Annotated in this window: 49 protein-coding genes; 23 read left to right on the top strand and 26 right to left on the bottom strand. The window is 65.2% G+C overall.

Translation table 11 applies throughout. The features are described from left to right. Positions 1–186: 186 nt before the first annotated feature. Together FXN65_RS27680 and FXN65_RS27675 are read right to left on the bottom strand one after the other, a co-directional pair. The gene (locus tag FXN65_RS27680; RefSeq protein WP_151138570.1) at positions 187–411 is read right to left on the bottom strand and encodes a hypothetical protein; all 225 of its coding nucleotides are present in this window, start codon (positions 409–411) and stop codon (positions 187–189) included. A gap of 148 nt (positions 412–559) precedes the next feature. After that, entirely contained in the window at positions 560–1885 is a 1326-nt protein-coding gene (locus FXN65_RS27675) for an OprD family porin (RefSeq protein WP_151138569.1), read from the bottom strand. 381 nt (positions 1886–2266) lie between these two features. On the opposite strand from FXN65_RS27675, the gene cfaB reads away from it, so the two are divergent. After that, positions 2267–3454 carry a C17 cyclopropane fatty acid synthase CfaB gene (cfaB, locus tag FXN65_RS27670; protein WP_151138567.1) on the top strand — a complete coding sequence of 396 codons (1188 nt, stop codon included), beginning with the start codon at positions 2267–2269 and terminating at the stop codon, positions 3452–3454. Here the strand turns inward: cfaB and folE2 are convergent. Further along, complete coding sequence (folE2, locus tag FXN65_RS27665; RefSeq protein WP_151138565.1) at positions 3442–4332, bottom strand: GTP cyclohydrolase FolE2; 891 nt, start codon at positions 4330–4332, stop codon at positions 3442–3444. The two genes, cfaB and folE2, sit on opposite strands and share 13 nt — an antisense overlap. Before the next feature lie 68 nt (positions 4333–4400). Between folE2 and dksA the strand changes: the two genes are divergently transcribed. From dksA to FXN65_RS27650, 3 genes are read left to right on the top strand one after another with little or no spacing between them, the layout of a single operon-like run. Continuing rightward, the gene (dksA, locus tag FXN65_RS27660) at positions 4401–4820 is read left to right on the top strand and encodes an RNA polymerase-binding protein DksA (protein ID WP_151138563.1); all 420 of its coding nucleotides are present in this window, start codon (positions 4401–4403) and stop codon (positions 4818–4820) included. Between the two features lie 11 nt (positions 4821–4831). Next, on the top strand, positions 4832–6040 hold the full coding sequence (gene zigA, locus FXN65_RS27655; protein WP_151138561.1) for a zinc metallochaperone GTPase ZigA: 1209 nt from the start codon (positions 4832–4834) through the stop codon (positions 6038–6040). Then, entirely contained in the window at positions 6040–6684 is a 645-nt protein-coding gene (locus FXN65_RS27650; RefSeq protein ID WP_151138559.1) for a DUF1826 domain-containing protein, read from the top strand. Before zigA ends, FXN65_RS27650 begins: the two co-directional genes overlap by 1 nt. An 87-nt stretch (positions 6685–6771) precedes the next feature. Here FXN65_RS27650 and FXN65_RS27645 read toward each other — a convergent pair whose 3' ends face one another. Beyond that, positions 6772–7119 carry an NADH:ubiquinone oxidoreductase gene (locus tag FXN65_RS27645; RefSeq protein WP_151138557.1) on the bottom strand — a complete coding sequence of 116 codons (348 nt, stop codon included), beginning with the start codon at positions 7117–7119 and terminating at the stop codon, positions 6772–6774. 79 nt (positions 7120–7198) lie between these two features. Between FXN65_RS27645 and FXN65_RS27640 the strand changes: the two genes are divergently transcribed. Then, on the top strand, positions 7199–8164 hold the full coding sequence (locus FXN65_RS27640; protein ID WP_151138555.1) for a CobW family GTP-binding protein: 966 nt from the start codon (positions 7199–7201) through the stop codon (positions 8162–8164). 258 nt (positions 8165–8422) lie between these two features. Here FXN65_RS27640 and FXN65_RS27635 read toward each other — a convergent pair whose 3' ends face one another. The 3 genes from FXN65_RS27635 to FXN65_RS27625 form a co-directional block, all read right to left on the bottom strand. Beyond that, positions 8423–9730 (bottom strand): MFS transporter, encoded by a 1308-nt coding sequence (locus FXN65_RS27635; protein WP_151138553.1) that lies wholly within the window; start codon positions 9728–9730, stop codon positions 8423–8425. Between the two features lie 452 nt (positions 9731–10182). Beyond that, a complete protein-coding gene (locus FXN65_RS27630) occupies positions 10183–11523 on the bottom strand; it encodes a sigma-54-dependent transcriptional regulator (protein ID WP_151138551.1) in 1341 nt (446 codons plus the stop codon). Beyond that, entirely contained in the window at positions 11520–13214 is a 1695-nt protein-coding gene (locus FXN65_RS27625; RefSeq protein WP_244620784.1) for an ATP-binding protein, read from the bottom strand. Before FXN65_RS27625 ends, FXN65_RS27630 begins: the two co-directional genes overlap by 4 nt. Before the next feature lie 176 nt (positions 13215–13390). On the opposite strand from FXN65_RS27625, the gene FXN65_RS27620 reads away from it, so the two are divergent. After that, positions 13391–14266, top strand: coding sequence for an alpha/beta fold hydrolase (locus tag FXN65_RS27620; RefSeq protein WP_151138549.1), 876 nt, complete (start codon positions 13391–13393; stop codon positions 14264–14266). A gap of 104 nt (positions 14267–14370) precedes the next feature. Here FXN65_RS27620 and FXN65_RS27615 read toward each other — a convergent pair whose 3' ends face one another. Further along, positions 14371–14775: a DUF3301 domain-containing protein gene (locus FXN65_RS27615; RefSeq protein ID WP_151138547.1), complete on the bottom strand. Its 405-nt coding sequence runs from the start codon at positions 14773–14775 to the stop codon at positions 14371–14373. Positions 14776–15036: 261 nt separating this feature from the next. Between FXN65_RS27615 and FXN65_RS27610 the strand changes: the two genes are divergently transcribed. The 4 genes from FXN65_RS27610 (at position 15037) to FXN65_RS28110 (ending at position 19126) form a co-directional block, all read left to right on the top strand. After that, complete coding sequence (locus FXN65_RS27610) at positions 15037–15420, top strand: DUF2946 domain-containing protein (RefSeq protein WP_151138546.1); 384 nt, start codon at positions 15037–15039, stop codon at positions 15418–15420. Positions 15421–15503: 83 nt separating this feature from the next. Further along, positions 15504–16877, top strand: coding sequence for a PepSY-associated TM helix domain-containing protein (locus tag FXN65_RS27605; RefSeq protein WP_151138544.1), 1374 nt, complete (start codon positions 15504–15506; stop codon positions 16875–16877). Between the two features lie 101 nt (positions 16878–16978). Next, positions 16979–17449, top strand: coding sequence for a copper chaperone PCu(A)C (locus FXN65_RS27600; protein WP_151138542.1), 471 nt, complete (start codon positions 16979–16981; stop codon positions 17447–17449). Positions 17450–17725: 276 nt separating this feature from the next. After that, positions 17726–19126, top strand: a complete 1401-nt coding sequence (locus FXN65_RS28110) for a mannan-binding lectin (RefSeq protein ID WP_212632323.1) — start codon at positions 17726–17728, stop codon at positions 19124–19126. Between the two features lie 1249 nt (positions 19127–20375). On the opposite strand, the gene FXN65_RS27590 is transcribed toward FXN65_RS28110, so the two are convergent. The 4 genes from FXN65_RS27590 to FXN65_RS27575 all read right to left on the bottom strand — a co-directional run bounded on the left by FXN65_RS27590 (position 20376) and on the right by FXN65_RS27575 (position 24734). Continuing rightward, positions 20376–20858 carry an acyl-CoA thioesterase gene (locus FXN65_RS27590; RefSeq protein WP_151138540.1) on the bottom strand — a complete coding sequence of 161 codons (483 nt, stop codon included), beginning with the start codon at positions 20856–20858 and terminating at the stop codon, positions 20376–20378. 109 nt (positions 20859–20967) lie between these two features. Beyond that, positions 20968–21750, bottom strand: a complete 783-nt coding sequence (locus FXN65_RS27585; protein WP_226283097.1) for a substrate-binding periplasmic protein — start codon at positions 21748–21750, stop codon at positions 20968–20970. Between the two features lie 121 nt (positions 21751–21871). After that, positions 21872–23239: a glutamine synthetase family protein gene (locus FXN65_RS27580; RefSeq protein WP_151138536.1), complete on the bottom strand. Its 1368-nt coding sequence runs from the start codon at positions 23237–23239 to the stop codon at positions 21872–21874. A 103-nt stretch (positions 23240–23342) separates the two neighbouring features. After that, entirely contained in the window at positions 23343–24734 is a 1392-nt protein-coding gene (locus FXN65_RS27575; protein ID WP_151138534.1) for an aspartate aminotransferase family protein, read from the bottom strand. Positions 24735–25005: 271 nt separating this feature from the next. On the opposite strand from FXN65_RS27575, the gene FXN65_RS27570 reads away from it, so the two are divergent. Beyond that, positions 25006–25668, top strand: a complete 663-nt coding sequence (locus FXN65_RS27570; RefSeq protein ID WP_151138532.1) for a GntR family transcriptional regulator — start codon at positions 25006–25008, stop codon at positions 25666–25668. 220 nt (positions 25669–25888) lie between these two features. Beyond that, positions 25889–27652: a cation:proton antiporter gene (locus FXN65_RS27565; protein WP_151138530.1), complete on the top strand. Its 1764-nt coding sequence runs from the start codon at positions 25889–25891 to the stop codon at positions 27650–27652. Between the two features lie 66 nt (positions 27653–27718). Here the strand turns inward: FXN65_RS27565 and FXN65_RS27560 are convergent, their stop codons facing one another. Beyond that, on the bottom strand, positions 27719–28126 hold the full coding sequence (locus tag FXN65_RS27560; protein WP_151138528.1) for an SMI1/KNR4 family protein: 408 nt from the start codon (positions 28124–28126) through the stop codon (positions 27719–27721). Between the two features lie 133 nt (positions 28127–28259). Here FXN65_RS27560 and FXN65_RS27555 point away from each other — a divergent pair, with 133 nt between their 5' ends. Together FXN65_RS27555 and FXN65_RS27550 are read left to right on the top strand one after the other, a co-directional pair. After that, positions 28260–28712: a GNAT family N-acetyltransferase gene (locus FXN65_RS27555; protein WP_151138526.1), complete on the top strand. Its 453-nt coding sequence runs from the start codon at positions 28260–28262 to the stop codon at positions 28710–28712. A 138-nt stretch (positions 28713–28850) separates the two neighbouring features. Next, a complete protein-coding gene (locus FXN65_RS27550) occupies positions 28851–29315 on the top strand; it encodes an aminoacyl-tRNA deacylase (RefSeq protein ID WP_151138524.1) in 465 nt (154 codons plus the stop codon). A gap of 189 nt (positions 29316–29504) precedes the next feature. Here FXN65_RS27550 and FXN65_RS27545 read toward each other — a convergent pair whose 3' ends face one another. From FXN65_RS27545 to uvrD, 3 genes are all read right to left on the bottom strand, one after another. Further along, on the bottom strand, positions 29505–30359 hold the full coding sequence (locus FXN65_RS27545) for a Tim44 domain-containing protein (RefSeq protein WP_151138522.1): 855 nt from the start codon (positions 30357–30359) through the stop codon (positions 29505–29507). Between the two features lie 124 nt (positions 30360–30483). Beyond that, positions 30484–31059 carry a TetR/AcrR family transcriptional regulator gene (locus tag FXN65_RS27540; RefSeq protein ID WP_151138520.1) on the bottom strand — a complete coding sequence of 192 codons (576 nt, stop codon included), beginning with the start codon at positions 31057–31059 and terminating at the stop codon, positions 30484–30486. A 134-nt stretch (positions 31060–31193) separates the two neighbouring features. Next, complete coding sequence (uvrD, locus tag FXN65_RS27535) at positions 31194–33374, bottom strand: DNA helicase II (protein WP_151138518.1); 2181 nt, start codon at positions 33372–33374, stop codon at positions 31194–31196. A gap of 217 nt (positions 33375–33591) precedes the next feature. Between uvrD and FXN65_RS27530 the strand changes: the two genes are divergently transcribed. Further along, the gene (locus tag FXN65_RS27530) at positions 33592–36462 is read left to right on the top strand and encodes a putative bifunctional diguanylate cyclase/phosphodiesterase (protein ID WP_394351310.1); all 2871 of its coding nucleotides are present in this window, start codon (positions 33592–33594) and stop codon (positions 36460–36462) included. 53 nt (positions 36463–36515) lie between these two features. Here the strand turns inward: FXN65_RS27530 and trhP are convergent, their stop codons facing one another. Both trhP and zwf read right to left on the bottom strand, forming a co-directional pair. Beyond that, on the bottom strand, positions 36516–37841 hold the full coding sequence (trhP, locus tag FXN65_RS27525; RefSeq protein ID WP_151138514.1) for a prephenate-dependent tRNA uridine(34) hydroxylase TrhP: 1326 nt from the start codon (positions 37839–37841) through the stop codon (positions 36516–36518). Positions 37842–38074: 233 nt separating this feature from the next. Further along, on the bottom strand, positions 38075–39499 hold the full coding sequence (gene zwf / locus FXN65_RS27520; RefSeq protein ID WP_226284453.1) for a glucose-6-phosphate dehydrogenase: 1425 nt from the start codon (positions 39497–39499) through the stop codon (positions 38075–38077). Between the two features lie 196 nt (positions 39500–39695). Here zwf and hexR point away from each other — a divergent pair, with 196 nt between their 5' ends. Further along, entirely contained in the window at positions 39696–40562 is an 867-nt protein-coding gene (gene hexR, locus FXN65_RS27515) for a transcriptional regulator HexR (protein WP_151138991.1), read from the top strand. Positions 40563–40592: 30 nt separating this feature from the next. Here hexR and FXN65_RS27510 read toward each other — a convergent pair whose 3' ends face one another. Further along, complete coding sequence (locus FXN65_RS27510) at positions 40593–40967, bottom strand: thioredoxin family protein (RefSeq protein ID WP_151138510.1); 375 nt, start codon at positions 40965–40967, stop codon at positions 40593–40595. 178 nt (positions 40968–41145) lie between these two features. On the opposite strand from FXN65_RS27510, the gene FXN65_RS27505 reads away from it, so the two are divergent. After that, on the top strand, positions 41146–41367 hold the full coding sequence (locus FXN65_RS27505) for a PA3496 family putative envelope integrity protein (RefSeq protein WP_151138508.1): 222 nt from the start codon (positions 41146–41148) through the stop codon (positions 41365–41367). On the opposite strand, the gene FXN65_RS27500 is transcribed toward FXN65_RS27505, so the two are convergent. Next, positions 41309–42271 carry a LysR family transcriptional regulator gene (locus FXN65_RS27500; protein ID WP_151138506.1) on the bottom strand — a complete coding sequence of 321 codons (963 nt, stop codon included), beginning with the start codon at positions 42269–42271 and terminating at the stop codon, positions 41309–41311. The genes FXN65_RS27505 and FXN65_RS27500 overlap by 59 nt on opposite strands. Positions 42272–42458: 187 nt before the next feature. Here FXN65_RS27500 and FXN65_RS27495 point away from each other — a divergent pair, with 187 nt between their 5' ends. The 4 genes from FXN65_RS27495 to FXN65_RS27480 all read left to right on the top strand — a co-directional run bounded on the left by FXN65_RS27495 (position 42459) and on the right by FXN65_RS27480 (position 47385). Then, entirely contained in the window at positions 42459–43874 is a 1416-nt protein-coding gene (locus FXN65_RS27495; protein ID WP_151138504.1) for an acetyl-CoA carboxylase biotin carboxylase subunit, read from the top strand. Between the two features lie 16 nt (positions 43875–43890). Continuing rightward, positions 43891–45696 carry a sodium-extruding oxaloacetate decarboxylase subunit alpha gene (gene oadA / locus FXN65_RS27490; protein WP_151138502.1) on the top strand — a complete coding sequence of 602 codons (1806 nt, stop codon included), beginning with the start codon at positions 43891–43893 and terminating at the stop codon, positions 45694–45696. Between the two features lie 286 nt (positions 45697–45982). Further along, positions 45983–46771 (top strand): EAL domain-containing protein, encoded by a 789-nt coding sequence (locus tag FXN65_RS27485; protein WP_151138500.1) that lies wholly within the window; start codon positions 45983–45985, stop codon positions 46769–46771. A gap of 29 nt (positions 46772–46800) precedes the next feature. Continuing rightward, positions 46801–47385: a transglycosylase SLT domain-containing protein gene (locus FXN65_RS27480; RefSeq protein ID WP_280178743.1), complete on the top strand. Its 585-nt coding sequence runs from the start codon at positions 46801–46803 to the stop codon at positions 47383–47385. Positions 47386–47519: 134 nt separating this feature from the next. Here FXN65_RS27480 and FXN65_RS27475 read toward each other — a convergent pair whose 3' ends face one another. After that, positions 47520–48503 (bottom strand): asparaginase, encoded by a 984-nt coding sequence (locus tag FXN65_RS27475; RefSeq protein WP_151138496.1) that lies wholly within the window; start codon positions 48501–48503, stop codon positions 47520–47522. A 96-nt stretch (positions 48504–48599) separates the two neighbouring features. Then, positions 48600–50048, bottom strand: coding sequence for an alanine/glycine:cation symporter family protein (locus FXN65_RS27470; RefSeq protein WP_151138494.1), 1449 nt, complete (start codon positions 50046–50048; stop codon positions 48600–48602). A gap of 178 nt (positions 50049–50226) precedes the next feature. Between FXN65_RS27470 and FXN65_RS27465 the strand changes: the two genes are divergently transcribed. Then, positions 50227–51042 (top strand): helix-turn-helix domain-containing protein, encoded by an 816-nt coding sequence (locus FXN65_RS27465; RefSeq protein ID WP_151138492.1) that lies wholly within the window; start codon positions 50227–50229, stop codon positions 51040–51042. Between the two features lie 107 nt (positions 51043–51149). Here the strand turns inward: FXN65_RS27465 and FXN65_RS27460 are convergent, their stop codons facing one another. From FXN65_RS27460 to FXN65_RS27450, 3 genes are read right to left on the bottom strand one after another with little or no spacing between them, the layout of a single operon-like run. Next, positions 51150–51824, bottom strand: a complete 675-nt coding sequence (locus tag FXN65_RS27460) for a GNAT family N-acetyltransferase (protein ID WP_151138490.1) — start codon at positions 51822–51824, stop codon at positions 51150–51152. Between the two features lie 12 nt (positions 51825–51836). After that, positions 51837–52289, bottom strand: a complete 453-nt coding sequence (locus FXN65_RS27455; protein ID WP_151138488.1) for a GNAT family N-acetyltransferase — start codon at positions 52287–52289, stop codon at positions 51837–51839. Positions 52290–52309: 20 nt separating this feature from the next. Continuing rightward, complete coding sequence (locus FXN65_RS27450; RefSeq protein ID WP_151138486.1) at positions 52310–52942, bottom strand: FMN-binding negative transcriptional regulator; 633 nt, start codon at positions 52940–52942, stop codon at positions 52310–52312. Between the two features lie 99 nt (positions 52943–53041). Between FXN65_RS27450 and pdxR the strand changes: the two genes are divergently transcribed. Further along, positions 53042–54505: a MocR-like pyridoxine biosynthesis transcription factor PdxR gene (gene pdxR / locus FXN65_RS27445; protein WP_151138484.1), complete on the top strand. Its 1464-nt coding sequence runs from the start codon at positions 53042–53044 to the stop codon at positions 54503–54505. A 257-nt stretch (positions 54506–54762) separates the two neighbouring features. On the opposite strand, the gene aspA is transcribed toward pdxR, so the two are convergent. Continuing rightward, the gene (gene aspA, locus FXN65_RS27440) at positions 54763–56187 is read right to left on the bottom strand and encodes an aspartate ammonia-lyase (protein ID WP_151138482.1); all 1425 of its coding nucleotides are present in this window, start codon (positions 56185–56187) and stop codon (positions 54763–54765) included. Positions 56188–56222: the final 35 nt, after the last annotated feature.

Below are 56222 nucleotides of genomic sequence, written 5' to 3'. Positions count from 1 at the left end.
GGCAGCGTTCGAGGATGGGAATCGAGCGGTACCGATCCCACGACTCCAGCACACGGCGGCCCCTGGAAATGAGCAAGTGCCGGATTCATTGGCCAATAAAAAAGGCGCCCACATGGGGCGCCCAGGGTTCACCTCGACCAATAGGAGCGTGGAGCTTTTGAAGGTGAACGGTCTTGCCGGGGGAAATCAGTCTTCCTTGGGGGCGTTATGCGCGCTGAGCTGCCGGGTCTCGGCCTTGCTGTCGGAGGCCTTGTCGTTGTCACCGGCGAAGAACTGCTTGCCCTTGAGTTCGGCCTGGCTGGCGCGGAATTCCTGCACCATCTGCAGGGAGCGGCCGTAGCCGTCTTCGGCCAGCGCGGCGGTGGAACCCAGGCCGAGGAGGGTAATCAGGAGAAGTTTGCGTACGTTCATGAAGTTCGCCTCGTTTCGATTCATTCGGAGTCCTGCAACTACTCCTGAATCTTAAAAAGACGGAACTAACGACAAGGTGAGGCGAACATTACATTTGTGACAGAAAGAGCGAGCGAAGTTGCTGGACTTCGCCCGCGCTTGAATGGCTTCAGAGAACTTCCAGCGGGTATTCGACGATCAGGCGAACTTCATCGAGATCGGATTCGAAGTCCGTGGCGCGGGTGGTCATCTGGCGCACGCGGAAGGACATGTCCTTCAACGAGCCGGTCTGCACCACGTACTTCGCCTCGATGTTGCGCTCCCAGCGCTTCTGATCCACCAGCGGGTCGCCATTGGCGTCGCGGCGCATGTAGGTGGCATTGGCGTTGGAGTAGTCGGCATCGCTGCCACGGGCGTAGCGGGTCATGAAGGACAGGCCGGGGATGCCGAAGCTGGTCATGTCCAGGTCATAGCGGAGCATCCAGGAGCGCTCCCCCGGTGAGTTGAAGTCGCTGTACTGGATGGAGTTGTCGAGGAAGATCGAGTCGGACTGGCGCAGGTAGTCGAAGTCGTCGTCACCGGCGTTGCGCTGGTACGACAGGGCCAGGCTGTGGCCGCCATGGCGGACGCCGACCTTGCCGCTGTAGATGTCGTTGTCGAACTCGCCCAGCAGTTTCTGCCCCTGGTCCACGGCCTTGTAGTAATTCAGGCCGCTGAACAGGGTCAGTACGTCGGCCAGCGGATACTCGCCGTAAAGGCCTGCGTAATGCTGGTTCCAGGCGTCTTCCAGGCGGCTGCTGTAGAGACTGACGGAAAGGTTGTCGTTGACCCGGTAATCACCGCCGAAATACGCCACCCAGGGCGAGTCCACCGTGCCGCCGTAGAAGGTGGCGAAGTCGCCGCGCATGCCGCTCTGCTGTGGCTGGCTCATGGCGTGCAGACGTCCGCCCTGGAGCTTCAGGCCGTCGATGCCGGCGTTCTCCAGGGTCACGCCGCGGAAGCTTTCCGGCAGCAGACGGGAGTCGCCGTAGTGCACCACCGGGGTGGTGGGGAACACGTCACCGGCCCTGACCACTGTGTCGAACAGTCGCGCCTTTAGCGCGCCCCCCAGCTTGGAGTACTGGTCCTCGGCTTCGCCTTGGCTGTTGACCGGCAGCAGGTTCACGCTCCCGCCCGGGCCGTGTCGGCCGTCGCCGGTATCCAGCTTGAGGCCGAGCATGGCGAAGGCATCGATGCCCAAGCCCACAGTGCCCTGGGTGAAGCCGGATTCGAAGCGGCCGATGATGCCTTGTGCCCAGGCCTCGCTGTAGCCGTTGTCGCTGGGGCTGGACTGGCCATGGCGAAAATCGCGGTTCACGTAGAAGTTGCGGTTGAGGATCGACAGGCTGCTGCCTTCGATGAACCCTTCCGCGGACTCCTCGGCCGCATTCAGCGTGGTGCCGGAAGCCAGCGAGCACAGTATGGCGATGGACAAGCGGGGTCTTTTATTGCGCATTGATTGCTCCTCTCATGTCGGCAGTTGTTGGTCTTCTTGTTGCCAGGAATTGTTGTTATGGGGCCGTGCCTAGAGAGGTAATTGCGTATCTCCCGGAACCAGCCGGTGCTTATCGTTGCAAGCGGGAGATAACTTGGAGATGAGTTGCTGATTACAATTCTGTAATCAATGAACTTGTGAATGACGGTCATGTTCCAGTGCGCGCCGAGAAACCGGTTGAGCGATTGTCATGGACGGGTGGTCAAATGCCACGAGTGCCCCGAAAGTGCATATTGAAGTCGCTTGCGGACCGCTCGATTCAGGGGGACTATCGAATCGATAGCCTGACAACTGTCCAGGGTGGTCTACCTTTCCAGTGTTCCTGGAAAAGGAGGAGTTCCCATGTTTGCGCAACTTCCACCGGTCCTGCGCGATCTGAAGCTGCCGTTACGGCTGCAGCTCTGGGATGGCAAGGAAATCGATCTCGGCCCGAACCCGACCGTGACCATGACGGTGAAGGATCCCAGCGCGGTCTCCCTGTTGAGCCGCCCGAGCCTCGGAACACTGGGGTCAGCCTATGTGGAAGGGCGCGTGGAATTGACCGGGCCGATCCTGGAGGTGATCCGGGTTGGCGACGCCCTGAGCGAGGCGCTGGTGGGCGACGACGACGATTCGGTAGCGCCGCGCCAGTCCCACGACAAGGCCACCGACGCGGCAGCCATCTCCTACCACTACGACCTTTCCAACGACTTCTATGCCCTCTGGCTGGACCGCGAGATGGTCTACTCCTGTGCCTATTTCCCCACCGGCACCGAGGACCTCGACAGTGCCCAGCAGGCCAAGCTGCATCACCTCTGCCGCAAGCTGCGCCTGAAGCAGGGCGAGTACCTGCTGGACGTGGGCTGTGGCTGGGGCGGCCTGGCAAGGTTCGCCGCCCGCGAGTACGGCGTCCGGGTTTTCGGCATTACCCTGAGCCGTGAACAGCTGGCCCTTGGCCAGAAGCGGGTCAAGGCCGATGGGCTGGAAGGGCAGGTAGAGCTGGAGCTGCTGGATTACCGCGACCTGCCCCAGGACGGCCGCTTCGACAAGGTGGTGAGCGTTGGCATGTTCGAGCACGTCGGCCACGCCAACATGCCGGTCTATTGCCAGAGCCTGTTCGGCGCCGTGCGTGCCGGCGGTTTGGTGATGAACCATGGCATCACCTCGCGGCACCCGGATGGCCGTCCGGTGGGGCGTGGCGCCGGTGAGTTCATCGATCGCTATGTCTTCCCCCACGGCGAGCTGCCGCATCTGGCCACCATGGTCACCGAGCTGAGTCTGGCCGGCATGGAAGTGGTGGATGTGGAAAGCCTGCGCCTGCACTACGCGCGCACGTTGGAGTTCTGGAGTGCCAACCTGGAAGCCAACCTGGCAAAGGCTGCCCGGCTGGTTCCGGAGCAGGCCCTGCGCATCTGGCGACTGTACCTGGCGGGCTGCTCCCATGCCTTCCAGAAGGGCTGGATCAACCTGCACCAGATACTCGCCACCAAGCCCCGCGCGGATGGCTCTCACGAGTTGCCGTGGAGTCGGGCGGACCTCTACGTGCGATAGCGCCAGGCATATTCGGCAACGGCGTCGTGTGCGTGGAGGCTCTCCGCGTGCACGACCCGTAGCCTGAATCCCTCCAGCCAGTCCTGCTTCTGCAAGGCGCTACCCAGGCGCCTGGCGGCGTCTTCGCAGAACATCAGGTTCTGGCCGTTGGCCAGGGCGAAGGCCTGCTCGTCCGCCCGTTTTACCGCCGTCTGCACGGCTGTGCCCAGGCTCTGCTCCGCCAGATCGACCAGACGGAGCAGAGGGATGTTCTCTTTCGCACCCAGGTGCAGCCAGAAGGTGGCGGTGCTGCGTTGGCTGTGGGGCGTTGCGACTATGCCCTGGCTGCTGCCCAGCCAGGCGAACACCCTTTCCCGAGCCGGATTCTGGTCAGGGAATTCCTCTACGAAGCGCTGCTGGATCAGTTGGCGGGCAAGGGCGGCCGAGCAGGGGCAGGTGGAGGAATAGGCCAATTGCAATTGAAGTTCCACGTGGAACCCCCACCGATCCTGGCGTGCACGGACCTCGAAGGGATAAGCCTTCCATCCGGCCAGCGGGCTTACCAGCGCTGGACGCTGCAGCAGGGCCTCGCCACGCAGGTTCAGGCTGGCGCTGGCGGACAGGCCCTGGTGGCTATCGAGGAAGCGCGCCAGCACCCGGCGCAACAGGGTGCCGGACAGCTCCTCCCGTTCCAGTTCCTCCAGTGCCAGGTAGAGGCGCGACATGTGGATGCCACGGGCACTGACGTCATCCAGGCTGACGCCAGCATCGACCTGCGCGGCGATGCGTTGTCCCGCCAGTACCACGGGTTGGGCAATTCCGCACATGCCGACCCAGTCCAGGGGCAGCTCGAGGGACGAGGTTTGTGCGGCGATATCCGGGAGGGAGAGGGCGTTCATCGGTCGGGCTCTTGAAATAGACAGTAAGTGTTATGTTATAACAAATAAAGCCTGTGAAGATCGCCACCATGCCAGACACTCTGCTCAACCGCGAAGAACTCCTTGCCCTGCCCGCCGAGGACTACATGAACGAGGCGCAAAGGGCATTTTTTCGCGACCTCCTGGAGCGCCAGCGTGAAGAGTTGCGCCAGCGCATCGACACCGAGTTCGGTGCCCTGCGCGAGGTGGAGCCGGTAAGCGATGAGAGTGACCTCGCCAGCCGCGAGGAACAGCGCCTGTGGCAGCTCCGGCTGCTGGAGCGCGAGAAGCGCCTGCTGGACAAGATCGACCAATCCCTGAATCGCCTCGCCAGTGGCGAGTACGGCTGGTGCGAAGAAAGTGGCGAGCCCATCGGCCTGCGCCGCCTGCTGCTGCGGCCCACCGCGACCCTTTGCCTGGAAGCCAAGCAGCGCCAGGAACAACAGGAACGCCACCAGCGCCCCGTCTGAGAGGAAACCCCATGGATCAACGCCTACCCGTCACCCTGCTTTCCGGCTTCCTCGGCGCCGGCAAGAGCACCCTGCTCAACCACGTGTTGAAGAACCGCGACCAGTTGCGCGTGGCGGTGATCGTCAATGACATGAGTGAAATCAACATCGATGCCAGCGAGGTCCAGCGCGACGTCAGCCTGAATCGCGCCGAGGAACGGCTGGTGGAAATGAGCAATGGCTGCATCTGTTGCACCCTGCGCGAAGACTTGCTGGAAGAAGTCAGCCGCCTGGCCCGCGATGGTCGCTTCGACTACCTGCTGATCGAATCCACCGGGATTTCCGAGCCGCTGCCGGTAGCCGAAACCTTTACCTTCCGCGACGAACAGGGCCTGAGCCTGTCCGACCTGGCGCGCCTGGATACCCTGGTCACCGTCGTCGACGGCGTTAACTTCCTGCGTGACTACCTGGCGGCGGAAAGCCTCGACAGCCGCGGCGAATCGCTGGGGATGGACGACGAACGCACCATCAGCGACCTGCTGATCGAGCAGGTGGAGTTTGCCGACGTGCTGCTCATCAGCAAGGCCGACCTGATTACCAGCGCCGAGCGTGATGAGCTGACCGCCATCCTCAGGCGGCTCAATCCCGAGGCGGAGGTGCTGCCGATGGTGATGGGCCAGGTCGACCTCGGGCGCATCCTCGACACCGGCCGTTTCGACTTCGACCGCGCCGCCGAGGCGCCTGGCTGGTTGAAGGAACTACGCGGCGAGCACAGGCCGGAAACCGAGGAGTACGGCATCGCCTCCACGGCGTACCGAGCGCGGCGTCCGTTCCACCCTCAGCGCTTCTTCCGCTTCATCAATCGCGACTGGAGCAATGGCCGCCTGCTGCGCTCCAAGGGATTCTTCTGGCTCGCCAGCCGTTACCGCGAGGCGGGCAGCTGGTCCCAGGCCGGCGGCCTGATGCGCCACGCCCTGGCTGGCCGCTGGTGGCGCTTCGTGCCGCGCGAACGCTGGCCGGATGACCGGGATGGCTTGAGCGCCGTTCTCAAGCACTGGATAGCGGGGACCGGCGATTGCCGCCAGGAGCTGGTCTTCATCGGCCAGGGAATCGACTTCGAACGCCTGAGAACTGAGCTGGACGCCTGTCTGCTGGACGACAACGAGATGGCCGAAGGCCCGGAAGCCTGGGCGCTGCTGCCCGATCCTTTCGGCCCCTGGCACGACGAGGAGGCGGCCTGATGCTCGCGCGGCAGTGGGAGCCATCTCCACGGCAGGTGCTGGGGGATGGCCCGGACGTTCTGGGCGAAGCCCTGCGGGATGGGGTCAATCTGACCATCTGGCGCCGGCAGCTGCCGTTGCACGTGCAAGGCTTCGCCAACAGCCTGCTGGCGTTGGGTGAGCCGCTGGCCGAATCCTTGACGCTGGAGCTCGTCGTTGCCGAAAGCGAGCCTGACCTCAGTGGCCTCGCCGCAGGCTTTGCCGACCTGGAAGGGCACCAGGGCTTCGTCGCCGATGTGGCGTGGCTGGTGCGGGCCTTCGCCTGCCTGGTGGATGCCCGGCGCATTGGCCTGCGTCTGCGCCGCCTCGACAGGGCCATGTGCCCGCGTTTTCACGTCGATCACGTACCGCTGCGGTTGATCACCACCTATGCCGGCGTCGGCAGCCAGTGGCTGCGAGAGGGTGACATGCCACGCTCGGGATTGGGCGATCCCACTGCCGAACCTGCCGCCATTGTGGATAACCAGCAAATGCAGGCCGGCCATGTGGCCCTGTTCAAGGGAGAGAAGTGGCTCGGCAATGAGGGGCGTGGAATTATCCACAGGTCGCCACAGCCGGAATCGGGTGAGAGCCGCCTGTTGCTGACGCTGGATTGGCTGGGATAGGCGCTTTACCAGAAGGGGGGATTCAGAGCAGGCCTGCGGCCTGCCCGGCGAATGACTTCGCTCCTGCAGGGATCGGGAGGAATCGCCTCACTCCCACTTGCCCTGGCTCTGGGTTTCGCAGAAGGGTTTCAGGTAGCGCGCATCGCTGGCCACGCCGTAGTAGTGGATATCCTGGCGGTAGAGCTGATTGCTGACCTTGGCGTTGCGGCATACACCGAACGCACCGGTCGGGCAGTTATCCACAAAGCTCACTTCCACTTTCTGTCCCTTCATCTCCGGCTTGCAGAAGCCGTCACGAAAGAGTTGCGGCGGGATGCTACGGTTTTGTTGACAGAGCTTCACGTCGAGGCCGTTGCCCTGGCTGTGGACAACACAGGCTTCGGCACGGACTTCGACCGATAGCAACAGCAAAACGGGCAGCAACCAGGTACGCATGGGAGGTCTTCCGGGTCATGAAGCACGCGACTCTAGCACGAGGCTTTCTCGGCGGGCTGTGAAGCAGCACCATAGGTCCATGCTTACTCACATCCCTACCCATCTCATCGCCGGGCCCCTGGGCGCCGGCAAGACCAGCCTGATCCGCCAGCTGCTGGCGCAGCGGCCTGCCCATGAACGCTGGGCGGTGCTGATCAACGAATTCGGCCAGATCGGCCTGGACGCGGCACTGCTCACCAGCAGCGACGACGGCATCGCCATCGCCGAGGTGGCGGGCGGCTGCGTCTGCTGCGTCAACGGCGCGCCCTTCCAGGTCGGACTTGGCCGGCTACTGCGCAAGGCGCGGCCAGACCGGCTACTGATCGAACCCTCCGGACTCGGACACCCGGTCGAGCTACTGCGACAGCTACGCGAACCCCCGTGGGAGGGCGTCCTGGCGCTACAGCCGAGCGTCATGGTGCTCGATGCGGCGGCGCTGGCTACGGGCCAGCTACTGCCAGACAGCCAGCGGGCGGCACTTTTGGATGCTGGCCTAGTGCTACTAAATAAGGCCGAAAGCCTGGATTCATCCACCTGTGAACAACTTGCCGCGAAACTTCCCAGTGTCCCGCTGCTGTGGACGACTCAAGGGAGGCTCGATATCCAGAAGCTTCCAGGCATTCATTCACATTCTGGAAAAGCTGTTGGTATCAAAGACTTACCAACAGGTGTGGATAAGCCTCCGGTCCTGTGGAGGAATCCGGCCGAACCCATCTGCCAGATCCAGGCAAACGACGACGGCTGGAGCATGGGTTGGCGTTGGCACCCGAGCCAAAGATTCGAGCTGATGCGCCTCCAGCTGTGGCTGGCCAGCCTGCCCTGGCGCCGCGCCAAGCTGGTGCTGCAGACCAACGCCGGATGGCTCTCCGGCAACGCCCTGGACGGCGCGCCGATCCACTGGCAGGCCAGCGAATGGCGCAAGGATTCGCGTCTGGAACTGATCTTCGCGGGGCCCCAGGACGAGGCGGCGCTGAAGGTGGGAATGGCGGCGTGCCGGTTGGATTGAGATAAGGGCTGAGAATTGGCGGCTCTGCCTGTGTCGGGCTATCAGGATCAGGCCGATTGGGTAGGGTGCGCCGTGCGCACCGGCGGTTTGACCTTGTGCCGGGGCGGACACTGGAATCGGTGCGCGAAGTGCACCCTGCGGTCCAGACCGAGCTGAAGGATCGACCTTGTGCAAGGGACGGACTCGCCTCTGCGAGAAACGCCCGAGAAACGAAAACGGGCCCCGAAGGGCCCGTCTCGTGTCGCTGCGGGGGAGGGGTCAGTCCTGGTTCATCCGCGAATGGGTGCGGGTGTCCTTCATGAACACGTACACCAGCAGCGAGCAGGCGATGCACGCGGTGACGTACCAGTAGAAGCCGCTTTCCATGCCGATGCTCTTGAACCACAGGGCCACGTACTCGGCGGTGCCGCCGAAGATGGACACGGTGAGCGCGTAGGGCAGGCCCACGCCCAGGGCGCGGATCTCGGTAGGGAACAGCTCGGCCTTCACCACGGCGTTGATCGAGGTGTAGCCGCTGACGATGATCAGCGCCGCCATGATCAGGAAGAACGCACCCCACCAGGTTTCGATGCTGTGCAGGGTGCTCAGGATCGGGTAGGTGAACAAGGTGCCCATCACACCGAAGGCAATCAGGATCGGGCGACGGCCGATCTTGTCGGAAAGCCCGCCGACGATGGGTTGCAGCAGCATGAACAGGAACAGCGTGGCGGCCGAGATCATGGTCGAGTCGTCCTTGCTCATGCCCACGGTGTTCACCAGGTACTTCTGCATGTAGGTGGTGTAGGTGTAGAAGGCCAGGGTGCCGCCCATGGTCAGGCCGACTACGGTCAGTACTTCCTTCGGGTGGCGCAGCAGGGTACGCAGCAGGCTTTCCTTCGGCTTGTCCTTTTTCTTGGTGAAGGAATCGGTCTCTTCCATGCCACGACGCAGGAACATGGCGACCACCGCGCACAGGGCGCCGATGAAGAAGGGCACGCGCCAGCCCCAGCTTTCCAGCTGCTCGGTGGTCAGGGTCTGCTGGAGGATGATCAGCACGGCCAGGGCGATGAGCTGGCCGGAAATCAGGGTCACGTACTGGAAGCTGGAGAAGAAGCCACGTTGTTCCTTGGTCGCCATCTCCGACAGGTAAGTGGCCGAGGTCCCGTATTCACCGCCTACCGAGAGGCCCTGCAGCAGGCGAGCGACCACCAGCAGGATCGGTGCGGCGACGCCGATGGTCTCGTAGCTGGGGGTCAGGGCGATGATCAGCGAGCCGAAGCACATCAGCAGCACCGAGGCCAGCAGGGCAGCCTTGCGGCCCTTGCGGTCGGCGTAGATGCCCATCAGCCAACCGCCGATGGGGCGCATCAGGAAGCCCACGGCGAAGATCGCGGCGGTGTTGAGCAGTTGGGCGGTCATGTCGCCCTGGGGGAAGAATGCCTTGGCGAAGTACAGTGAGAAGGCCGCGTAGACGTACCAGTCGTACCACTCGACCAGGTTGCCTACCGAGCCACTGAAAATCGATTTGATGCGTTGCGATGTCGTGCGGGGTTCTGCAGAGGCAGCCAGGGTGCTGGAGTTATCCATCATCTTTCCTCGACGCGTAGTTGTTGTTGTGGAGGCGCTGCTCTGTGGCGGCGCGCTTCGGGCACCAGGCATAAAGCAGGAGCTGTGCCAGGGGAGGAAAGCCCTGGAATAGAGGGGTTTCAGCGTGATTTCGCGGCGATCATGCGCGGATTCCTGCCGATGCCGGATTGGCGATGAGCAAGATTCCGCCGATGGCGGGTTGCTGGATGTGGGGGCGATTTCAATTCGCGGCATCCATGCCACTCGTCCCCCTGTGCAACGATTCCGCTCGGCCTCCTGAAGGGGCGGAGTTGCCGCCCCACCGTTTCTGCCCAGCTGCAAGCGGCGTATGGGCTTCAGGATGACTTTGGATTTGCCGGCGCGAGTCACCTCTCTCCTCTTCAGGGAGAGGGGCGGGGGTGAGGGCGGAGTCGGCTAGCGCGGCGTCCGGAAGGCCCAGTGCTGGAGCACTCTCACTCATCCTCACCGGGCAGGAACTCACTGCGCGCCAGGCCGTGACGGACCATCTTCTCGTTGAGGGTGCGGCGCGGCAGGCGCAGCAGGTCCATCACCGCCCTGATGTCGCCCTGGCAGCGCGCCAGGGCCTGACGCAGGCATTGCGCCTCGTAGGCTTCCATCAGTTCAGCCAGCGAAGGTTCCCCTTCGGCCCGATCAGCCTGGCCTGTGGATAACCCCAGCACGTGGCGTTCGGCGGCGTTGGCCAGCTCGCGCACGTTGCCCGGCCAGTCGTGGGCCAGCAACTGGGCCAGCTCGGCGGGTGTCAGCGTCGGTTGCGGCCGGCCCAGGCGCTCGCTGGCCTGGCGGGCGAAATGCTCGAACAGCAGGGGAACGTCCTCGCGTCGCTCGCGCAGCGCGGGCAGTTGCAGTTCGGCGACATTCAGGCGGTAAAGCAGGTCTTCGCGGAAACGTCCGGCACGGACTTCGTCGCGCAGGTCCGGTTTGGTGGCGGCCACCACGCGGATATCCACAGCGATGCTCTGGTTCGAACCCAGGCGTTCCAGGCGCTGCTCCTGCAGCACCCGCAGCAGCTTCACCTGCTGCGCGAGCGGCATGCTTTCGATCTCGTCGAGGAACAGGGTGCCGCCGTGGGCATGCTCGATCTTGCCGATGCGCTTGCCCTGGGCGCCGGTGAAGGCGCCGCTTTCATGGCCGAACAGCTCACTCTCGAAGAGGTTCTCCGGAATGGCCGCGCAGTTCAGCGCCACGAAGGGCTTGCCGGCGCGGGGGCCGAAGTCGTGCAGGCAGCGCGCGACCATTTCCTTGCCGGCGCCGGTGTCGCCGCGCAGCAGGACATTGACCGGTGTGGCGGCCAGGTCCAGCACCTTGCGGCGCAATTGCACCATGGGCCTGGAGACGCCCAGCAGGCGGCCGTCGAGCTGGTCCTTGAGCTCCGCCTGGATCCGCAGGCGACGGTTCTCCTGGACCAGCCGGCGCTTTTCCAGGGCGCGGCGCAGGCTTTCCAGCAGGCGCTCGGCGGTGAAGGGTTTCTCGATGAAGTCATAGGCGCCCAGGCGCATGGCCTCCACTGCCTGGGGCACGTCGCCGTGACCGGTGACCATCAGGAACGGCAGCTCGCGGTCCAGCGCCTGCACGGCCTGGAGCAGGCCCATCCCATCCATGCCGGGCATGCGCAGGTCGCTGATGACCACACCGGGGAATTCCGCATCGAGGTGCTTCAGGCAATCCTCGGCGCTGGATTCCACCCGCACCTCGAAGCCGGAGAGCTCCAGCCACTCGCGCACCGCGTCACGGATGGCCGCTTCGTCGTCGACGAAGATCACCTGGACTGTCATGGCAGTTCCTCTCTGGTCTTATCCACAGGCAGGCGCAGGCTGAACAGCGCGCCCTCGCCCTGGTTGGCGGCGCTCAGGGTGCCGCCCAGTTCATGGACGATGGCGTAGGACACCGCCAGTCCGATTCCAAGGCCAGCACCCGCCGGCTTGGTGGTGAAGAAGGGGTCGAAGACCCGTTGCAGGTCGTCTTCCGCGATGCCGCCGCCGTTGTCGGCCACTTCCAGCACCCAGTGGTCGCCGTCCCGTCGCAGGGTTATCCACAATTGTGGATCGGCCTCGCCGGCCACCGCGTCCAGGGCGTTGCGCAGCAAGTTGACCAGCACCTGCTCCAGGCGAATGGCGTCGCCCGAAACCCAGGCCGGCACCGCCAGCTCCTGGCTGATCCGCACCTTCGCGTCGCGCAGGTTGGGTGCCAGCAGTTGCAGGGATTTATCCACAACGCTGCCCAGCTCCAGGCACTCGCGCAGGCCGCCGGGCGTCTTGCGCGCGTAGGTCTTCAGATGGCCAGTGAGGGAAGCCATGCGCTGCAGGAGTTCGTCATGGCGCCCCAGGGCTTTGCGGGCCTGCTCCAACTGGCCGTTGTCGAGCATCAGGCGCAGGCTCGCCAGGTGCATCTGCAGGGCGGTGAGCGGCTGGTTGATTTCGTGGGCCAGGGCTGTGGACATCTGTCCGAGTGCGGCCAGCTTGGCGGCCTGGATCAGTCCGTCCTGGGCGGTGCGCAGGGCGGCTGTGCGTTGTTCCACCAATTGCTCCAGCTCCTCCCGGCTGCGCTGGCGGATGCGTGCCAGGCGCCAGCGCTGGTGCAGGAACAGCACCAGGAAGAACACCGCCAGCCACGCGCCCCCGGCAGCAAGGCTGGCGGCGCGGGCGCTGCTGGCGGCCTCCTGCGGGGTGCGCAGCAGGTGCAGGGTCCAGCCTTCGCTGGGCAGCGGCAGGCTTTCCCAGAGGTAGTCTCGGGGGCCATCAGGTCCTTCGACCCGGACCAGCCGGCTGTCATCGCCGAAATTGATCCGGGTGCTGTGGATAAGTGGTGCCAGTGGCTGTTTGTCATACTGCCGGGTCGCCGCCATCTCGGCGCGGCCCTCGGCGGAGATGGGTTGCAGCTCGCGGTAGCGCCATCCGGGCTGGTTGGCGATGAACACCACGCCACGGGCGTCGCTGACCAGGATGATGTCCGAACGCTGTCCCCATTCCTGCTCCAGTTCGGGAAATTCCAGCTTCACCACGATGGCGCCGATGAAGGTGTCCTCCGCGCCGCGCACGGCGCTGGCGAGGAAGTAGCCGGGAATCCCGCTGGTCACGCCCACTGCGTAGAAGCGGCCGCTGCCCAGGCGTCGAGCCTCGACGAAGTAGGGGCGAAAGCCGTAGTTGTGGCCGACGAAGCTGGTGGGCAGGCGCCAGTTGCTGGCGGCCACGGCCAGGCCCTCGCGGTCCAGCAGTTCCAGGGTGGTGGAGCCTGCGGCGCGGTTCATCTGCTCCAGCTTGAGGTTGAGCATGTGTTGTGCGGCGTTATCCACAGGTCCGCCCAAGGTGCCGCGCAACTCCGGGTCCAGCGCCAGAACGGCGGGCAGGGCGCGGAAACGGTCGATCAGCGTGCGCAGGCTGCCGGCATACAGGGTCAGTTGCTCGCGGGCCTGTTCACCTTCGTCGCGCAGTGCCTGTCGTTCGGCCTGGCGGCCAGCCAGGTGCATCGCCAGGAACAGGCCGGCGAGCAGCAGCAGGATCAGCAGGGCGATGCGCAGTTGGCGGGAAATCAAGGGTGGCGTCCGCAGGTCAGAGGCGGCGACGATACCACGGCCGACCCTGCCCACTGCTCCGGACGGAAGTCTGCGGATACACTTCGCGCAGTCATTTCGAGGCACGTTCGATGCAATTGATCCCCTGGTCCCACTCCTCTTCCGCCGGATTCACTCTGCGCGGCTGGCACACGCCGGCCTCCGGCAAGCCGCTCCTGCACTTTCTCCATGGCAACGGTTTCTGTGGCCGCACCTATACGCCGATGCTGGAGGTCCTGGTCGAGGACTTCGATCTCTGGCTCTGCGACATCCAGGGCCATGGCGACAGCGACCATGGTGGTCGCTTCCTGGGCTGGAACCGCAATGCCGAGCTGGCTGTGGAAGCCTTCGAGGCCGGGCGCGGGCAGTTTGGCGAGGTCCCGCGGATGGCGGTGGGGCACAGCTTCGGCGGGGTGCTGAGCAGCCTGATCCTCGCCCGCCATCCCGAGCTGTTCCGCCGCGCCGTATTGCTCGACCCGGTGATCTTCACCCCGACCATGGTCGGAGCCATGGCCTTTTCCGAAGTGCTTGGCCTGCATCGCCGCACCACCATGGCCAGCCGCGCGCGTGCCCGGCGCAGCCACTGGGCCGACCGCGAGGCAGCGTGGAACGGCCTGCATGGCCGCGGCATCTTCAAGGGCTGGACCGAAGAGGCGCTGCGGGGCTATGTGGAGCACGCCATCAAGGCTGTGGATAACGGCGTCGAACTGAAGTGCCGGCCGAGTCGCGAAGCGGAGATCTTCAGTTCTTTCCCCAAGCGCCTGTGGCCGTCGCTGGGCCGCATCGTCACGCCGACCCTGATCCTCCACGGGCAGCACAGCTATCCCTTCGTGGCCAAGTCAGTGGCACGCCTGACCGCGCTCAATGGCCATGTCAGCGCCCAGGTGGTGGAGGGAGGTCACTGCTTCATGCAGGAATATCCACAGGCCAGCGCCGAGCGCGTGACCGAGTTTCTATTGCGTGGATGAGTGCTGCTGCTGAGGCTGGCGGTAGGGGGATGTCGTCTTCTACATCCACCATCGGAATCAGTTCGGAGCGTGAATGGTGGACCGGTGAAGCGTGGTCCGGCCCGCTAATCCACCCGTCGCTGCTCGTCCGCTTTGGGGTGGCTGCGCCGCCACTCGCTCATGTGGATGACCTTGCCGTCGTGCTGGGCTTCGGCCCGGAAGGGATGGGCTTCGACATCGATGCGGCCCAGGTGGTTGCCGAACATCTGGATGCTCCCGGTCAGGCGCTGCTCGCCGGTCACGGTGAACTCGAAGTCGTAGATACGCGCCAGGCGGCGATTGCCCTTGCCGTCGCGGACCATCGCCAGGCGGCGGAAGGCGACGTTGCCGTCCAGCAGTTCCACATCCAGTCGCGCGCAGTGCTGCTTGGCCAGCACCAGGGCGCGCTCGCGCACGCCGTGCCCGCGCCACAACCAGGCCGCGCCGGCGGCGAACAACATCAGCAGGAAAACGTCAGCCAGGCTCAGCATGATGACTCCGGAAACCTAGACCCAAGCTTAAACCATCCACGGTGGTTTCAGAGGGCCAGCTCGATACGGTTTCTTCCCAGTTGCTTGGCACGGTACAGCGCAGCATCGGCCATCCCCCAGGTCGACCTGTCTCGTTGCCCAACGGTTGGAAATATCGAGCGCCCGGCCTGCGTCCTTCTGTCCCAGCGACTAGGCTTCAACCCAGGCAGGCGCATGGCTAGCATAGGCGCCCCCCGGATCGACCGGCATGGAACCCTTCCTGTGACCTACGGCAGAGCACGACAACGCGGCGCCTGGCTTGGCCTTCTGGCCATGCTGCTGGTGCTCGTCGGTCCGCTGGTTTCCCAGGCGCGGGACATGGGGCAGGGCGGCGTGCCCGAGTGGATGGGCGAGCTGGCCTGCTCCGCCGGGCACGGCGGTTCGAGCCACCAGCCGGCGATGCCCGACCACGAGATGTCCTGGGCCAAGTGCGGCTACTGCACCCTGCTGTTCAACTCCCCGGCCCTGAGCCCCGCCACCCTGCCCGGGTTGGACCTGGCCGGTCTCACCAGTCCGCATGCTGCGCTGGCGCCCCTTGCCGGCCACGGCGGACGGGCTGTCTTCCCTGGCTCGCTGACCCGCGCACCTCCCTTCGCGCTTTCCTGATCCACACAACCTTTCCTTACCGTGCGCACGCCCTGTTCAGGCGCGCGTGCGCGCGGACCACTGGTTCATCAGGGAGCACGACAATGTCGGCGAACACTGTCTCCTTTTACAACCTGGCGTGGCGCTGGCATTTCTATGCCGGGCTGTTCGTCATCCCCTTCATGATCATGCTCGCGGTTACCGGCAGCATCTATCTGTTCAAACCCCAGTTGGACAACCTGCTCTACAGCGATCTGATGCTGGTCCGCCCGGCCGGGCAGGCGCTCAGCGCCGACCAGCAGCTGGACAAGCTGCGCCAGGCCTACCCGCAGGCCACCGTCGGCCAGTACCTGCCGCCGGTGGACGCCGAGCACAGTGCGCAGTTCGTGGTCAGCCTCGACGGGCGCAAGACCAACCTGTTCCTCGACCCCTACAGCGGCCAGGTGCTGGGCACCCAGGACGCGCAGAACAACCTCCAGGCCATCGCCCGCTCGCTGCACGGCACCCTCTTGATCGGGATGGTCGGCGACCGGTTGATCGAACTGGCCGCCGGCTGGGCGATCGTCCTGGTGGTGTCCGGCCTTTACCTCTGGTGGCCTCGGGGCCAGGGCATGCGTGGCGTGTTCTGGCCGCGCCTGGCCAATCGCGGGCGGCTGTTCTGGCGGGACCTGCACGCGGTCACCGGTTTCTGGGGCTCGCTGGTACTGCTGTTCATGTTGCTCACCGGAATGACCTGGACCGGCTTCTGGGGCGAGAAATTCGCCGATGTGTGGAACCGCTTCCCCGCCGCCATGTGGAACGAGGTGCCCAGGTCCGACCAGCAGGCTCGCAGCCTGAACACCGCCGCCGACCAGACCGTGGCCTGGGCGGTGGAAAACACCCCGTTGCCGGCCTCCGATCCCCACGCTGCACACAAGGGGCGCAGCGCCACCGGCATGGCCGCGCCAAGCGGGCAGGTGAGCCTGCAGCGGGTGGTGGACACCGCCGCCGAGCGCGGTGTGGTACCGGGCTACAGCATCACCCTGCCGGCCGACGAGACCGGGGTTTACAGCATCGCGGTGTTCGCCGATGACCCGCGCAACGACGCGACCCTGCACCTGGACCAGTACAGCGGCAAGGTGCTGGCCGACATCCGCTGGCAGGACTACGGCGTGGTGGCCAGGAGCGTGGAAATGGGCGTGGTGCTGCACGAAGGCAAGTTCTTCGGCCTGGCCAACCAGCTGCTGATGTTCGCCGTCTGCCTGCTGATCCTGCTGAGCTCCGTGAGCGGCCTGGTGATGTGGTGGAAGCGCCGCCCGCAAGGCAGCCTGGGCGTACCGCCGTTGCGCCATGACCTGCCGTTGTGGAAAACCGCGGTGGTGATCATGATCGGCCTCGGCATCGCCTTCCCGCTGGTGGGGTTGTCCCTGCTGGCGATCTGGGCGCTGGACTGGGTGGTGCTGTCGCGCATTGGCGGCGGCAAGGTGGTGGCCGACTAGGCCGGTTTTGCAGGCGTAGCCCATGGGCTGCGTCCGCGATGGAGAGCAATCGGTACCTGCCGGGGGTGGGTGCCAGTCAATCGAATGAATGGAGTTCCGACATGCGCAAGACGTTGCTGGCCCTGGGGGCCCTGCTGAGCTTTTCCGGCACCCTGGCCGCCCATGACTACAACCTGGGTTCGCTGCACATCGAGCACCCCTGGGCCATGGCCGTGCCCGCGGTATCGCCCAACGGCGCCGCCTACCTGGTTATCCACAACAGGGGCACGGACACGGACATGCTGCTGGGTGCCGACACCGTCCGCGCCGGCAAGACCGAGATCCACGAGCATCTGCACAAGGACGGCCTGATGAAGATGCAGAAGGTCGAGGGTGGCGTGGCGATTCCCGCTGGCGGCCAAGCACGCTTCGAGCAGGGCGGCTACCACCTGATGATGTTCGGCCTGAAGCAGCCGCTGAACGATGGCGACAAGTTCCCCATGACCCTGCACTTCCAGAAGGCCGGCGACCTGGACGTGGAAGTCCACGTGCAGACGCAGGCACCGGCGGTTACCGCCGAGCACCAGCACTGACGCCTCCTCGCGGGGTCGACCGGCCCCGCGCCTTCCCCGCCCAGTTATCCACAATGCCGCTCGGCGGCATGGTTTGCCGAGGCGCGGCGCCTCTTCTAGCCTGATTCCATCGCATGGAGCACCCGCCGGCAGGACGCCAGCGCCGCGCATTGCGCGGCCCCGCTTGAATCATCTGCCCTCACTGTTCCCTGGCGATGCACCGCTTGGGCCAGGGCGCTGCGTGTTTCGCAGCGCTCCGCCAGCCCGTGCCCTGATGAGCAGAAAAGGAGAGGGAAGATGAACGCTACAAGGACATTCCGTGTCGCCTGGCTGCTGGTCCTGATGCTTGCCTGCGCCAGTCCCTTGCTGGTGGCCGGCCCGGCACAAGCGGCGAGCCCCGCCTGCAGTGCCAGCCAGGACTGGATCACCAGCCCCAACCCGCCCAGCGAGATACCCGAAGGCAGCAACGCAGACTTCTGCGACTTCTACCAGTTTGCCTGGCAATGGTTCTTCCAACTGGTCAGCCCATCGACCAGCGACCCCAGCCTGCGCAACTTCCAGGTCAACGCCAACTACCCGATCCTCCAGGCCAGCGGAACCAACTCCTGCGACCCGTCGCAGCAGGCCGAACGGGTGTTCGTGCACCGGGAGAAGCCCGCGGCCGCCGACACCCCCTTCCAGATTCCGGATCGCACCGGCCAGGCTGGTGGCGGCGACACCATCTTCGACCAGAACGGCAACGTGGTCTTCTACGAGATCCGCTTCAGCCAGAGCCTTTGCAACATCCCGCAGATCCAGAGCGCGCTGAACTACCCGAGTGGAACCACCGAGCTGAAGAGTGCGTGGCGAATCATCACGGATGCCGACAAACCCGACTACTTCTGGATCGAAGCCAACGTGGACGGTGTGCCGGGCAATGAACTGCTGGGCATGGTCGGATTCCACATGGCCATCGCCACCGCGCTGCACCCGGAGTTCATCTGGGCCACCTTCGAGCACCGCAGCAACGTGCCGGAATGCAGCAACCCGGCCACTGCGCCTGCAGGTGGCTGGTCCTTCACCAGCGCCACCTGCGCTGTGGATAACCCACCCGCGAGCTGCAACATGAACCAGGCGCAGCCGAGCTCCAGCCTCACCGGCACGCCTTCGGAAATCTGCCGGGTCTACCACGACGGCACCGATGTCTCGGACCACGAGGCCTCGGACAACATCGCCGACATCGATAGCCTCAATACCCAGATCCAGGGCTTCCTCTCGGCGCTGTCCAGCGACAATCCGATGGCCGTCTGGCAGAACTACATGAATGTCGGCGCCATCTGGGAGAACGACGTCACCCAGCCGTCCTCCAACTTCTCCAACCAGCGCGGCTCCATGCGCCTGGCCAACACCGTGATGGAAACCACCTACCAGAACGTGGACCCGACCCAGTCGTTCATCTCCAACTGCTTTGGTTGCCACAACTTCAATGGCAGCGGGAACAGCAACACCATCCCCTGGGCGAAGCTGAGCCACATCTTCGATGACGTGATGCAGGGCCAGTGCACCACGCCGCAGGACGTGCAGGCCGGTCCTATCTGGAACAACGGCCAGGCCGCGCAGACCTGTCCGCAGGTGTGCAGCAACAAGGGCGGCTGGAACGGTAACTGGAAGACCACGGAGCCCGGCGCCATGTCGGTCTGCGGTTGTTGCGGGGGATAAGTCGGCCGTGGGGCGCCTGATCACTTATTGATCAGTCGCGCGCAAGGCCCGCCATTCGTAGGCTGCAGCGCTGTCCTCACAGGCTATCCACAGCGGGGTGCACAGATCCTGTGTGCATCCGGCTGGTTAACTCGTTGATATTGCTCGAAAAATGTACGTTCTTCAGCAGGCCTTGCACTGCCTGGCCTGCAGCCATCCATGGACAACTTATGCACAGACCAGTCCACGCAATTTGGGCACAAGCGTGGAGTTGCTGGTGATGGCGCTTGTGGATTGATGGCGCGGAGATCGACCGGGCCTGGCCTGGCGGAACGCTGCCCGATTCCGCCGGCAAGGCTGATCAAATAGTGATCACAACGTCACAGGCCGCATCCTTGCTGGGCCACAACCATGTCCAAACAGCTTATCCACAGATGGCTACACAGAATTTGTGGGCCAAGTATTTGAATCAGAACGAAAAATGAACAAGACGCGAAAAGCCGCGGCTGCTCTGGCGCCTGGCATTCGAACTACAGCTTATCCACAACAGCATCCACGGGATCTGGGTAAAAACTCCGCCAACCTGTGAACAGATCGCTGACGAGCACGCGAATCGGGGTCGAAACAGCGCTTGATACCCACGGATGAGCCGTCCATTGCCGAGGGAACGTCCTCCATCCGGCGACGGCGTCAATCTGTTATTCACAGCAGGAGGGTATCCAATCAGACTTGTGTGAAAACTGATCAATGCCCTGCAGGTCACGGGTCGCGGGGATTTCAGCATTGTCCTCACAAGTTATTCACAGATGGCTGCACAGATATTGTGTGCAACGAAGCAGTTATCCCTATGATTTTGCTCGAAAAATAGCCGGATGGTGGAAAGCTGCGTCGTGCCTGCTTCCCAGGCATCCATCGACAATTTATCCACAGTGGCATCCACGGAAAATGGGGGAAACGGCTCTGCAATGGGAATTACAGCCGGGAGGCGGCCCGGTGCCGGGCCAGGTGTTTCGCGGCTGCGAAAGATTGATCAGAAGTTGATCAATCGTCGGGAGGCCAGTAATGGCGGGGCCCAGAGCAGAATCCGAACAGGTTATCAACAGCCTGTTGCACAGCAACTGTGAGCAGTGCACAGGCCAAGTCGTTGAAATCGTTCAGAAAATCGCCAAATCATGGGGAGGCCCGCGTGGCGCGGGGTCTGGAACTCGGTCTACACCTTACCCACAGGCCCTTCCACTGATTTTGGGGAACAGGGTGGAAAAGCGAGGGCTCAGTTGCCCTCGCGCATTTCCTGGTAGCGCTGTTCCAGTTCCTGGCGGATCTGGCGGCGCTGCTTGGCCTGGGCGTAACGGCGCTTTTCGTCGGGGGATGCCGGCTGCAGCGGCGGAACCGCAGCGGGGCGCCGCTCGTCATCCAGGGCCACCATGGTGAAGAAGCAGCTGTTGGTGTGGCGCACCGAACGCTCACGGATGTTCTCGGTGACCACCTTGATACCGACTTCCATCGAGGTGTTGCCGGTGTAGTTCACCGAAGCGAGGAAGGTGACCAGTTCGCCCACGTGAATGGGCTCGCGGAAGATCACCTGGTCCACCGAGAGGGTGACGACGTAGCGGCCGGCGTAGCGGCTGGCGCAGGCGTAGGCCACTTCATCGAGGTACTTGAGCAGGGTGCCGCCGTGGACGTTGCCGGAGAAATTGGCCATGTCCGGGGTCATCAGGACGGTCATCGACAGTTGTGCGGTTCCGGGTTCCATTACTGGCCTCGTCGCTGTGGGGTCTGTCCGGGATAGACGCGGGTCGGCGCCTGGGCGCCACAGTCGCAGTGCCGCGCAAATCCGGGACCTGCTGTGGATAACCTTGTGGTCAGGGCGCCTTGGCGGGTTGTTGGCAGGCGGGCCGTTCTTCCACCAGGTCGCTGGGACCGCAGGCCAGGCCGTGTTCGCGGCGCAGCTGCGCCAGCTCGCCACTCTGCTCGACCAGGAAGCGGTCAAAGGCTTCGAGTACCTCCGGGTGCTTCAGGCTGCTGGCGTGGAAGGCGGTCTGCGCCAGGGGTAAATCCGGGTCCAGCAACAGGCGGTCGCCACCCAGGTTGGTGCTGGTCTCCAGGTAGTGATGCAGCACTTCCGGGTTGGCGTAGATGGCATCGATGCGCAGGCGCAGCAGCATGCGCACCAGGCTGGCGATGTCGCTGGCTTCCACCAGCTGCACCTGGCCGTCACGCAGGCGTTCCTGCCAGGCTTCCGGGGTGAAACCGCGCACGGTGCCGAGGCGCCGTACCGAGTCGACACCCCGTCCCAGGTGTTCGCGCAGCACCAGGCTGCCATCCACCACGCGGATCACCGGACGGCTGTAATGCATGCGCGCATCGCCCTTGAGCTGGCGCGACCAGGCGGGGTTGTCGGGGAACACCAGCGTCAGCCGGTCGGTGGTCTGCAGATTACGGTGCAGGCGGTTGATCGGCAGGGCTTCCAGTTCGAGGGCGAGGCCCTGGCTGGAGGCAAAGAGCTGCAGAACAGCGATCGCATAGCCTTCGGCGGGCTTGCCGGGGAGGGCGCGGTAATAAGGGAGGTAGTCGTGGCTTTCCAGGCCGATGCGCAGTGGCTCCGCTTGGCAGACGCCGAGGGCCAGGAACAGCAGCGCGAACATCGCAGCCTTCATCGGGCGGGCCTGGAAGGGTAGGGAATGACCTTCAGCCTAGCAGCCGCCCGGGGAAACATCAGTGCCCGGCCGGACCGGCCGGGCACTCTGTCGGACCTTGCGTCCGCCATCAGGCGTGGGTCAGGTACCAGCGCCAATCCTGCTCACCCACTTCGCTGACGAACTGGCGGAATTCTTCCCACTTGATGGCGAGGAAGATCTTCAGGAAGTCCTCGCCCAGGGCGTCCCTGGCCCAGGTCGACTGCTCCAGGTTGCGCAGGGCGGTGAGCCAGTCGGTGGGCAGGGTTTCGCGGGCCTGCTCGTAGCCGTTGCCGACGATGGGCTCACCCGGATCGATCTGCTCGCGGATGCCCTTGTGGATGCCGGCAAGGATCGCCGCGGCCGCCAGGTAGGGGTTGGCGTCGGCGCCGCAGATGCGGTGTTCCACGTGACGACTCTTGGCCGGGCCACCCGGTACGCGGAAGGACACCGTGCGGTTGTTCACGCCCCAGCTTTTCGCCAACGGCGCATAGCTGTTGGCCTGGAAGCGACGGTAGGAGTTGGCGTTGGGGCAGAAGATCGCCAGCGCGTCGTTCAGCGTCGCCATCATGCCGCCGATGGCATGGCGCAGCAGCGGCGTGCCGTGCGGGTTTTCGCTGGCCATCAGGTTGTTGCCCTGCTCGTCGGCCAGGCTCACGTGCATGTGCAGGCCGCTGCCGGCGAGGTCGCCGAAAGGCTTGGCCATGAAGCATGCAACCAGCCCGTGCTTGTTGGCGACGCCCTTGACCAGGCGCTTGTAGCGGATGCCTTCGTCCACCGCCTGGAGCGCGTCGAAGCGGTGCTCCAGGGTCAGTTCCAGCTGGCCGGGCGCGTACTCGGAGATGGCGGTGCGCACCGGCAGGCCCTGGACCTCGCACGCGGCGTAGAGGTCATCGAGGAAGGGCTGCAGTTGCTCCAACTCGTAGACGCCATAAACCTGGGGGGCCTGCGGGCGCACGCCGTTCGCCTGCAGCGCCGGCTGCGGACGACCGTTGGCGTCGCGATGCTTGTCCAGCAGGTAGAACTCCAGTTCCACCGCCATCACCGGGTGGTAGCCGTCGGCCTTGAGGCGGTCGATGGTGCGTGCCAGCACATGGCGCGGGTCGCCGGGGGTCGCGGGCAGTCCCTGGGTCGGGTGCATGCTCACCTGCACCTGGCCGGTGGGCGTGGCGCGCCAGGGCTGCAGCGACAGCGAGCCGGGCACCGGGTAGGTCCAGCAGTCGGCGTCGGCGACTTCCCAGACCAGGCCACTGGCTTCGACGTCCTCGCCCTGGATGGTCAGGGAGAGGATGGAGCTGGGGAGCGGGCGGCCGTTCTCGAAGATCGGCAACAGTTCGTCACGGTGCAGCAGCTTGCCGCGCGGAATGCCGTTGGCGTCGATCAGCATCAGCTCGATGCTGCGCACCTCGGGATGTTGTTCGAGGAAGTCGCGGGCTTCCTGGGGATTGGCGAATTGCATGGTCAGGGCTCGGTGGTTGGCCTGTCTTTGATGAGGCAATACCCCATCGTCGGGCTTGATGGGTATCGCTTCGCTCAACCCATCCTACGTTCGTTCACGTGGCTCACTCGCGGACGCCGGGGATGGCCAGCAGCTCGCCGATGGCTTCGTCCAGGGTGGCGATCAGCTCATCCACGTCGGCTGCGGTGGTGGCCGGGCAGCAGAGGGTCATGTTGTGGAACGGCGTGATCAGGATGCCGCGGTTGATCAGGTAGAGGTGGAGGGCCATCTGCAGCTCGTCGTGGAAGGCGGCTTCGGCCTCGGCGCCGGTACGCGGCGACACCGGGCAGAACTGGAATTCGCTGCGGGCGCCGAGTTCAGTCACCGACCACTTCAGGTCGTACTTGGCGATCAGGCTGCGGAAGCCGTCGGCCAGCCGCTTGGCCAGCGGCAGCATGTGGTCGTAGGCGGCCTGGGTCATCACCTGTTCCAGGTTGGCACGCATGCAATGCATGGCCAGGGCGTTGGCCGAGAGGGTGGTGCCCATGCCGCTGTGGCCGTGACCGTGGCTGTCTTCCTGGGCCTTCTTGCGTGAGGCGAGCATCCGTTCCGCCATCTCCGCGCTGCAGCCGAAGATGCCGCAGGGCACACCGCCGGCGATCGGCTTGCCGACCACGAAGAAGTCCGGGTCGAGGTTCCACAGGCGGGTGCAGCCGCCGATGTCGGTCGAGATGGTGTGGGTTTCGTCGATGATCAGCAGGCTGCCGTACTTGCGGGTCAGCTCGCGGCACTTCTGCATGAAGCCCGGATCGGGCAGGACCATGCCGATGTTGGTCATGGCCGGTTCGCAGAGCAGGGCGCAGACATCGCCCTTGGCCAGCGCGGCTTCCAGCGCTTCGACGTCGTTGAAGGGGATGGAGCGGCTGTATTGGGTCAGGTCGTAGGCCTGGCCCACCAGGCCGGAGCGCGGCACGGTCTCGCCATCGCGATAGCGCACCATCACGTCGTCGACGGTACCGTGATAGCAGCCGTCGAACACCAGCAGGGTCTTGCGCTGGGTGATGGCGCGGGCCCAGCGCAGCACGTAGCGGTTGGAGTCGGTGGCGGTGGCGGTCACCTGCCAGTAGGGCAGGCCGAAGCGCTGGGCCAGCAGCTCGCCGCAGACCACGGCGTCTTCACCCGGCAGCATGGTGGTCAGGCCGTTGTTGGCCTGCTCGGCGATGGCGCGGGCGATGGGGTCCGGGGAGTGGCCGAACATGGTGCCGGTGTCGCCCAGGCAGAAGTCGATGTACTCATGGCCGTCGACGTCATAGAAGCGGGCGCCCTTGGCGCGCTCGACGAACAGCGGGCAAGGCGTGGACCAGTCGGCCATCCAGTGCATCGGCACGCCGGCGTAGAGGGACTTGTGCGCGCGTTCGGCGAGGGCGACGGATTTCGGATTGCGCTCCAGGAAACGGGCGCGCTCGCGGGCGGCAAAAGTTTCCACGGCGGCTTGGCTGATTCCACTGGCAGTCATGTTGAACACCTCGTTCGAATTTCTGCACATCGTGTTTTGTGATCACAATTCTGTCAAGGCTTGCGAAAAAAGCCCCTGAAAATTAACTTGAAAGCATATTTGTGATCACAGGATCGAACGATAGACCAGATGGAAAGTCTCCGCTGGCCTGGACTCGACCCGTGGTCGGAGCGATCAACCCAGCAACAGAAGGCGACCAAGAGCATGCGTAACTGCAGCCTGACCCTGAACCAACTGCCGGCGCCGCCGGCCCTTGCACGGTGATATGCCCATGGCCGAGAACCTGCAGGAACAGCTTTACCAACGACTACGCGAGGGCCTGCTGGCAGGCCATTTCAAACCCGGCGAGCGCCTGAAGATTCGCGATCTCGCCGCTGCCTGGGGCACCAGTCCGATGCCCGTGCGTGCCGCCTTGCAGCGCCTGGTGGCCGAAGGTGCCCTGGAGGGCGAGCCGCAGCGCTCGGTGCGCGTGCCGCCCATGACCCGCGAACGCTTCAAGCAGATCTTCCAGGTGCGCATGGCGCTGGAAGGCATGGCGGTGGAGGCGGCGGCGGGCCGGCTTTCCCCCGACGAGCTGGATATCCTGCAGGGCTGCATGGAGCGCATGGACGCTGCCATCGAGCAGCGCGACGTGCAGGGCTACCTGACCGACAACAGCCAGTTCCACCGGGTGCTGTATGGCGCCTGTGGCAACCCGGTCCTGTTGCGCACCATCGAAAACCTCTGGCTGCAGGTCGGCCCCTTCTTCAATCGCCTGTTCACCGAGGCGGACCTGTCGTTGCGTCTCAACGACTTCCACGAAGATGCCTACAAGGCCTTGCAGGCCGGTGATGGCAAGGCCGCGCGCTTCGCCATCGAGCAGGACCTCACCTATTTCGGCCAATTCCTCCTCAACCTGCTGGAACTGGACTTCGCCCAGGCCCGCAGCGGCTGACCAGCCATTCCGCGGGAGCGGGCCGGCCTCGCTCCCGTAGGACGTTTCAGGCAAGTGTTACTGCATATTGCATCGCCCTGGAGGGAAAGTTCGCGATGATAATCTGCGGCCGTTCCTAGCCTCACTTTCCCTAATTCCTACGTGGCTCCACTGGAGCCGAGCGAGTCGCCCGCGCGCGGGACCGCTGTGCCGCGCATTGCAGAAAAAGGAGTCCATCGCCATGCATGCCATCGCTTTCATCCAGGATCTTGCCGTGATCATGCTGGTCGCGGGCATGGTGACCATCCTTTTCCACCGCTTCAAACAACCGGTGGTGCTGGGCTACATCGTCGCCGGCTTCATCATCGGCCCGCACACACCGCCCTTCGAGCTGATCCAAGACGAGGAGACCATCAAGACCCTCGCCGAGCTTGGGGTGATCTTCCTGATGTTCTGCCTGGGCCTGGAATTCAGCCTGGCCAAGCTGTTCAAGGTAGGGGCCACTGCGTTCATCGCGGCCTTCCTGGAAATCGTGCTGATGATCTGGATCGGCTACGAGATCGGCAGCTACTTCGGCTGGAAGACCATGGATTCGCTGTTCCTCGGCGCGATCCTGGCGATCTCCTCCACCACCATCATCGTCAAGGCGCTCAGCGACCTGAAGATGAAGAACGAGCGCTTCGCGCAGCTGATCTTCGGTGTGCTGATAGTCGAGGACATCCTCGGCATCGGCATCATCGCGCTGCTCTCGGGCATCGCCGTGAGCGGCTCGGTGGAGACCGGGGAAGTGTTCGCCACCGTGGGCAAGCTCACCCTGTTCATGATCGTTGCGCTGGTCATCGGCATCCTGCTGGTGCCGCGCCTGCTCGCCTACGTGGCGAAGTTCGAGAGCAACGAGATGCTGCTGGTGACGGTGCTCGGGCTCTGCTTCGGTTTCTGCCTGCTGGTGGTGAAGCTGGAATACAGCATGGTGCTGGGCGCCTTCCTGATCGGCGCGATCATGGCCGAGTCGCGTCAGCTGGGGCAGATCGAACGGCTGATCGAACCGGTGCGCGACATGTTCAGCGCGATCTTCTTCGTCGCCATCGGCCTGTTGATCGACCCCGGGATCCTGGTGGAGTACGCCTGGCCCATCGTCGTCATCACCCTGGCGGTGGTGCTGGGCAAGATGGTTTCCTGCGGCCTTGGCGCCTTCATCGCCGGCAATGACGGCCGCACCTCGCTGCGAGTCGGCATGGGCCTGTCGCAGATCGGCGAGTTCAGCTTCATCATCGCTGCGCTCGGCATCACCCTGCAGGTCACCAGCGACTTCCTCTACCCGGTGGCCGTGGCCGTGTCCGCCATCACCACCCTGCTGACGCCCTACCTGATCCGCGCCGCCGATCCTCTGTCGATCAAGCTGGCCAAGGCCATGCCACGCCCGCTGGCGCGGGTGTTCGGCTACTACGGCGATTGGCTGCGCAGCATCCAGCCCCAGGGCCAGAGCGCGGTGCTGGCGGGGATGATCCGCAAGATCCTGCTGCAGGTGATCGTCAACCTGGCGCTGGTGGTGGCCATCTTCCTGGGCAGTGCCTATTTCGCCGGAACCCTGGCCGGCTACCTGAGCGAGTGGGTGGCCTCGCCCAACCTGCAGAAGGCGCTGATCTGGGGCGGCGCGCTGCTGCTATCGCTGCCCTTCCTGATCGCCGCCTATCGCAAGCTCAAGGCGCTTTCCATGCTGCTGGCGGAAATGGGCGTGACGCCGGACAAGGCCGGTCGCCACACCGAGCGGGTGCGCAAGGTGATCGCCGAGGTGATTCCCCTGCTGTCGCTGCTGGGCATCATGCTGCTGCTGATGGCGCTGTCGGCGAGCATCCTGCCGACGCTGGAACTGCTGGTGCTGATCGCCCTGCTGGCGGCGGGCGTCAGCGCACTGCTCTGGCGCTGGCTGATCCGTGTGCATTCGCGGATGCAGATCGCGCTGATGGAGACCCTGGAGCAGAACCAGGACCAGCATCACCGCTGATGGCGCGAAAGCGAAGAAGCCCCGCAGGCCTGCGCTTGCGGAGCTGGTGTCATTGTGGGGAGCGGATCAGCTCGCGAGCCACACGTCCCTGGCCCAGTGCCAGACCGAATCCCAGCTTTCGTCGGTGAGCTCGCCTTCGTCGCCGTCCCACAGCAGCACTTCGCCTTCGCCATCGACCACGTAGTAGTCGCGGCCATCCTGGCACAGCGGCACCAGGTCGCGGGGGACGCCCAGGTCCCAGGCCACGGCGGCGACTTCCGGCAGGAAGGTGTGGGATTGCGGGTCGGTGGCGGTCACCGGCTCCAGGCGGCCATAGACCACGTCGCTGACCTTGAGCAGGAACTCACGCAGCTCGAAGGGCAGGTTGATCAGCAACTGCTCCTCGATCTCCACCAGCAACTCCTCGTCCGGGAGTTCCAGGGGAACCGGCACCGGCTCGTTGAGTTCGCGCAGCTGTTCGATGACTTCTTCCATGGCGGCAGGCCCTCATGCATTGGGATGCGCTTTATACAGTAGCCGGGGCGTGGGAAGAAAAGCACCTGATCGTCACCTGCAGGCGCATGGCTCCATCAAACCGTTAAGCTCGACCTTTTCCGAGGACCCGTTCATGGCCATAACCTGGACCTGCAAGCACCACAGCGAACTCGATACCCGCGAGCTCTATGGCTTCCTGGCCCTGCGTTGCCAGGTATTCGTGGTGGAGCAGAACTGTCCTTACCTGGATGTCGACGGCCAGGACCTGGAAGCCGATACCTGCCATGTGATGGCCTGGGAAGATGGCGCGCTGCTGGCTTACCTGCGCCTGCTGGACCCGGCGACCCAGGGCGGCGACGTGGTGATCGGGCGGGTGGTCAGTGCGGCCGAGGCGCGTGGCCGTGGCCTGGGGCACGGGTTGATGGAGCGTGCCCTGGATGAGGCCGGAAGGCGCTGGCCGGGGATGCCGGTGTACCTCTCCGCCCAGGCGCATCTGCAGGGCTATTACGGCCGATATGGCTTCTCGCCGGTGACCGAGGTCTACCTGGACGACGGCATTCCGCACATCGGCATGCGTCGCGCTTAGACCTCAAACTGCTTTTGACGGGGGCGGCTCAGTACCAACTGCTTCAGCCCGGCGGGGGCTCGCTGGCTAAACTTTGTGCACCGATACGGCGGCCCCCGGGGCAGCCAACCATCCCTGGTTATCCACAGGAGGTGCATCATGCGAATGGCCGCAACCCTGCAGCGCAGCCTGGCACGTGCCCATACCCGGTTCGATGTGGTGCCACACCCGCATTCGGCCACGAGCCTCGAATCGGCGCGGGTCGCCAACATCCCGGCCGAGCGCCTGGCCAAGACGGTGATCCTCGACGATCGCCAAGGTCATTTCCTCATGGCGGTGGTACCTGCCAGCCGCCATCTGGACGTGGGCAAGGTGCGCAAGGACGCGAGGCTCTGGCAGCTCACCCACGAGGCCGACCTGGCCCGGCTGTTCAAGGACTGTGAACTCGGCGCCGTGCCGGCAGTGGGCGAGCCCTACGGCATGAATATGGTGGTGGACCCGCAGCTGACCCGGCAGAAGGACATTTACCTGGAAGCGGGTGACCACGAGAACCTGGTGCACATGCGCATGGACGACTACCTGAAGCTGGTGCCGGATGCCGAAGTCTGCGAACTCTGCCATTAGGGGGCATGATTTGCTGCGCGGCGCTCACACTGGACCATGAACAGGCTCAAAGGCGTTCGGCCGCCGCAACCGCCGCCATTCTGGTTCCGTCGCTCCATCGCCCGTCGACGGTGGCGGCGAGGTGGAGGTCGGCGCCAGTGAAAAGAAAAACCCCGGGACAAGCCCGGGGTTTTTTCAGTGCACCAGCGATCAGTTCTGACGGATGCCCGCCACCAGCCAGGGCTGGTTGTCGCCGTTCACACGCTCCATGCGCCAGCTCTCGCTGAACGCCTCGCCCTGGTCGAAGCGCGAGGATTTGGAGATGCCGCTGAAGGTCAGGGTGGCGACGGTCTTGTCGGCCAGCTCGTCGATGCCATCCAGTTGCACCTGGAGGTTGTCGATGTAGGTGGACTGGTAGGCGTCGCCCATGCTGGCGCGTTCTTCCTTGAGGAAGTTCAGCATCTGCGGGGTGACGAACTCGGCGATCTTGTCCATCTCCGCCGCGTCCCAGTGCTGCTGCAGGGCCATGAAGTGCTCGCGGCCGGCTTCGACGAAGCGCTGCTCGTTGAACCAGCTCGGGGCGTTGAAGGCCGGCTGGGCCACCGCGGTGGCGCTGCCGAAGATCGGCGCCTGTTGCGGCATCTGCGGCATTTCACGCTGGAACGGCGCGTGGCCGGCCATGGCGGGCTGACCCTGCTGCTGGGCGCGTTTGCGCGCGGCCAGGAAGCGGAAGATCAGGAAGGCGATCAGGCCGATGATGAGGAAGTCGAAGATCTGCATGCCGTCGAAGCCGTCGCCCATGAACATGGAGGCGAGCAGGCCACCGGCGGCGATGCCGGCCAGCGGGCCCAGCCAGCGGGACGCGCCGCTTGCGGCGGCGGGTTTGCCGGCTACAGCGGGAGCCGCGGCATTCGGGGTTTGCTGGGCAGGTGCGGCCTGGCGGGTCTGGTGAGTCGGCGCGGAGCCAAAGGACTTGCCGCCGCCCATACGCTTGGCGGCGTTGACATCCAGGCTCAGCGTCAGGCCGACGCAGAGGGCCAGGGCAATACTGAGGAATCGGCGCATCAGAGGCTTCTCTTGGTTATGAATCTACGCGCGCCATGCTGCACAGTCAGTCGCACGATAGCTAGGGGCAGAGTGTTTCGGGATTTTGTCTGGCGGTGAAATCGGCCTTTTCCGGCCATGCCGTTCATCTGCGCAGTAGCAGGATCAACGGGCCGCAACGCAGTTGCCGGCGCAGCAGGGCGCGCAGGTCGGCCTCTTCCTCCGTGGGGTGGCGCAGCCAGTGGACGAAGGTACGCAGGTAGGCACCGGTGAGCAGGCTTTCCTCGGCGATGCGGCATAGATGCAGGGTTTCCCGCTGTGCCGCCTCGCGCCACCACTGCACGGTGCGGCTGATTCGCAACAGGCCTGCCAGTTGCAAGTGAAAATGGCCGGGCTCCAGCTTGTAGAGCAGCATCTGCCCGGTCACGGAACGATGCGGCGCCAGGGCACCGAGCCAGGCCATCAGCAGTTCTTCCAGACGCTTTTCGGCATTCAGCGCCGTCAGGTCGCCGCCCTTGCCGCGCTCCAGCAGCGCCAGGTCGGCGCGATCGAACCAGGCTTCCACCAGGTCATCCTTCTGGCGGAAATGCTTGGCGATGGCGTCGAGGCCGACGCCGAGCTGGTTGGCTACCTCGAACAGGTGCAACTGCTCCCAGCCGCAATTGTCGGCCAGGTTCAGGGCGCAATCGAGAATCTGTTGGGCGCTGGGGGAGCGGGGCATGGAATTACCTCCGCCACTGAGTATGGCCAAGCGCGCGGAGTCGACAGCGGCATCGGACGGGCGGAGGGGAGAGCGGGGCAGGTCTTTGTGGGAGCGAATTCATTCGCGAATGAATTCGCTCCCACAGGGTGGGGTCAGAGCGGCTGCAGCTTGGCGTAGGCCAGCATCAGCCACTTGCTGCCCTCGCTCTCGAATTTCACCTGCACCCGCGCCTGGGCGCCGGCGCCTTCGAAGTTGAGGATGGTGCCTTCGCCGAACAAGGCGTGCTGCACCCGCTGGCCCAGGGAGAAGGGCGTTTCCGGTACGGCGGCGCCATCGAAGATGGAACCGTGGCGGCTGCCGGCGCCCATGGGACGGCTGATGCTGTTGTTCAGGCGCACTTCGCGAATCAGCTGCGGCGGCACTTCGCGGACGAAACGCGAGACCTTGTTGTAGGTCTCGCTGCCGTAGAGGCGGCGGGTTTCGGCATAGGTCAGCACCAGCCGCTGCATGGCACGGGTGACGCCGACGTAGGCCAGGCGGCGCTCCTCCTCCAGGCGGGTCGGGTCTTCCATGCTCATCTTGTGCGGGAACAGGCCTTCTTCCATGCCCACCAGGAACACCAGCGGGAATTCCAGGCCCTTGGCGCTGTGCAGGGTCATCAGTTGCACGCTGTCCTCGAAGGCATCGGCCTGGGTTTCCCCGGCCTCCAGCGAGGCGTGGCTGAGGAAGGCCTGCAGCGGGGTGAGGTCGTCCTCGGGCTCTTCGTTCTCGAAGGCGCGGGCGGCGCTGACCAGTTCTTCCAGGTTTTCCACCCGGGCCTGACCTTTCTCGCCCTTCTCGTCCTTGTGATAGGCCACCAGGCCGCTCTGCTCGATGACCGTCTGGGTCATCAGGTGCAGGGGCATGTCCAGGCACTTGGCGGTGAGGTTCTCGATCAGCTCCATGAAGGCCCCCAGGGCACTGGAGGCGCGACCGGCCAGGGCCTTGTTGGCGATCATCAGGCGCATCGCTTCCCACATCGAGACGTCGTTGACGCGGGAGAACTCGCGGATGCTTTCCACGGTTTTCTCGCCGATGCCGCGCGGCGGTACGTTGATCACCCGCTCCAGCGCGGCGTCGTTGCCACGGCCGTCGAGCAGGCGCAGGTAGGCCATGGCGTTCTTGATCTCGGCACGTTCGAAGAAGCGCTGGCCGCCATAGATGCGGTAGGGGATCTTTTCCCGCAGCAGGGCCTCTTCCAGCACCCGCGACTGGGCGTTGGAGCGGTAGAGGATGGCGATCTCGCTGCGGGCCATGCCGTCTTTCAAGGCGCTCTCGATGCTCTCCACCACGTAGCGGGCTTCGTCGTGCTCGTTGAACGCGGCATACAGGCCGATGGGTTCGCCGTCTTCGCCCTCGGTCCACAGCTCCTTGCCCAAGCGCCCCTGGTTATTGGCGATCAGGGCGTTGGCGGCCTTGAGGATGCCCGCGGTGGAGCGGTAGTTCTGCTCCAGGCGAATTACCTCGGTGTCGGGGAAATCGCTGGAGAACTGCTGGATGTTCTCGATCCGCGCGCCGCGCCAGCCGTAGATCGACTGGTCGTCGTCACCCACCACCATCAGGCTCTGGCCACCCTTGGCCAGCAGGCGCAGCCAGGCGTACTGCACGGCGTTGGTGTCCTGGAACTCGTCCACCAGCACGTGGCGGAAGCGCCGCTGGTAGTGCTCCAGCAGGCTCGGGCGGTCGCGCCAGAGGTCGAGGGCGCGCAGCAGCAGTTCGGAGAAGTCGATCACCCCGGTGCGCGCGCAGGCCGCCTCGTAGGCTTCATAGATCTTCAGCATGGTGCCGAGGAACAGGTCGCCGCCGGCCTGGATGTGCTGCGGACGGATGCCCTCGTCCTTCTGCCCGTTGATGAACCACTGCGCCTGGCGTGCCGGCCAGCGCTGCTCGTCGAGGCCCAGGTCGCGGATCACCCGCTTGACCAGGCGCTGCTGGTCGTCGCTGTCGAGGATCTGGAAATTCTCGGCCAGGCCCGCTTCCTGCCAGTGGGCGCGCAACAGGCGGTGCGCCAAGCCGTGGAAGGTGCCGACCCACATGCCCGCCGGGTTGATCCCCAGCAGTTGCTCGATGCGCTGGCGCATCTCGGCGGCGGCCTTGTTGGTGAAGGTGACCGACAGGATCGAATGCGGCGAGGCCTGCTCCACCTGGATCAGCCAGGCGATGCGGTGCACCAGCACGCGGGTCTTGCCGGAACCGGCGCCGGCAAGCACCAGTTGACGTCCCAGCGAGGCCGCTACGGCCTGGCGTTGAGCGTCGTTGAGGGAGTTCAGGAGGAGGGAGAGATCGTCATGCATCGCGGCATTCTAGGGGGGCGGCCGGGGCAGGGCAAACCGATGACCGGATGGTCAGCTGGACGGTCGCCGATGCCAGGGCCGGCGACCCTCCTAAAGTTGGGGGACGCTCGTCCGGAACCTCGCACATAAAGCTATTGCAGCTTCTCCCCGCTCGGGTAAGCTCCGGGCTCGCTTAGGCAGACCAAGACAAAAACAAGCGCCTATGACCGCTAATTCAATGCTTGCCGGCCAGACGCTGTCCCTGGCCGACAGCCGCGAGATTCGCCAGCAGTTCGCGACCGACATTGCGGCCGAACGCACGCGCCTTCTTTACCAGGGGTCCCAGGTCCCGACCCTGTTCATGCTGCTCAACGGCCTGGCCTGCGCCTACCTGCTCTGGGGGCCGGGCAACAGCCTGCTGCTCGGCGGTTGGCTGGCATGGCTGGTGCTGCTGGCCATCCTGCGCCTGACCCAGGTTGCCGCGTTCAAGCAGGCGCTGCCCTCGGAGCAGGCTTGCCCGCGCTGGCGCAGGGCCTTCCTGCTGGGCGCCGGTGCTTCCGGCCTCACCCTGGCGTTCGCCGCCGTGGCGCTGGTGCCGCCGGACGCCTTCCTGACCCAGGCACTGGTCTATGGACTCATCGCCGCCGCGATCCTCTCCGCCAGTGTTGCCTATGCCGTCAGCCTTTCGGCCTTTCTCACCTTTGCCTTGCCCTGCCTGCTGCCCTCCATCACCTGGCTGCTGCTGGGCGATACGCCGCTGCTGCGCGGCTGGGGCGTACTCGGGGTGATCCTCGCTACCTCGCTCATGGTGGTGGCCTGGCAGGTCAACCGGTTGGTGCAGCGCAGCCTTTTGCAGCGCTTCCAGAACCAGGCACTGATCAGCCACCTGGAACAGGCCAAGGGCCGCGCCGAAGGCCTCAACGAAGAACTGGCCCGCGAAGTGGAGCAGCGCCGCCGCGCCGAGCGCGAACTGCGTCGTGCCCACGGCGAGCTGGAGATGCGCGTGGCTCAGCGCACCCTGGAGCTGGCCGACGCCAGCCACGCCCTGGTGAAGAGCGAGGCGCGCCTGGCCCTGGCCCTGGAGGCCAGCGAACTGGGCCTGTGGGACTGGAACCTGGAAACGGACGAAGTCCACCACTCGCAGCTGAAAGCCATCTTCGGCATCGAGGCCGACGACGTAACCCGCGTACTCAGCGACCTCAAGCCGCGCCTGCACCCGGACGACCTGCCGCTGTTGCGCCGGGCCCTGGTGGAACACCTGAAGGGCCGCACCGATGGCTATGCCATCGACTACCGGGTACGCCACACCGATGGCCACTGGGTCTGGGTGGAAGACCGCGGCCGCGTGGTGGAGCGGGACGAGGACGGCAAGGTATTGCGCATGCTCGGCACCCGTCGTGACATCACCGCGCGCAAGCTCCAGGACGAGGAGCAGCGCCTGGCGGCGACGGTATTCGACGCGGCCAGCGAGGGCATCGTCATCCTCGACCCGGACTACCGGGTGATCCAGGCCAACGCGGCTTTCAGCCAGGTCACCGGCTATCGCCAGGAAGAAGTGATCGGGCGTAGCGTCGCCACCCTGATCGGTACCCGCGAAGCCCGCCGCCGCTACCACCTGATCCGCGAAGAGCTGGAACAGAGCGGCAGCTGGCAGGGTGAGCTGATGGACACCCGCAAGAATGGCGAGCTCTACCCGCAATGGCTGCAGCTCAACGTGGTGCGCGACTCGCGGGGCCATGTCAGCCATGTCGTCGGTTTCTTCGCCGACCTCACCGCTCGCCGCGAGGCCGAGGAGCGCCTGCGCTACCTGTCCAACTACGACGACCTCACGGGGCTCGCCAACCGTACCCTGTTCAAGGACCGGCTCCACGAAGCCAGCCAGCGCGCGCGCCAGAGCGGCCGCAGCCTCGCCCTGCTGCACATCGACCTGGACCGCTTCAAGGTGCTCAACGACAGCCTCGGCCATGAAGGGGCGGATCAATTGCTGCGCCAGGTCAGCCGCCGCCTGACCCAGGCCGTGCCGGAAGCCGATACCATCGCGCGCCTGGCGGGCGATGAGTTCGCCGTCATCCTCGATTCCTACGGCAGCGTCTCCAACCTCGCGCGTCAGGCCAGCCGCCTGCTTGGCAAGCTGCGCATGCCGATGACCGTGGGTGGCCACGAGCTGGTGATCAGCGGCTCCCTGGGCATCAGTCTGCTGCCGGAAAACGCCCGCGACATTTCCGCCCTGATCAGCCAGGCCAACATGGCCATGCAGCACGCCAAGCACCTGGGCGGCAACACCTTCCAGTTCTTCACCGACAACCTCCAGGCCTGCACCCTGGAGCGTCTGCAGATGGAGAACCAGCTGCGCAAGGCCATCGAGGAAGGCCAGCTGGAGGTCTTCTACCAGCCCAAGCTGGGCCTGGCCGACAACAGCCTGAATGCGGCGGAGGCCCTGGTGCGCTGGCGCCATCCGCAACAGGGGCTGGTGCCGCCGGGGGACTTCATCGGCCTGGCCGAGGAAACCGGGCTGATCGCCCCCATCGGCGAATTCGTACTGCGCCAGGCCTGCCAGCAGGCCCGCGAATGGCAGCGCCAGGGCCTGGCGGATATCCGCGTCTCGGTGAACCTGTCGATGCACCAGCTGCGCCAGGGCAACCTGGTCAGCCTGGTGCGCCAGGTGCTGGAGGAAACCGGCCTGCAGGCGCGCCTGCTGGAGCTGGAGCTGACCGAAAGCCACCTGCTGGAAAACGTCGAGAACGTCATCGCCACCTTCCACCAGCTGCGCCAGATCGGCGTGAAGCTGGCCATCGACGACTTCGGCACCGGCTACTCGTCCCTGAGCTACCTCAAGCGCTTCCCGGTGGACTGCGTGAAGATCGACCAGACCTTCATCCGCGACCTCTCCGCAGGCAGCGAGGACGCAGCCATTACCCGCGCGATCATCGCCATGGCCCACAGCCTGGAGCTGAAAGTGGTGGCGGAGGGTGTGGAAAACCAGGAGCAGCTCAGCTTCTTGCGTAGCCAGCGCTGCGACGAGATCCAGGGTTACCTGATCAGTCCGCCGGTGGAGGCGCCCCAGTTCGTGTGCCTGCTCAAGGAGCAGGCCACGGCGCTCTGGCGCTGATCAGTCGGGCGGGGCGATGGGTATCGCTTCGCCCGACCCATCCTGCGGAAGGCTCAGGCGCTGGCCGCGGTGCGGCTATTGCCGCTGCTGAACCAGCGCAGGAGCAGGGCGTTCTCCAGGTCCACGCCAGCGGGCAGCGGCAGGTACAGGATGTGGCCGTCGCCCGGCGCCACTGCCTTGCGCTCGCCGTAGCGGTTTTCCAGGGCTTCCAGGCGGAAGTCGAGGTTGCCCCGCGGGGTCATCAGCTGCAGGCGGTCGCCGACGGCGAAGTGATTCTTCACCCGCACCTCCGCCAACCCTTGGCGAACCACCCCGCTCAGCTCGCCGACGAACTGCTGGCGCTCCGACAGCGAGTAGCCGTGCTCATAGTTCTGGTACTCGTCGTGCACGTGGCGGCGCAGGAAGCCTTCGGTGTAGCCGCGGTTGGCCAGTGATTCGAGATCGTCCATCAGGGTGCGGTCGAAGGGACGGCCGGCGCGGGCGTCGTCGATGGCCTTGCGATAAGCCTGGGCGGTACGCGCTACATAGAAATGCGACTTGGTGCGGCCCTCGATCTTCAGCGAATGCACGCCCATCTGCAGCAAGCGCTCCACGTGGTGCACGGCGCGAAGGTCCTTGGAGTTCATGATGTAGGTGCCGTGCTCGTCCTCCCAGGCGGACATCAGCTCACCGGGACGGTTGGCTTCCTCCAGCAGGACCACCTGGTCGCTCGGCTGGCCGCAACCGAGGGTGGGTACCACCTGCCCCAGTTCGTCCTCGCGGGCCGGCCGGGTGCCGTATTGCCAGCGGCAGGCGTTGGTGCAGGTGCCCTGGTTCGGGTCGCGGTGGTTGAGGTAGCCGGAAAGCAGGCAGCGGCCGGAATAGGCCATGCACAGGGCGCCGTGGACGAAGACCTCCAGTTCCATGCCCGGCACCTGCTGGCGTATTTCGCCGATTTCCTCCAGGGACAGCTCGCGGGACAGGATCACCCGGCTAAGCCCCTGCTGCTGCCAGAACTTCACGCTGGCCCAGTTCACCGCATTGGCCTGCACCGAGAGGTGGATGGGCATCTGCGGGAAATGCTCGCGAACCAGCATGATCAGGCCGGGATCGGACATGATCAGCGCGTCAGGCCCCATGGCGATCACCGGCTCCAGGTCCTTGAGGAAGGTCCGCAGCTTGGCGTTGTGCGGGGCGATGTTCACCACCACGTAGAAGCGCTTGCCGGCGGCGTGGGCCTCCTGGATGCCGAGGGCCAGGTTGGCGTGGTCGAATTCGTTGTTGCGTACCCGCAGGCTGTAACGCGGCTGGCCGGCGTAGACGGCATCGGCGCCGTAGGCGAAGGCGTAGCGCATGGCCTTGAGGGTGCCGGCAGGGGAGAGCAGTTCGGGGCTGTGCATGGCGCGGCTCGCGGAGTCTGGAGGACGGGCGCGCGATTCTAGGGAGGTCGGCGGGGAGGAATATTGCTCTGGAGCAATGGGGTTGCTGGGACTTTATCCCTGTAGGAGCGAAATCATTCGCGATACGGGCCGGAGGACCGTCCTGCGGGGCTGAAAGAACGGACAGCTTCGCTGTCCTTCGCGAATGAATTCGCTCCCACAACGAGCAGTCCGTGCAGCCTGCAGTGTGATTCTCAGTCGTGCCACTGGCGGCCGTGCAGCTCCAGCAGGCTGTGGGCCTGTTCCGGGCCGGTGGAGCCGGCGGGGTAGGGGCGCGGGCTCTGGTAGTACTCGTGCCAGCCTGCGAGGATGGGGTCGACCCAGCGCCACGCGGCTTCCACTTCATCGCGGCGCATGAAGAGCGTCGAATCGCCCTCGATCACGTCCAGCAGCAGACGCTCGTAGGCATCCCAGCGGCGCTGGTGGCTGAAGGCCTTGGCCAGGTTCAGGTCCAGTTCGACAGGCTCCAGGTTCATGCCCTTGCCGGGACTCTTGGCCATCAGTTGCAGGCTGATGCGCTCTTCCGGTTGCAGGCGGATCAGCAGGCGGTTGGCCTCGCCGTCGACGAACAGGCGGTGGGGCACCGGTTTGAACTGGATGACGATTTCCGAGTATTTACGCGCCAGGCGCTTGCCGGTGCGCAGGTAGAAGGGCACGCCGGCCCAGCGCCAGTTGTCGATCTCCGCCTGTACGGCGACGAAGGTTTCGGTGTCGCTGTCGTTGTCGACATTCTTCTCGAAGTAGTAGGCGGGTACTTCCTGGCCGCCGATCTTGCCGGCGCTGTACTGCCCGCGCACCGTCTTGTCGCGCACATCCTGGCCGGAGACGGGTTTCAGCGCCTCCAGGATCTTCACCTTCTCGTTGCGCACCGCCTCGGCGTCGAAGCGCACCGGCGCTTCCATGGCCACCAGGCAGAGCAGTTGCAGCAAGTGGTTCTGCACCATGTCGCGCATGGCGCCGGAGCGGTCGTAGTAGGCGCCGCGGTTTTCCACGCCGAGGGTTTCGCAGACGCTGATCTGGACGTGGTCGACATGCCCGGCGCGCCAGATCGGCTCGAAAAGGCCGTTGGCGAAGCGCAGGGCCATCAGGTTCTGCACGGTTTCCTTGCCCAGGTAGTGGTCGATGCGGAACACCTGGGATTCGTCGAACACCTTGCCGATGGCGGCGTTGATCGCACGGGCCGAATCCAGCGAATGGCCGATGGGTTTCTCCAGCACGATGCGCGACTGCGGCGTGGCCATGCGGGCGATGGACAGGTGCGCGGCGATGTCCTTGAACAGGTCGGGCGCGGTGGCCAGGTAGTACACCCGCCCGCAACCGGGATCGGGCCCCAGGTAGCGGGCCAGGCGGCCGAAGTCGGCGCTCTGGGACACGTCCATGGCGAAGTAGTCCAGGCGTTCGGAAAAGCCGCGCCAGGCTTCGGTGGTGAAGTCGGCGCGGGCCACCTGGGCCCGGCAGCGGCGCTCGGCCAGGGCGCGGAAGCCATCGCGGTCGAGGGTATTGCGGGCCAGCGCGAGGATGCGCATCTGCGGATGCAGGCGTCCTTCGCGATGCAGGTGATAGAGGGCCGGAAGCAGCTTGTGCAGGGCGAGATCGCCGGTACCGCCGAAGACGAGCATGTCACAGGAGCTGGTCAAGGATGCGCTCTCCCTTCCTTGCACACGGAGAAAAGGTGGTTCAACTGGGCGCAGAAGCGATTCATGTAGTATAACTACAAGATCACTACAGCCTGGTTCAGCCGATCATAACCGAGTCGAGAGCCGTAGCATGACGGAAGAATCCGGCAAGAACCCCATTCCAGACAGAGCCCGCCCTGTGAACCTGCTGCAACATATCGCCCAGTCGCGTCATCTGCTACGCAAGTCGGAACTGAAAGTCGCCGACCATGTCCTGCTCGATCCCGCAGCGGTCATGCACAGCTCCATGGCCGATCTGGCCCAGGGCGTCGGGGTCAGCGAGCCGACCATCGTGCGCTTCTGCCGCGCCATCGGCTGCGGCGGCTTCCAGGACCTCAAGCTGAAGCTGGCGCAGAGCCTGGCCGCCGGTGCGAGCTTTGGCCAGTTCGCGATTCACGAAGACGACTCAGTGGCGGACTTCAGCCTGAAGATCTTCGACACCACCCTGCACACCCTGATGGAAGTCCGCGAGAAACTCGACCCGGAAGCCCTGCAGCGCGCCATCGGCGCCTGTGCCCAGGCCCAGCGCGTGGAGTTCTACGGATTCGGCGCTTCCGGTGCCGTGGCGGCCGACGCGCAGCACAAGTTCTTCCGCCTGCTGCTCACTGCGGCGGCCTATTCCGACCCGCACATGCAGGCGATGTCGGCGGTCACCCTGAAGCCTTCGGACGTGGCCATCTGCATTTCCCAGTCGGGCCGCTCCAAGGACCTGCTGATCACCGCCAACCTGGTGCGTGAAGCCGGCGCCACCCTGATCACCCTGTGCCCGAGCCAGACCCCGCTGGCGGATCTCGCCACGGTGAACCTTGCCATCGACGTGCAGGAAGACACCGAGATCTACACCCCGCTCACCTCGCGCATCGCCCACCTGGTGGTGATCGACGTGCTCGCCATGGGCGTCGCCATGGCCCGTGGCCCGAGCCTGGTGAACCACCTCAAGAGCGTGAAGCGAAGCCTGCGCAGCCTGCGCCTGTCGCCGAAGTCGGTGAAGAGCGCCGAGGACTGATCTGCGCAGAACCTGTTCGGGGTCGAGCCGTCAGGCCAGGCCCTGACGCACGAGCAACCTCTCTATCGCATCGATGAAGGGCCCGCTGCCCGGCCAACTGGTGATCCGTCCCAGCGGCCGGCCGTGGTAGAGGGCGACGAAGGTGGGCACGCCGTGCAGGCCGTAGCGCAGCGCCAGCGCCGGGTCTTCGTCCACTTCATCGTGCAGCCAGCGCACCTGTGGCCACTGGCAACGTTCCTGGGTGCGCAGCAGGTCGTGCTTGGCCACGTCGCAGAGGGGGCAGTCGTCCTGCCAGAGGTAGAGCAGCACCAGCTTCTGCCGTTCGCTGGCCAAAACGTCATCGATGATGCTCGCGCGCACCCGTTGGATCGGAAAGCGTTGGAAGAACTCGACGGCATTGCTCATGGCGTCCTCCAGCGGCGTTACCCGTCTACTGCTGAGCAAAGTCTGGTGCCGGCAGTCTGTCCAGCAGCGTGAAACTCCCGCTTCACCACAGATTCACCGAGCCTTCGCAAAAGCGTCACAGGCGCGAGTGATCCTGCGCCTGTCAGCCTGCTTCCGAACCCACCCTGGGAGAGACGCCATGCACCGCTTTCACGATGAATCCGCACATCTGGACAGCAAGACCCGGCGCAAACTGGAGGACCAGCGGCGTATGCAGTTCCGCCGCGCCATCGAAGACCGAGCCGAGCTACGCCGCCTGCAGGTGGAGTGCTCGGACTATCCCTACCCCGAATTGATCGCCGTCAACTACCTGTTGTCGTCAAAGGCAGCGCACCGGAAAAACGGTGCGAAAGCGCGCTGATCTGGGCGCGTTCTTCGCGGATGAAGGCTAAAAACGCCTGGGCGACCGGCGACAGCCGCTTGCCCTTGGCGTGTACCGCGCACCAGCTCCGGTAAAGCGGCAGCTCCTCCACCGGCAGCTCCCGCAGCAATCCCGTCGCCAGTTCCAGGCTCACCGCGTGCCGCGGGATCAGGGCGATCCCAAGGTCCGCCACCACGCACTCCTTCTGCGCATCCAGCGAGGCCACTTCCATGGTCTGGGCGAAGTGCGCGCGCTTCTGCTGGAAGTATTCCTCGCAGGCCTTGCGGGTGCCCGAACCGGCCTCGCGGACCAGCAGCGTGTAGGGCTCCAGGTCCTTCAGGGTCAGCTTGGCGGCATTGCACAGCGGGTGGCCCGGTGGCGCCACGGCCACGATCGGGTTGTTCAGGAAGGGCAGGAACTCCAGGGCCATGTCCTGGGGCACCAGGGACATGATCACCAGGTCGTCGCGGTTGTCCGAAAGGCGCTTGATGACCTGGGCGCGGTTGGTCACCACCAGGTGCAGGCTGACGTCCGGGTGCTGTTCGCGGAAGGCGGCGAACAGGTGCGGAACGAAGTACTTGGCGCTGGACTCCACCGCCAGGTTGAGCTGGCCCTGCAACGAGCCCTGCAGATCGGAGAGCTGCATGTCGAGGCTTTCCAGGCGCTGGAAGATGTCGTTGCTGGCGCGCATCAGCGCCTCGGCCGCGTCGGTCACGTAGAGCTTCTTGCCGACGTACTCGAACAGCGGCTGGCCCACCAGTTCCTCGAGCTGGCGGATCTGCAGGCTGACGGCCGGCTGGGTCAGTGCCATCTCTTCGGCCGCCCGGCTGTAGGAGCGGCTTTCGAACACGGCTCGGAACACCTGGAGCTGGCGCAGGGTCATGCGCAGCAAGGTCTTGCGCATCGGTGGATGGCCTCGCGGATGGGCAGGGGTGGCTGACTATAAGACGATCCTAATGGATAACCCAATAATTATTGATTGGGGTTATTCACGTCGAGGGCGTAGGGTAATGACGCGACCGCTTGACGATCAGCGGTCACTCAACGACCGGCCCAGCCGTTCGCCTGTTCACTTGGTCGAGGGAAAACTCGTGATCAAGAAAATCCTGATCGCCAACCGTGGTGAGATCGCCGTCCGCATCGTGCGCGCTTGCGCCGAAATGGGCATCCGCTCGGTGGCCATCTACTCCGATGCCGACCGGCACGCCCTGCATGTCAAGCGCGCCGACGAGGCCCACAGCATCGGCGATGATCCGCTGGCGGGCTACCTGAACCCGCGCAAACTGGTGAACCTGGCGGTCGAGACCGGCTGCGATGCCCTGCACCCGGGCTACGGTTTCCTCTCCGAGAACGCCGAGCTGGCGGAAATCTGCGCCGAGCGCGGGATCAAGTTCATCGGCCCTTCGGCCTCCGTGATCCGCCGCATGGGCGACAAGACCGAAGCTCGCCGCAGCATGATCAAGGCCGGTGTACCGGTCACCCCCGGCACCGAAGGCAACGTCGCCGACCTGGACGAGGCGCTGCGCGAAGGCGAGCGTATCGGCTACCCGGTGATGCTCAAGGCCACCTCCGGTGGTGGCGGCCGCGGCATCCGTCGCTGCAACTCGCGCTCCGAACTGGAACAGGCCTACCCGCGCGTGATCTCCGAAGCCACCAAGGCCTTCGGCTCGGCGGAAGTCTTCCTCGAGAAGTGCATCGTCAACCCGAAACACATCGAAGCGCAGATCCTTGCCGACTCCTTCGGCAACACCGTGCACCTGTTCGAGCGCGACTGCTCCATCCAGCGCCGCAACCAGAAGCTCATCGAGATCGCCCCGAGCCCGCAGCTCACCCCCGAGCAGCGCGCCTACATCGGTGACCTCGCCGTGCGCGCGGCCAAGGCCGTGGGCTACGAGAACGCCGGTACCGTGGAGTTCCTGCTCGCCGAGGGCGAGGTGTACTTCATGGAGATGAACACCCGCGTGCAGGTGGAACACACCATCACCGAGGAAATCACCGGCATCGACGTGGTCCGCGAGCAGATCCGCATCGCTTCGGGCCTGGAACTGTCGGTCAAGCAGGACGACATCATCCATCGCGGCTTCGCCCTGCAGTTCCGCATCAACGCCGAGGACCCGAAGAACAACTTCCTGCCGTCCTTCGGCAAGATCACTCGCTACTACGCCCCCGGCGGCCCCGGCGTTCGCACCGATACCGCGATCTACACCGGCTACACCATTCCGCCGTACTACGACTCCATGTGCCTGAAGCTGATCGTCTGGGCACTGACCTGGGAAGAGGCGCTGGACCGTGGCCTGCGTGCACTGGACGACATGCGCGTGCAGGGTGTGCGGACCACCGCGCCCTACTACCAGGAAATCCTGCGCAATCCCGAGTTCCGCAGCGCCGAGTTCAACACCAGCTTCGTCGAGAGCCATCCGGAGCTGACCCAGTACTCGATCAAGCGCAACCCGTCGCACCTGGCCATCGCCATCGCCACCGCCATCGCCGCCCACGCCGGCCTGTAGGGGAAGGATTCAGAACATGAGCAAGAAGATCTCGATCACCGATACCATCCTGCGCGACGCGCACCAGTCCCTGCTGGCCACCCGCATGCGCACTGAAGACATGCTTCCGATCTGCGACAAGCTCGACAAGGTCGGCTACTGGTCGCTGGAAGTCTGGGGCGGCGCCACTTTCGACGCCTGCGTGCGTTTCCTCAAGGAAGACCCGTGGGAGCGCCTGCGCAAGCTCAAGGCCGCGCTGCCCAATACCCGCCTGCAGATGCTCCTGCGCGGCCAGAACCTGCTGGGCTACCGCCACTACAGCGATGACGTGGTTCGTGCCTTCGTCGCCAAGGCCGCGGTCAACGGTATCGACGTGTTCCGCATCTTCGACGCGATGAACGACGTGCGTAACCTGCGTGTCTCCATCGAAGCCGTGAAGGCCGCCGGCAAGCACGCCCAGGGCACCATCTGCTACACCACCAGCCCCGTGCACACCATCGACGCCTTCGTGAACCAGGCCAAGACCATGGCTGCCATGGGCGTCGACTCCATCGCCATCAAGGACATGGCCGGCCTGCTGACCCCGTTCGCCACCGGCGACCTGGTCAAGGCGCTGAAGGATGCCCTGCCGCTGGAAGTGGTGGTGCACTCCCACGACACCGCCGGCGTGGCCAGCATGTGCCAGCTGAAGGCCATCGAGAACGGCGCCGACCGTATCGACACCGCCATTTCCAGCATGGCCTGGGGCACCAGCCACCCGGGCACCGAGTCGATGGTCGCCGCCCTGCGCAACACCCCCTTCGACACCGGCCTGGACCTGGAGCTGATCCAGGAAATCGGCATGTACTTCCACGCCGTGCGCAAGAAGTACCACCAGTTCGAAAGCGAATTCACCGGCGTGGACACCCGCGTGCAGGTCAACCAGGTGCCGGGCGGCATGATCTCCAACCTGGCCAACCAGCTGAAGGAGCAGGGCGCCCTCAACCGCATGGCCGAAGTGCTGGAAGAAATCCCGCGCGTGCGCGCCGACCTCGGTTTCCCGCCCCTGGTGACCCCGACCTCGCAGATCGTCGGTACCCAGGCCTTCTTCAACGTCCTGGCCGGCGAGCGCTACAAGACCATCACCAACGAAGTGAAGCTCTACCTGCAGGGCCGCTACGGCAAGGCGCCGGGCGAGATCAACGAGCAGCTGCGCCGCCAGGCCATCGGCAACGAAGAAGTCATCGACGTGCGTCCGGCCGACCTGATCAAGCCCGAGCTGGACAAGCTGCGCGCCGACATCGGCAGCCTGGCCAAGTGCGAAGAGGACGTGCTGACCTTTGCCATGTTCCCGGACATCGGCCGCAAGTTCCTCGAAGAGCGTGCCGCCGGCACCCTGAAGCCGGAAGAGTTGCTGCCCATGCCCAATGGCAAGGGTGCGGTTGCGGTCGGTGGCGAAGGCACTCCGACCGAGTTCGTGGTGGACGTGCATGGCGAGAGCTACCGCATCGACATCACCGGTGTCGGCGTGAAGAGCGACGGCAAGCGTCACTTCTACCTCGCCATCGACGGCATGCCGGAAGAAGTGGTGTTCGAGCCGCTCAACGAGTTCGTTGCAGGCTCCGGCAGCAAGCGCAAGCAAGCCAGCGCTCCGGGCGATGTCAGCACCACCATGCCGGGCAACATCGTCGACGTGCTGGTGAAGGAAGGCGACCGGGTGAAAGCCGGTCAGGCCGTGCTGATCACCGAAGCGATGAAGATGGAAACCGAAGTCCAGGCGCCCATCGATGGCACCGTCAAGGCCATCCACGTGGCCAAGGGCGACCGCGTGAACCCGGGCGAGATCCTGGTCGAAATCGCCTGATTGCTCCGGCGATAGTCCCCGTGGGGAGCCGCAAGGCTCCCTTTTTTTGTGCCCGGGAAATTCTGTGGGAGCGATTTCAATCGCGATTGCGGTCCTGGGCTACTAAGTCGCCCTTTCGCGAATGAATTCGCTCCTACAGGGGCAGCTCCCATCAATGAATTTCTCAATAGCCACCCTGCAAATTCCTTCCTGGCGCCGCGCGCCTGTAGCAATGACGATTTCTGATTTCCATCATCGGAGACCGGAAACCTAGCCTGCGCGCATCTCCAATTGCGGGAGCAGGTCCATGCCCCTTCGCCCCATACGCGACGTTCCGCCCGCGCCGCCTGCCGGCAAGCCCATATTCCTCTCGGCCTGGCTGGCCGAGGTTCGGCGGCAGCCAATCCTGGATCGACAGGAATGCATCATCGGCTTCGAGAACCTGGCGCGCTTCGACGGCACCGGCAAGCTGGCCATCTACAGGATGTCCGACGACCTCCTGCACAGCGTCACCCGGGAGCTGCTGCTGGGGCTGCGCATGCGTTGCCTGCTCGACACCCATTACCACCGCCAGCTGAACGACCAGCGTGGCGGGCAGGCGATGGTGCGGCACTTCGTCAATGTCGAGAAACGCAGCCTGGCCAGGCCGGCGATGGTCGACGAACTGATCGAAAGCGCTGCCGACCTGCTCAGTACCGGTGCCGAGCTGGTGGTCGAGGTCACCGAGCGGCCGCTGGAAGTCCCCGAAGATTTCAAGGCCTACATGAACGGGCTGATCCGCCTCCGGCAGGAGGGCGTGCAGGTCGCCCTCGACGACTACGACATCCATGCCCCCATCCACTGGGAGCTCGACCTGGGCCTGTGCGATGTGGTGAAGCTCGATCTCTTCGACCTCGGCATCGCCTGGCGCGGTGACGAGGCCTTCATGTCGGACCACTTCGCCCGTCTCATGGAACGGCTCTACCAGTTCATCCACCGTTATCCCGTGGAGCTGGTCGCCGAAAAGGTCGAGACCGACTGGCAGTACGAGGTGGCCAAGGGCCTTCCGTTCAAGCTGTTCCAGGGCTACCGGCTTGGCCGACCGGAGCGGGTCTGACAGGCGGGCAGGGGCTTCGATTCGCCCCGATTCTGCTGATCGTTCTGCTGCTCGCGGGCTGTGCCACGGCGCCGCCGCGCGCGCCGGACGACCTGTGCGCGATCTTCCGCGAATACCCCGACTGGTACGAGGACGCGCGGGAAATGGAGCAGCGCTGGGGCACACCCATTCAGGTGGCGATGGCCTTCATCGACCAGGAAAGCAGCTATCGGCATGATGCCCGCCCGCCGCGCCATTACGTCCTGGGGTTCATTCCCTGGGGACGGGTCACCTCCGCCTACGGCTACGCCCAGGCGCTGGACGGCACCTGGGACGATTACGAGCGGGCGACAGGGGACGACGGTTCACGGAGCGATTTCGACGATGCCACCGACTTCATCGGCTGGTACACCGACGCCAGCAGCCGCCACCTGGGGCTCTCGAAGTGGGACGCCTACAACCAGTACCTGGCCTATCACGAGGGGCGGGGCGGATTCCGGCGCGGCAGCTACCGCCAGAAGCCCTGGCTGACGCAGGTGGCGCGCAAGGTCGAGCGTCAGTCCGCTACCTATGGCAGGCAATTGCAGCATTGCCGCGCGGAGCTGGAAGAGGGGCGGGGCTGGTGGCCGTTCTGATCCCCCGTGATGGGCTGAAGCCTATGGGAGCGAATTCATTCGCGATGCCCACCGTTCCGGACGGTTTCCCTGCAGGGGCGAATTCATTCGCCAAGGGCAGCTCCGCCGCCCCCGACGATGTTCCGGGTGGACACTCAGTCCACCATCTCCCCACACAGGTCCACGGCGAACCACTGCTCCACCTCTTCCTGGCGCATGCCGACGCCGAGCAAGGCGAACAGCTTGCCCAGCGCCGCCTCGCGGGTCATGCCGCCGGCCGGCACCAGGCCGGTGGCCAGCAACTGGCTGCCGGCGGCGTACACGCCCGCCTGCATATGCCCGGCCGGGCACTGGCTGATGGCGGCCAGCACCACGCCACGCTGGTGGGCGGCGCGCAGGACGTCGAGCAGCGCCTTGTCGTCGGACGGGCCGGTGCCGCTGCCGTAGCACTCCAGCAAGAGGCCCTGCACGCCGCTGCCCAGCAGTGCCTCCACATGGCTCGCCGCCACACCGGGGAAGAGCGGCAGCACCGCGAGGTTCACCGGCTGGCGCGGGCTGCGGTAATCCAGTCCGGCGGGAATCCGGCCGGCGCGCTCGCCGTCTCGTGGGCGCGGCAGTACGGCGAAGGCGTCGAAGGCCTCCGAGCGCAGCTTGCTGGCGCGGGCGCCGTGCAGCAGCTCGCCATTGAAGAAGAGATGCACGCCGGGTGCGACTCCCGCCTGCAGCGCACGGATGGCGCCCAGCAGGTTCGGCCAGGCATCGCTGCCGTCGCTACCGGCCGGCAGCATGGCGCCGGTCAGCACCACGGGTACCGGCAGGCCCAGCATCAGGAAACCGAGGGCCGCCGCGCTGTAGGCCAGGGTGTCGGTGCCGTGCAGCAGCAGCACGCCGTCGTGACCGCGTTCCACCGCGTCGACTATCGCATCGCGCATGGCCAGCCAGTTGGTCTGGCGCATGTTGGCGCTATCGATCAGCGGCAGCAGTTCCTGGAAGTGCCAATCCAGTGCCACTCCCTGGCCGTCCAGCTGCTCGCGCATGCGTGCCTCGAAGCCGCTGGCCGGGGCCAGGCCTTCGGGAGTCTGCAGCATGCCGATGGTGCCGCCGGTGTAGAGCACGAAAAGGTTCTTCACAGCATTCATGGGTCGGGAAAACTCGAAAAAAGCAGGATGCAGAAACGACAGTGCCGCTCCCCGCATCAGCGGAGGAGCGGCACCAGGTACTACCGGAACGCGCGATCAGCGGTGGCTTTGCGCCAGGCCGTGAGCGACGGGGATGGTGTCCTCGCTCGGCGCCGGGTTGGCCGGCCAGGCGTCGCGGTCCAGGTCCAGGTCAGCGAACTTGGCGGAATCGAACACCGGCTGGTTGATGCCCGCCTTGCGTTGCTCGTCGTAGTCGCGCATCACCCGCAGGCCGACCTTGATCAGCATGGCCAGGGCCAGCAGGTTGACGAAGGCGAGGCAGGTCATGGTGATGTCGGCGAAGGCGAACACGGTGCCCAGGTTCTGCATGGAGCCCCAGCAGATCAGTGCCAGCACCAGGCCACGGTAGGTCAGCAGGGCGGCGCGGCTGCGGCCGGCCAGGAACTGCAGGGCGTTCTCGCCGAGGTAGTAGTTGTACAGGATGCAGGTGAAGACGAAGAGGCTCAGCGCGACGCTGATGAACACGCGGCCCCACTCACCGACCACGGCGGCCAGGGAGTTCTGGGTCAGCACGATGCCGTCGCCTTCGAAGCCCGGGGTATAGAAGCCGGACAGCAGGATCAGCAGCGCGGTGCAGGTGCAGATCACGAAGGTGTCGAGGAACACGCTGAACGCCTGCACCACGCCCTGGGCGGCCGGGTGCTTCACGGCAGCCACGGCGGCGACGTTGGGCGCGCTGCCCAGGCCCGCTTCGTTGGCGAACACGCCGCGCTTCACGCCCATTACGATGGCGCTGCCCAGCAGGCCGGCGAAGGCCGGCTCAAGGCCGAAGGCGCTCTTCACGATGGTGACCAGCATGTCCGGCACCAGCTCGATCTGGGAAATGATCACGTAGCAGGTGACGGCGATGTAGGCCAGGGTCTTGACCGGTACCAGCAGGTCGGACACCGAGGCGATGCGCTTGATGCCGCCGATGAACACCAGGCCCAGGAGCACGGCCAGGCCGATACCGGTGTACTGCACCGGCAGACCGAAGGCGTTTTCCAGGGAGTGGGTCACGGTGAAGGCCTGCAGGCCGTTGAAGGCGAAGCCGTAGGTCACCAGCAGCAGCACGGCGAAGGTCAGCGCCATCCAGCGCAGCTTCAGGCCATGCTGGATGTAGTAGGACGGGCCGCCGCGGTACAGGCCGTCGCCATCGGCGCGCTTGTAGACCTGGGCCAGGGTGCACTCGAAGAAGCTGCTGGACATGCCGACCAGCGCGGTGACCCACATCCAGAACACGGCGCCGGGACCGCCGAGGGTCACGGCCAGGCCGACACCGGCGATGTTACCGGCGCCAACGCGGCCGGCGAGGCTCAGCATCAGGGCCTGGAAGGAGCTCAGCTGGCCGGCCTGGCCACGGATGGATTCCTTGAACACGCTGAACATGTGGCCGAAATGGCGGAACTGGACGAAGCGGGAGCGGAGGGTGAAATAGGTGCCGAGCCCGACGATGAGCACGATGAGCACTTTCCCCGAGAGGAAGTCGTTGATCACTTCAAGCATGAGTGAGACCTCGATTCTTATTTTGTTCGCGTGATGGACGAAGGCTTCGGGCGGACACGCCTCTGCCGTTGCCGCGCATGGTTGGGGAATGCGACATATCAGACAATTTCGCGGCTTTATTCGACGTGATGCGACTTGATGCTATAGTCGCGCCACTCGCAACAGGGGGTAATGGGCGGTGTCGGACAATCTGGGCGAAAACCTCAAGCTACTGTGCAGCCACTACCGCTCTATCTCGGAGGTTTGCCGCAAGCTGGCGATCAACCGCGCCCAGTTCAACAAGTACCTGAGCGGGCAGAGCCACCCGACCGCCTACAACCTCAAGCGCATCGGTGATTTTTTCGGCGTCGAGGACTACGAACTGGCCCTGCCCACCGAGCAGTTCGCCCGGCTGATCGGCGTCCGCCAGTCGGAAAGTCTCGCCCGCGCCAACGACCCGCTGCTCAGCCTGCTGCAGCCCTTGCGCGAGCATTCCGGCAACCTGTCGCGCTACTGCGGCTACTACTTCGAATACTCCAACTGCATGTCCGTGCCGGGCACGGTGCTGCTGTCGCTGGTGCACCTGTGGGAGGAGGACGGCAACTTCCTCTTCGAGCGGCAGGAGCGTCAGGAGCGATCCAGCAGCCCGGACGTGGGGGCCGAGGACTGGGTGCGCTGCCGCTACCTGGGCGCGGCGTTCCAGCTGCAGGATCGCCTGTTCCTGGTGGACTACGAGTCGCTCACCCTCAACGAGATGAGCCAGACCATCCTCATTCCCAGCTACAAGAGCCGCATCACCCGCCTCAATGGCCTGAAGACCGGCGTTTCCAGCGGCGACCGGCGCAATCCGGCCTGCACCCGCGTGGTCTGGGAATTCCTCGGCCCGGAGATCAACCGAGTAGCCGCCTACCGCCAGGTGAAGCTCTACCGCCCCGACGATCCGCGCATCGACGACGATGTGCGCCAGCGCCTGGATGTGGCGCCACTCAAGAACGGGCTGTTCGAGATCGAGTGAGCCGAATGCAGGGGCATCGCGAATGAAATCGCCCCCACGATTCGGGTGCTTGCGTCACCTGTAGGAGCGACTTCAGTCGCGAAAGGACCGCGCAGCGGTCCCCTGGCTCAACGCCTGAGCCCTTCCAGCGATTGGTGCTGCCGTCCCTCCCCATCGAAGTTATCCACAGACAGCCAGCGCTCGAAGGCTTCCCGGCATTTCGGCCATTCGCCGTCGATGATGGAGAACCAGGCGGTGTCGCGGTTCTGGCCCTTGACGATCATGTGCTGGCGGAACAGCCCTTCATAGCTGAAGCCCAGGCGCTCGGCAGCGCGCATGGAGCGGGCGTTGTTGGCATTGCACTTCCATTCCAGGCGGCGGTAGCCGAGGTCGTCAAAGGCGTGGCGGGCCAGCAGCCACACCGCTTCGGTGGAGCCGGGCGTGCGCTGCATGGCCTTGCCGAAGGCGATGTGGCCGATCTCGATGACGCCGTCCTTCGGGGTGATGCGCAGGTAGCTGAGCACGCCTAGGGCGCGACCGCTGGCGAGGTCAACGACCGTATAGAAAAGCGGATCGCGGCTGGCGGCGTTGCCCTCCAGCCAGGCGTCGAAGGGCTCGCGGCTGGCGAAGGGGCCGTAGGGCAGGTAGTCCCACAGCGCCGGGTCCGGACCCTGCAGGGCGTGCCAGAGGTCATCGCCGTGGCGCGCGGCGTCCAGCGGCTCGAGTCGCACGAAGCGCCCCGGCAGCGGTGTGTGGGCTGGGGCAGGGCGTGGCTGCCAGTGGCTCAGGTCCTGGTTGCTCATGCTGCTCTCCGGTCAGAGGATCTTGCGGTACTGGACGAAGCCTGAACGGTCGGCGATGCGGTCATACAGCTGCATGGCGTCGGTGTTGGTTTCGTGGGTCAGCCAGTGCACCCGCGAGGCGCCGGCGGCGCGGGCCGCGGCGTAGACGTGTTCGATCAGCTGGCGGCCGATGCCGCCGCCGCGCACGCCTTCTGCGACGTACAGGTCCTGCAGGTAGCAGTAGTCGCCCACCGTCCAGCAGCTGCGGTGATAGATGTAGTGCACCAGGCCCACGGCTTCGCCATTGCGCCAGGCCAGGGCGGCGTTCATCGGCTCGGCCGGGTCGAGGAAGCGCTGCCAGGTGACGGCGCTGGTCTCGGCGGCGATTTCAGTCTTGTAGAAGCGCTGGTAGCCCTGCCAGAGCGGCAGCCAGGCGGCGTGGTCGGCGGTGCCGAGCGGGCGGATTTCAAGCGGTGCGGCGGACATGGGTTTCTTCCTTGCTGGGGTCAGTCGATCAGTGACATCCGCTCGGCCAGTTCGCGGTCGCGCGGGTTGGCGGATGCGGCCAGGCCCTCGCGAACGCCGGCCTGGTCGGCGACGGAGCGGTTCTGGCCGAGCTTCCATTTGCCTTCCAGGCGGCGAATGGGCAGGGCGAAGCCGACGATGGCGCGGAGCATGCTATCCAGGTATTCGCGGGGCGCATCACTCACCGCCCAGGGTTGCGGTCGACCGGCTTCGTGGCGGCCGCTGAGGCGGCTGACCACCTGCAGCAGGCGCTCGGGATCGTCGAAGACCTCGGCCTGGCCCCAGGCATGCACGGCGATGTAGTTCCAGGTGGGCACGACCTTGCCGTGCTCCGCCTTGGCCGGATACCAGGTGGGCGTGACGTAGGCATCGGGGCCGGCGAATACCACCAGCGTTTCGGTGCCGTCAGCGAGGTCGCGCCAGTGCGGATTGGCGCGGGCGAAGTGGCCATAAAGCGTGCCGTATTCCCCCTCACCGGGCTCCAGCACCAGCGGCAGGTGGCTGGCCAGCAGGCCCTGGCTGCCGGCGCTGGTCAGCACGGCGAGGCCGGAGGCCTGCATCTGTGCATGGAGCTGGGCGAGGTCGTTCTGGCGGAAGGCGGAGGGGACGTACATGAAGGCTTCTCCTGGCGGAATGGCTTCATGCTAGGCAGGATATTGGTCTGTTGTAAGAGCCATTTCCTGTCAGTTCGATAGAGCCAATCGAGGTCGAACATGTCTGCCGCGCCACCGCTTCCCGTCGACCTTTCCGGCATTCGCCTGGACCCCGGCCAGGGGCTGTCGCGCCAGCTCTACCAGGCCCTGCGCGAACGCATCCTCGACGGCCGCCTGGTCAGTCGCACGCGCCTGCCGGCGACCCGCGACCTGGCGGCGCTGCTGGGGATTTCCCGCAACACCGTGACCCGCGCCTTCGACCAGCTCTACGCCGAAGGCTATGTGGAAGGCCGGGTGGGTGACGGCACCTATGTAGCCGAGTTATCCACAGCGCGCCCCGTACCCCAGCCACCGGCGGGGCCTGCGCCCGGCCCAGCGTTGCAGCGCTTGCAGGAGCACCACTTGCCGCCGCCGGTCACGGGCGCGCCAAGGGCGTTCCGCATCGGCGTGCCGGCCTTCGATCTGTTCCCCTTCGAAACCTGGGCGCGCCTGCAGGCGCGCTTCTGGCGCAAACCCTCGCCGGCGCGCCTGGGCTACGGCGACCCGGCGGGGGACTGGAGCCTGCGCGAGCTGGTGGCCGCCTACCTGCGTAGCAGTCGTGGGCTGTCCTGCGACCCGGCGCAGGTGGTGATCACTTGCGGCGCCCAGCAGGCCATCAGTCTCTGCGCCCAGTTGCTGGTGCAACCCGGCGACCGCGTGGCCATCGAGAACCCGGGCTATCGCGCGGCCGGCCATGCCTTCGCCGTGGCCGGTGCCGAACTGTGCGGCGTGCCTGTGGATAACGATGGCCTGGACTGCGCTGCGCTGGCGCGGCTGGAGGATTGCCGGCTGGCCTACGTCACCCCTTCGCACCAGTACCCCACGGGGGTGACCCTGTCCCTGGCGCGGCGCCTGGAACTGCTGGAGTGGGCCGAACGCCGCGACGGCTGGATAGTCGAGGACGACTATGACGGCGAGTACCGCTACAGCGGAACCCCGCTGGCGCCCCTGGCCGCGCTGGATCGGCAGGGGCGGGTGATCTACGTCGGTACCTTCTGCAAGATCACCTTTCCGGCGCTGCGCCTGGGCTACCTGGTGCTGCCGCCGGCCCTGGCCGAATCTTTCGCCCGGCGCCGCGCGCTGGATATGCGTCACTCGGAGATCGGCACCCAGGCGGTGATGGCCGAGTTCATCGCCGCCGGGCATTTCCAGCGCCATGTGCGGCGGATGCGCCTGGCCGCCCGCGCCCGCCGCGATGCGCTGCTGCGTGACTGGCCCGAAGCCATTCCCGGCTGCGCGCCCATGCCGCCGGTGGATGCCGGCCTGCACCTGTGCGTGCGGGTGGACGGCCTGGCCCGCGAGCGGGAACTGGTGAACAGCGCCCGAACGGCCGGCGTGGAGCTGAATGGCCTCAGCGAATACTGGCTGGAAAACAGCCCGGAGCCTGTGGATAACCGCGCCGGGCTGGTGCTGGGTTTCGCCGCCGTGCCGGAAGCGCAGATCGCCGAGGCGATCAGTACCCTCCGCAAGGCGTGGCACCTGTAGGAGCGAGCTTGCTCGCGAAGCTTTCTGTCGGGAGACATGGGTAACGGTTTGTCCGCCATTCGCGAGCAGAGCTCGCTCCTGTGAATCCACTGTTCCGACGCTGGCTAATCCGGGGGGCGCAATTGTGGGAGCGATTTCAATCGCGATCGATGCCCTTCGCGAATGAATTCGCTCCTACTGGGCAAAAAAAAGGATGGCTGGCGCCATCCTCGAAGGATGAAGGGGCGAGGCCCCTCCTGGTGAGTTCGTTTGCCTGATCAGCCTTTCAGCGGCACGAGGCGCGGGGCGATCATGTTTTCCGGGCGGAGGATGTCGGCCAGCATGGACTCGTCCAGCAGCTTCTCTTCACGCACCAGTTCCAGCACGCCGCGGCCACTTTCCAGGGCTTCCTTGGCGATGCGGGTGGCGTTCTCGTAACCGATGTAAGGGTTCAGCGCGGTGATCAGGCCGATGGAGTTTTCCATCAGGCGGCGGCAATGCTCGACGTTGGCGGTGATGCCATTGATGCAGTGCTCGCGCAGCATGTCCATGGCGCGCTGGAGCAGGCGGATCGAGTCGAAGATCTTGTAGGCGATCAGCGGCTCCATCACGTTCAGCTGCAGCTGGCCGCCTTCGGCTGCCAGGGTCAGGGCCAGGTCGTTGCCGATGACTTCGAAGGCCACCTGGTTGACGGCTTCCGGGATAACCGGGTTGACCTTGCCCGGCATGATCGAGCTGCCCGGCTGGCGCGGCGGCAGGTTGATCTCGTTGATGCCGGTACGTGGACCGCTGGAGAGCAGGCGCAGGTCGTTGCAGATCTTCGACAGCTTGACCGCGGTGCGCTTGAGCATGCCGGAGAACAGCACGAAGGCGCCCATGTCCGAGGTGGCTTCGATCAGGTCGGCGGCCGGAACGACCGGGTGGCCGCTGATGGCTGCCAGGCGCTCGACGGCCAGCTTCTGATAGCCCGGGTCGGCGTTGATGCCGGTGCCGATGGCGGTGCCGCCGAGGTTCACTTCGGTCAGCAGCTCCGGCGCCAGGCGACGCAGGCGGTCGAGGTCTTCGCCCAGGGTGGTGGCGAAGGCCTGGAATTCCTGGCCGAGGGTCATCGGCACGGCGTCCTGCAGCTGGGTGCGGCCCATCTTCAGTACGCCGGCGAACTCCTTGGCCTTGGCGGCGAAGGCCTGGATCAGGCTGTCGAGGCTGGCCAGCAGGGCGTCGTGGCCCAGCAGCAGGCCGAGACGAATGGCGGTTGGGTAGGCGTCGTTGGTCGACTGCGCCATGTTCACGTCGTTGTTCGGGTGCAGGTACTTGTACTCACCCTTCTGCTTGCCCATGGCCTCGAGGGCGATGTTGGCGATCACCTCGTTGGCGTTCATGTTGGTGGAGGTGCCGGCGCCACCCTGGATCATGTCCACCACGAACTGGTCGTGGAAGTCACCGCGGATCAGGCGTGCACAGGCTTCGCTGATGGCGGCGTGCTTGTCGGCGCTGAGGTGACCGAGCTGCTTGTTGGCATCGGCGGCGGCCTGCTTGACCATGGCCAGGGCGATGACCAGCTTCGGGTAGTGTGCCAGCGGTACGCCGGACAGGCGGAAGTTGTGGACCGCGCGCAGGGTCTGGATGCCGTAGTAAGCGTCAGCGGGTACTTCGAGGGTGCCGAGCAGGTCTTTTTCGATGCGGAAGGATGCAGCGGAGGACATGATGCTATTCATCTCTGGGGGAACACGGCCAGTGC

The organism is Pseudomonas lalkuanensis (genome assembly GCF_008807375.1).
GTDB lineage: Bacteria > Pseudomonadota > Gammaproteobacteria > Pseudomonadales > Pseudomonadaceae > Metapseudomonas > Metapseudomonas lalkuanensis.
Note: the sequence above shows the minus strand (reverse complement) of the source record. Positions and strands in the feature narration are given on the sequence as shown.

Coding starts and splice junctions, on each gene's coding strand:
- FXN65_RS27545 (WP_151138522.1), bottom strand. CDS start 30,359: ATGCGCCGATTCCTCAGTATTGCCCTGGCCCTCTGCGTCGGCCTGACG.
- cfaB (WP_151138567.1), top strand. CDS start 2,267: ATGTTTGCGCAACTTCCACCGGTCCTGCGCGATCTGAAGCTGCCGTTA.
- FXN65_RS27630 (WP_151138551.1), bottom strand. CDS start 11,523: ATGACAGTCCAGGTGATCTTCGTCGACGACGAAGCGGCCATCCGTGAC.
- FXN65_RS27675 (WP_151138569.1), bottom strand. CDS start 1,885: ATGCGCAATAAAAGACCCCGCTTGTCCATCGCCATACTGTGCTCGCTG.
- uvrD (WP_151138518.1), bottom strand. CDS start 33,374: ATGCATGACGATCTCTCCCTCCTCCTGAACTCCCTCAACGACGCTCAA.
- FXN65_RS27555 (WP_151138526.1), top strand. CDS start 28,260: ATGGCCATAACCTGGACCTGCAAGCACCACAGCGAACTCGATACCCGC.
- FXN65_RS27680 (WP_151138570.1), bottom strand. CDS start 411: ATGAACGTACGCAAACTTCTCCTGATTACCCTCCTCGGCCTGGGTTCC.
- FXN65_RS27510 (WP_151138510.1), bottom strand. CDS start 40,967: ATGAGCAATGCCGTCGAGTTCTTCCAACGCTTTCCGATCCAACGGGTG.
- FXN65_RS27455 (WP_151138488.1), bottom strand. CDS start 52,289: ATGTCCGCCGCACCGCTTGAAATCCGCCCGCTCGGCACCGCCGACCAC.
- FXN65_RS27600 (WP_151138542.1), top strand. CDS start 16,979: ATGCGCAAGACGTTGCTGGCCCTGGGGGCCCTGCTGAGCTTTTCCGGC.
- FXN65_RS27530 (WP_394351310.1), top strand. CDS start 33,592: ATGCTTGCCGGCCAGACGCTGTCCCTGGCCGACAGCCGCGAGATTCGC.
- FXN65_RS27560 (WP_151138528.1), bottom strand. CDS start 28,126: ATGGAAGAAGTCATCGAACAGCTGCGCGAACTCAACGAGCCGGTGCCG.
- FXN65_RS27625 (WP_244620784.1), bottom strand. CDS start 13,214: ATGCACCTGGCTGGCCGCCAGGCCGAACGACAGGCACTGCGCGACGAA.
- FXN65_RS27570 (WP_151138532.1), top strand. CDS start 25,006: ATGGCCGAGAACCTGCAGGAACAGCTTTACCAACGACTACGCGAGGGC.
- FXN65_RS27615 (WP_151138547.1), bottom strand. CDS start 14,775: ATGCTGAGCCTGGCTGACGTTTTCCTGCTGATGTTGTTCGCCGCCGGC.
- FXN65_RS27505 (WP_151138508.1), top strand. CDS start 41,146: ATGCACCGCTTTCACGATGAATCCGCACATCTGGACAGCAAGACCCGG.
- FXN65_RS27500 (WP_151138506.1), bottom strand. CDS start 42,271: ATGCGCAAGACCTTGCTGCGCATGACCCTGCGCCAGCTCCAGGTGTTC.
- trhP (WP_151138514.1), bottom strand. CDS start 37,841: ATGCACAGCCCCGAACTGCTCTCCCCTGCCGGCACCCTCAAGGCCATG.
- FXN65_RS27605 (WP_151138544.1), top strand. CDS start 15,504: ATGTCGGCGAACACTGTCTCCTTTTACAACCTGGCGTGGCGCTGGCAT.
- FXN65_RS27640 (WP_151138555.1), top strand. CDS start 7,199: ATGCTTACTCACATCCCTACCCATCTCATCGCCGGGCCCCTGGGCGCC.
- FXN65_RS27585 (WP_226283097.1), bottom strand. CDS start 21,750: ATGTTCGCGCTGCTGTTCCTGGCCCTCGGCGTCTGCCAAGCGGAGCCA.
- oadA (WP_151138502.1), top strand. CDS start 43,891: ATGAGCAAGAAGATCTCGATCACCGATACCATCCTGCGCGACGCGCAC.
- FXN65_RS27485 (WP_151138500.1), top strand. CDS start 45,983: ATGCCCCTTCGCCCCATACGCGACGTTCCGCCCGCGCCGCCTGCCGGC.
- zigA (WP_151138561.1), top strand. CDS start 4,832: ATGGATCAACGCCTACCCGTCACCCTGCTTTCCGGCTTCCTCGGCGCC.
- FXN65_RS27650 (WP_151138559.1), top strand. CDS start 6,040: ATGCTCGCGCGGCAGTGGGAGCCATCTCCACGGCAGGTGCTGGGGGAT.
- FXN65_RS27550 (WP_151138524.1), top strand. CDS start 28,851: ATGCGAATGGCCGCAACCCTGCAGCGCAGCCTGGCACGTGCCCATACC.
- FXN65_RS27540 (WP_151138520.1), bottom strand. CDS start 31,059: ATGCCCCGCTCCCCCAGCGCCCAACAGATTCTCGATTGCGCCCTGAAC.
- dksA (WP_151138563.1), top strand. CDS start 4,401: ATGCCAGACACTCTGCTCAACCGCGAAGAACTCCTTGCCCTGCCCGCC.
- aspA (WP_151138482.1), bottom strand. CDS start 56,187: ATGTCCTCCGCTGCATCCTTCCGCATCGAAAAAGACCTGCTCGGCACC.
- FXN65_RS27635 (WP_151138553.1), bottom strand. CDS start 9,730: ATGGATAACTCCAGCACCCTGGCTGCCTCTGCAGAACCCCGCACGACA.
- folE2 (WP_151138565.1), bottom strand. CDS start 4,332: ATGAACGCCCTCTCCCTCCCGGATATCGCCGCACAAACCTCGTCCCTC.
- pdxR (WP_151138484.1), top strand. CDS start 53,042: ATGTCTGCCGCGCCACCGCTTCCCGTCGACCTTTCCGGCATTCGCCTG.
- FXN65_RS27590 (WP_151138540.1), bottom strand. CDS start 20,858: ATGGAACCCGGAACCGCACAACTGTCGATGACCGTCCTGATGACCCCG.
- FXN65_RS27620 (WP_151138549.1), top strand. CDS start 13,391: ATGCAATTGATCCCCTGGTCCCACTCCTCTTCCGCCGGATTCACTCTG.
- FXN65_RS27475 (WP_151138496.1), bottom strand. CDS start 48,503: ATGAATGCTGTGAAGAACCTTTTCGTGCTCTACACCGGCGGCACCATC.
- FXN65_RS27565 (WP_151138530.1), top strand. CDS start 25,889: ATGCATGCCATCGCTTTCATCCAGGATCTTGCCGTGATCATGCTGGTC.
- FXN65_RS27645 (WP_151138557.1), bottom strand. CDS start 7,119: ATGCGTACCTGGTTGCTGCCCGTTTTGCTGTTGCTATCGGTCGAAGTC.
- zwf (WP_226284453.1), bottom strand. CDS start 39,499: ATGCTCGTCTTCGGCGGTACCGGCGATCTCGCCCTGCACAAGCTGCTT.
- FXN65_RS27450 (WP_151138486.1), bottom strand. CDS start 52,942: ATGTACGTCCCCTCCGCCTTCCGCCAGAACGACCTCGCCCAGCTCCAT.
- FXN65_RS27575 (WP_151138534.1), bottom strand. CDS start 24,734: ATGACTGCCAGTGGAATCAGCCAAGCCGCCGTGGAAACTTTTGCCGCC.
- FXN65_RS27460 (WP_151138490.1), bottom strand. CDS start 51,824: ATGAGCAACCAGGACCTGAGCCACTGGCAGCCACGCCCTGCCCCAGCC.
- FXN65_RS27580 (WP_151138536.1), bottom strand. CDS start 23,239: ATGCAATTCGCCAATCCCCAGGAAGCCCGCGACTTCCTCGAACAACAT.
- FXN65_RS28110 (WP_212632323.1), top strand. CDS start 17,726: ATGAACGCTACAAGGACATTCCGTGTCGCCTGGCTGCTGGTCCTGATG.
- FXN65_RS27470 (WP_151138494.1), bottom strand. CDS start 50,048: ATGCTTGAAGTGATCAACGACTTCCTCTCGGGGAAAGTGCTCATCGTG.